Below are 57,671 nucleotides of genomic sequence, written 5' to 3' on the forward strand. Positions count from 1 at the left end.
AAGGTAATTCATATATCCCACATTGTGATGTCTTAGAGTTAGTCATTAAATATATGTAAAAGTATTTTTCTTCAGGGGTAAGATCTATTACAAAAGCATCTTGCCAAAATGATATTTGTATTTGTCTGTACACTGCCACGTTTTTCACCTACCTATAAAAATTTATGTATAATTCCAAATACAACTACCAATACTAATATTAGTAAAATTGTTTTTACCATCATCTTTATTCTTAAGATGTAGAGTGGAGCTCGTCTTCGCTCCACTTGTAAATATTCAGGGTTACTAAGCATTGTAGCCTCCTTCTAAAGTTAATGTTAAAGCTACACATTAACTTCATTCTTTAACACGAATTCTATTCATAGAGGAGAATCTATTTCTCCTCTTTTGAATTTCCATCCTCAACTACATAATCTGCTTCTATGAATACATTCTCTGGTTCAACGTCTGACATGTCCTGTGCTATCTCAGTTTTTATAGTTGTATCCTGTGCAAGTTCTCTTTGGAATTCTACCTTTATTGGTGCATACTTTAATACTTTCTTTAAGATAGTTTTCTTTGCCATTTCATCAAAGTTATTTGTCCAAGGAGAATACTTACTGCTATAGCTCTGTGAGTATTTCCTACCATGAGTCTCAACATCTTCTTTGCTTATTACTTCAAATCCATACCCACCATTCTTTAGCTTATAGAATGAGTAGTATGCTATAACTTTTCCTCTCTCTTTTAAAACTGGCTTATGGTGTAATTTAGATTCTAATCCATACTCATAATCAAATTCATCATTCTCATATACTTCATGTGCTTGTATTGATGCAAACTCTCCACTTCTGTGAGCTAGATCTATTAATCCTTTATATCCCACTTGAAATTGAACTTCTAAAGTCCCTTTGTTCTTAAACGGTATTAAGTAAGCCTGTCCTAATGGAGTGTTAGGCTCTAAGCCTAATTGTGCTGCATTCATTAGAGCTCCCATAAAACTCTTTGGTGTACATTCTGCTAACTTAGGATTAACTGATAAGGCTGTTAGAGCCATTCTTGTAAATCTCTCTGGAGTTATTACCTTTGGAAGAGCCTTTTTAATTTCAGGCTCCATTACTTTAATCCAATCTTTTATGGTTTTAGGTTCTTTTTTCCCATCTATTTCTTTCTTATCAGCTTTACTAGCTAAAGCATTTTTCACATTTGCACTTGCCATCATGATCCCTCCTATTTACTTTTCACCTTTGCTTTTATTGCTTTACGTTCTTTATGTTTTTTTAATCCTAATCTTCTACTTTAACTTCAACCTTAACTTTCAATTCTTCTTAATTACTTCTAATAAGTCTCTATTCCATAGGAAAACTTATTTAATAGAAAATCTTCTGCTTATACTTTCCTTTGCATATTCCTTATATAACTCCGGATGATCTACTTTAAATTTCTTACTATCAAATCTATTACTCTTGGTAGTTTTCCAAGTGATCTTTCTATCTTCTACTAAAGCAAGTTCATTCTCACCCATTTCAAGTTGGAACTCTTGCTCTATTTGCTTTTTCTCTGTCTCTAATTTTTTAAGCATTTCCTTAAGTTCATCTAGTCTTTCTAATTTGGAAATAAACTCACAACCTTCTAAGTTTATAGAACTCTTAGGATTTGATATCTGATGCATTTCCCTCAGTATATTATCTGCATCCTTAGAACCGTCAGGAGCGGGTATTTCCAAGGAAATAACGTTGTTTAGCCAAAAATCTTTTTCTATAGACATTAAGTGATTTATTACGTCTTCATCCCTCATTATTTTCTTGTAAACAAACTTTTCATTTCCTATAAGTACTGCTATCCACCAAGCATCATATCCAGTTACAGCCATATAGTGATGGCACTGAATTTCATAATGAATTGGAATCTTATCCTCTTCCCAATCTTTCTTTGAATATGAGTTTGTAGTTTTACATTCTAAGCCCTCTTTTACTCCAACTATGTCTCTATCTATATTGGCTAACATAAAGTCGTACTCTGGGTGTTGTAGGATTGCATTTCTACGTCTTACCTTAAGGCCTGTCTCCTCAACAAACCTTTGAGCTACATAATCCTCTAGGTCCCTTCCTATTCTCATTCTTTCGTTATCATTTAAGCTTTCAGCTTGTCCTGTTTTATCTAAGTAAACTCCTATTGGTGACTTCCAAGGATTTAATCCTGCTATGGCTGCTGCATCACTACCACCTATTCCTTTTGATCTTTGATCTAACCATTCCTCATGATTCATACTTAATGTATTTACTAAAACTTTGGCTTGCATAATCCCCCTCCTAATGTTCTCTATTAAAATCTTCAAATTCGTTACAGTACTCTTCGTAACTCATTACATATTCATTTATTCCTAAACTATCCAAGTCTGCTAATCTATCTATATATCTGTCATATTGATCTTGTAGATTTGCCACTCCTGTTCCCTCCCTTGCTTAAAATCAAGGTTTTTGTTACAATCTAAATACGTTAAATTTTTTTATAGCTACTTTGCCGAGTAGCTTATATATCCTTTTTAAATTTCTTTATGTGCTTGTCCTTATTAAAGATAGGGATCAAGCCATTTTCTTTATATAGCCTTTCTAAGGTCTCTATGGTTAACATACGCTTGCCACCTTTCTGAGAATTTCTTACCTAATTCTTATGTATCACTAGTGCCGTCTTTCATGCCCTGTTGTCTTTCTGCTATAATCTTTCTTTCCATTGCAGTTCTTACCAATGAATGAAATGTCTTTTTTCTTTCTTCTACATTTTCATCTGGTATGATGGTTACTTTCACTAGCTTGGGTTTTGGTAATCTTGCCATTATTCACTCAACTCCTTTCTCTTTTGTGGATTAACTTTCATATTTTGCTTATTTGATATGCCTCTTAGTTGGAAATACTAATATCAATCGACCTCGCTCAACACTTTGTTGTTTGACTCTCTAAAAAAAAGTTCATCAATAGTTGTATTATACAAATCTGCTATCTTCTTTGCTAGTTTTAGTCCTGGAGTTCTTGTTCCTGTCTCTAACATAGAATAATAGTTCTTTGTTATATCAAGCTCATTTGCAGCTTGTTGTTGTGTGCAACCTCTTTTTTTACGAGCACTTTTCAAATTCATATTTTCACTCCTTTTTCCACTCAACATTATGTTGCCCTCACACTTCGTATTATATACAACATTTTGTTGGATGTCAATGATATCTATATATTCGCACAACATTTTGTTTAGTTTTATTTAAACATATCCAACATATTGTTATAATACTTATAAGACAACAAATATTACTTTTAGTACTTGTAGGCGGTGTTTAGTATGTTTGGTAGAAGGTTAAAATTACTTAGAGAATCAAAAGAACTTTACCAAAAGGATTTGGCAAAAATTATAGGTGTATCTTCAGGGGCTATAGGAATGTATGAGAATGATAAAAGAACTCCAGATTTTGAAACACTAAAAAAAATAGCAAACTACTTTAATGTTTCTACTGATTATCTTTTGGGCATAGTTGATGATCCTTCTGTAATAAAAGTTAGTGGAGATAATCTTCCTGATGAGCTTAAAGAAATAGGAATTCAATATCTTACTTTAGCTAAAGAAATGCAAGATAAAGAAATTCCTCCAGAAGATATAAAGAAAATTTTAGATGTGTTAAAAAAGAACAAATAAAAATAACAACTAGATCTTTTGAGATCCGTTGTTATTTTTTTTATACTTTGAATTTATGTATTTTATTTCATCTATCTTTATTTCTTTCAAATACTCAACATCTATACTTATAGTTTCTGTTACTTCCTTAGACATGTTATATCCCCCTTTGTCTAAAGTGTTCGATCCTCATCGAACATATGTTCGTATATATATTATAATACTTCCATTATTTTCATGCAACATTTTTCTACAATTTGAAAAGGAAGGCTTTACTAATCCGCTTACGTTTACTATAAACAATATCACCTATAATTTGAAAAATGTTCCATTTTGTTATAATATGGGAATATCTTGCACAGTAAATATTGGTGACATTGATATAGTAAAACTCTAAAGTTTTACAACATTACAAACTAGTTTTTGAAAGATAGTTAATGTCTAATAGGTTATATTTTTATAATAAGAAAATATAAGGAAGTGTTGATATTGAATAGTAATTTAGAATTATCAAAAAGAATTGTAGCATATGGATATTTTTCAAATGAAATTCCAAAAGAGTTTACTTCTGAACAATTAGGATGTTCATTAGATTTAATTGATACATCAGATTCAAGATTATCAAAAAAATTGAAAAATAAATGGTCTAAAGCAATTGAGTTTTCAATACCAAGAATAGAAAATTTCAGAAGAACACTAACAATCCCAACACCTTTACAATATGTATTACTTTCGAAATTGTTAGAAGATAAATGGAGTGAATTACAAATTCATTTTGATAAATCAACTGTTTCACTTACTACTCCTATTGAATCGGATGAAGTTGGTGAATCCATAAAACCCAAGCATACGATGGATGAAAAAATTTATCAAAGAATTGATAACCTAAGCAATAATAAATATATTTTACAAACCGATATTACCAGATATTATCCTAGCATATATACACACTCTCTTCCATGGGCACTACATACTAAGAAGACTTCAAAAGCAAATATGACTGATCCATCATACTTTGGAAATGAAATAGATAAACTTGTTAGAAATATGCAAGACGGACAAACTATAGGAATACCTATTGGTCCTATCACTTCATTAATACTTCAAGAAATTATAGGAACGGCAATAGATAGTGAATTTAGTATCGAAATGAACATGAATATTAATGGTTATAGATATATTGATGATATGGAATATTATTTTAATTCTATAGAAGAAGCTGAGAGGGGATTAAATATATTAAATAAGGTTGTAAAGAGGTATCAACTGGAATTAAATACTTCAAAAACAAAAATTATGAAGACTCCTATTAAACTTGAACCGGAATGGATATACTTTTTCCGAACATTTAAGTTTAGAAAAAGTAATATAAAAAAAATAAGTTTAATTATGCAAAAAAGTGATTTGACAAGCTACTTTAGTAAAGCGTTCGAATTTGCTGAAAATAGTAATGAAAAGGGGATATTAGCTTATGCATTAAAAACAGTAAGAAAAAATGTTATACTGCAAGAAAATTGGAGTACTTTTGAATCTTTAATTCTACATACAGCTTTAGTCGATCCATTAACTATACCAATTGCTTTTGAAATAATAGAAGGATATAAGTACAGAGGATATCCAATTGATATTGATAAAATAACACGGTTTGTTAATGGATTAATACAGAGCAATATAGAATTAAAAAATGATTTTGAAGTTACATGGGTTTTAAGTGTTGCTAATAGACTTAACATACAAATCAATGAAGAAGTAAGTAAGCATCTATTAAAAAGTGACAATGCAATTATTAATACATTAACTATGATTTTATACGATAAAGATCTTTTAGATGGAGAATTAAATTTTGATCATTATAGAGCACTGTTAACACATGAAAACCTATATAGTTCACATTGGTTATTTGTATATGAATGCTGTAATCAAAAGTGGTTGGGACAGAATAAAAACAAGGATTACATAAAAACTGATAAGTTTTATAAGCAGTTATTAGATAACAAAATATCTTTTATAAATCCAAATTTTTCGTTGATAGTAACTGCATTAAGCAAATTAGTGTTAGAAAAAATGGATATTGAATTATTTATAAAAAGTGGAGGGGCAACAGCAGAAAAAATCAAAGAAAATGTGTTACAGGTATTGGAAAAATCACATAAAGGTCTAGATGAAGATATTGTAGAAGATGTTTTAGTAGAAGTTTCTAAGAAAATAAACAAAATGCTAGAAGAAACTCAAGAAGAAATCAAGCAAGAAACCCAGGAAGAAATCAAGCAAGAAACCCAGGAAGAAATCAAGCAAGAAACCCAAGAAGAAATCAAGCAAGAAACCCAAGAAGAAATCAAGCAAGAAACCCAAGAAGAAATCAAGCAAGAAACCCAAGAAGAAATCAAGCAAGAAACCCAAGAAGAAATCAAGCAAGAAACCCAAGAAGAAATCAAGCAAGAAACCCAAGAAGAAATCAAGCAAGAAACCCAAGAAGAAATCAAGCAAGAAACCCAAGAAGAAATCAAGCAAGAAACCCAAGAAGAAATCAAGCAAGAAACCCAAGAAGAAATCAAGCAAGAAACCCAAGAAGAAATCAAGCAAGAAACCCAAGAAGAAATCAAGCAAGAAACCCAAGAAGAAATCAAGCAAGAAACCCAAGAAGAAATCAAGCAAGAAACCCAAGAAGAAATCAAGCAAGAAACCCAAGAAGAAATCAAGCAAGAAACCCAAGAAGAAATCAAGCAAGAAACCCAAGAAGAAATCAAGCAAGAAACCCAAGAAGAAATCAAGCAAGAAACCCAAGAAGAAATCAAGCAAGAAACCCAAGAAGAAATCAAGCAAGAAACCCAAGAAGAAATCAAGCAAGAAACCCAAGAAGAAATCAAGCAAGAAACCCAAGAAGAAATCAAGCAAGAAACCCAAGAAGAGAGAAATAAAGAAAACAAATTTAATAATGATAATTGGTTACTAAACTTTTTTAATACAGATATTAGTAAAAAGCATACAATACATTCTAATTATATTAATAATGGTTATTAAGAATATAATTTGGATTAGTGTAGTTAGAATCATAGTATTAAAATCCACATTATAAGTAGCATGGACTTGAGTTAAAGTTTAGATAAAATAATAATTTTGATGTATATACTAATGCATGATCGACTTCACATTATCCTAATAATAGGAAAGTCATAATAAACAATAGTACAGTTTTAATACATATATTAAATGTTCTGGAAAAGGAGATCCTTGGGATCTCCTTTTATTTTTTCTTTTGCTTCTACACCCTGCCCTTTCTGATATATAGAATTTATTTTAATTATATTTTTAAATAATTTAACTTGTTTCAGTACTTTTAGTAAGAGTCGTTTAATTTAAAAAATTAAATTTATGCCGAAGCAAAAGCCTGTGTGGGATATTGATGATAAAAGATATTTATATCTTTATAGATTACCTTCTATTTTTATTTATGAAAAATTCAATGTGTAGATTTCGACTTTACTTTGAATTTAATTGAAAAATATTCCATTTAGTTGTAATATATGAATATCATATGCAGTAAAAGTGAATATTTTCTAAAATTTCTTAGCGAATCCATTTTGTAATGTAGTCAATGTCTATTATGAGAATATTGTAAGTGGCACATATTATTTTTATAAATTCAATTAAACTCTAGTTAGAGAGGTGTATTATGAACATAGTTGTAAAACTCAATACTAAAGAGAATACAATTTTTACACTTGAAAATTATGGTGTTTCAGACATGAGCACACCAGATACTATAAAAAGTCTTATCAAAAATTCGGATTTTATTACACATTACTATATGGAGAAAAAGATATGTAAAATTAATAACATAAATGAGTTCATTGATTATTTGTTTTTGGTGTTCATTAATTCATATGAGAATTGTGTTGAGTATATATTAGATCCATATAAAAAAGAATTTGAAAAATTTCTTTCGTTTGCAACTTCCAGAATGGTTTTGTATAGTAAATCATGCATTATAAACTACATAAGGAATCACTATAAAGAAATTTTCTCTTATGAAGATGAATATATTGAGCATGGTTTACATGAATTAACTCTTAAATTTTTTATTGAATACAATAAAGGCATCATAAATTCGGGAATTATGGATTATTTAATTGAAAATAAACCGATTTTTGTATTTGATAACTTGGATAAATTGTATAGCATAATTAAAAAATATGATAATGAATATCTAAAAAAGCTATTTACTTCTGAAACTTGTTTTCAAGAATTAAGCAAATATAGATTTAATGATGTTTGTAACTTTTCAGTTTATCTATACAAGAATAACTCTAAAGAATTAGTAAAAGATATTGAGGATAAAATTTATACATATTGTATGCAACAACTTTCCAATATAGAAAGAAAACATGTTTATAATGTTCAATTAATACTAAATGAAGCTCAAAAGACATTAGTGAAAATAAAATCAAAATATGCTCCAGTACTTGCTAGCAAATTAGATAATATAACCAATAAAGCATCAGACTATTTAAGAGAACATGGACAAGTACATGAATATGAACTATCATCAAAACCATATTATGATTGGATGAAAAAGTTAGACGACAAGAATGTTGATACTTTTAGTAAATATATGACAATCTCACATGACATTTCTTCTAAAACCGAATTATGGGAATCGAGATTACAAAAAGATGCCGAGAATTATAAACCTTCAATCGTTGATTTGGTATCAACTAGCGTAAGTACCAATGACTATTTTTCTTATGGAAAAATAAAGACTGTTGATTTAAAAATTAATTACTATATGATGTCACTGTATTATTGGGTAGACCAGCAAAGGTCTCAAGAATTTATACATACTATGATTTCTGTTATAGAGTCAATTTATTCAGAAATTGGATTCCATTATAACGAAGAGGACATAGTTAAAGATGTAATACAGCTAAAAGCGGCTTTAATCGATGCCTTAGATAAGAACGAGAATAATTATTTATCTCATATGACTGCTTTTTTTACAATCTCTTTTTTGGAGAAAATATTAAGGAATATTTATTGTCAACTTAAAGATGATGGATTTTTTCTTACATCTTCTACAACGTTGGGAAGTATGCTAGGGAAAAATGATAATGTTGATAGTAAAATGGAAAAAATTATAGGTACTGATCATATCAAGTGGATTAGATATTATTTTTTAAGTGATGGTGATAGTATAGGAGAAAACCTAAGAAATAGAATAGCACACTTTAAAGATATTAGAATAGGTGATATCCAAACACCACAATTGATTAAAATTGTGTGGTTAGTTGTCTCCACAATTAATTCGATATTAATTAATATAATGAATAATGATATTGATAATGATTAATGTAGTTGAAATGATGAGACTAACTTGGCCTCCATTCAAGCTTTGTATTTTATTTGATTGATTATTACTTGTAACAATAATTATATATATATCAATGTTTAAAATTAGTAAACTTAATTAAATTAAAATTAACATGAAAGGGTTGTATCATATGCACTTAGAAGAATTGATTAATTGGGAAGGTAAATGCCTAAAAAATAATATGGAAAAATATATTGAACTTATTAATAATTCATATAATATAATTAGTATTTTATCATACATATCTAATATAAAAACACCTAAATCACTAGCATATTTTACTTTTAATAATCAAATTAGAGCTAGTTTGATTCAATCCCTTTTAGCCCTTTTGCGCAATCATGAAGTTCAAAGTAAATTGATGCTAAGGCATGCAATTGAAACAGGTATGTTAGCAGCATATAGCCTTATAGAACCAGATATCGAAAAGTATTTAATCAATGAAAAAGATGGTGCAAGGCCAGTAAAAGTCATGAATAAAGTATATAAGTTTATTGAAAACCTATTCCCAGATTATTCAAATCGACTAAAAAAAGTTAAAGATGAGATAAATGAATTTTATGCACATGGTAATTTATTTAATTCATTTGTTACAAGCCCAAACAGAGAGAATATATATGGATTAGCTTTTTTTGATAGAAATAGAGACGATGATTTTAAACTTAAAATAGGTATTTGGCAAATTGGTCATATAGCATGTATACTATTTGACTTGCTTTACGAAGCATCACTAATGAGTATTGTAGTTGAAAGAAATGAAGAAATCAGCAAAAGATATTCTGAGCTATTAAAAGAAAGTCAGTCTTTTAGGTATAAATTTGAAATTGAGTTTGGTAAGCGAAAACTTTAAATTAATCGAGTTCCACATAAATATTAGATAAATCAAAGGAGATTATTAATATCTCCTTTTAATTTTTTCTCTTATTTTCCTCTCTGCCTTACTTTCCCATTTATAATATTTTAGAGATTTTTATATTTGAAGAATATTCCATTTTGCTGTAGTATATGATTATCATGTACCATACAACTCTTAAAAGCATTATTATTTGATAATACAATTTACTGCTAAGGGGGATTTTATGAAAGATATCATGAAAGAATTGACAGCAACAATTTTGGGTCTAAGCACCGTATCAGAAGATATAAATAAACATATGAATCAAGTTCTTAATCTTGTAGAGACATTCAATACCACTCTCGATCCTAAAAACAAAAAGCATATGTTTGTTGCAAAGGATCAAGAAACCTTTATAGCACCTGTTGCTATTGCAGGCTTGAAGAATAAAGAAGAATTGGATTTGGTTTACTTCGGTTTAAATCCAAAGTTTGGTGATGATACGTCGAAAGAGAAACGTCAAGCAATAAATCACAAAAGTGGTTATTATAACTTTTATCATTCTAAAGCAATCTTTGATTATCTGATGAATGGGAAAAGTAACACCTATTATAAGAGAGTTATACGTGTACTGTTTTCAATATTTGGGCACCCTGAAATGAATACCATCAAAATCTCTAATATTCGTAAAAGGTATGGATTTGATGAAAATAAAGATCATGAAATTTTCTTTGATTTGCTAAAATCTAAAAGTATTGCTTTTCCAGAACTGATACCATTTCATTCATGGAAATTCAACTTGTCTGACAGTGATGTAGCAATTTTAAGAAAATCAATCCCAAGTTATGATAGATATGTGAATAAATTGATGAAATACATCGCAGAAAATTTGTCAGCAGATGGTGTTGTTATTAGCAATGGACAAAAAGCATCCAATGTCATTAAAAATCATCTGATAAGTATGAAACTTGAAGAACGTGCATTTCTGGTTTATGATGATAAAGCTATGGAAGTATACAAATGGAAAAATAGCCATTGGGCTCTTTTGAAAGGTCAAATTGCACCAGGAGCTTCTCCCATTTTTAATGCAAATAACATGTATTTGTTTGGTCAAAAAATTAAAGAAATAGTATAATCAACAGATTATAATAGTATTGAAAAGATTCAGTATATCAAAAATAAAAAAGAGAATGGAAAAGTAATAAATGTGTCCAAAGACTCTTATAAAAAAATCTATAAGACAAAAACATCATCATCTGATATTAGGGCTTTAAAAGAAGCTATCAATAGTACCATTGTCAAAGTAATCGACAGCTATGATGGTTTAATATCATCAGGAAAGACGTATTTTTATCCTGAGGTATATGAAAAATTTACTGTTGATCATATTCAAAATAATGCCCGTATGGTGTGTTATGAAAAAATATTCCGAGGCAACGAAGTTCGCATTGAATTGAGAATTTTTGACCCTCAAAGCGATGACGCACAAGTGATTTTGGACAAAGCGAAACAAAGTGACTTTGGATTTACAAATTTAGAGCGTAATACCAAAAAAGATAGTAAGAAAATTTATGGAGAAACCATATATTATATTGATCCAAATATGCCAGAAAATGATGTGCGTAAAGACTTTACCAAAAAACTGAATGATTTTTTAGATCGTAATAATGAATTAATTATGAAATCATTAAAGTAGGATGAAATATTGAATCAGACTAACATTATATATCAACAAAAGGAGACCTTATCGTCTCCTTTTCATTTTTTCTTTTCATCCCCCACTCCCAATATAGAATATTTAAAACATCCTTATATTTGAATAATATTCCATTTTGTTGTAGTATAAGATTATTCTGTACGATAAGGATTCCCGACATTAATGTCACAACTTCTTAAAGTTATTACAGAAGTCAATTTTATTAAAGCTAATATAAGAGTATTAACTTAATATTATAACTACGAAATTAGATAGGGAGGAAATTTTAAATGATAACTTTTCAAAATATAATAGAGCAGCTTCCAGGCTTATTAGATGGATTATTAAATTCAACCGAGTATAGATTTGAAGACTTAACTGAAGGGAAAATTAAAAAAATATTAGAAAGTCAGAATGCGGTTGCTGGGGTATATATTATGTATGACAAACAACAACCTGTATATATTGGAAGGTCTAAAACTCTAGCGCAGAGAATTGGGACAGATCAAAGGTCTATACAAGAATCTCAAGCTACAGTTGCATCTAAACTTGTTAAATTAGGATTGGAGAATATAAATACTATGAGCGAGGCTAGAGATTATATGTATAGAAATTATACTATAAAAATTATAAGAATTGATGATGAATATGTTAGAACTATTTTCCAAGTGTATAGCTCTATGTTATTAAATACAAAATATAATAATTTCTTAGAAAGGTAATTAATAAGTTTCATGTAACAAGCTATTTCAATATATTCTACAAAGCCCATGAGGTGCATCATAACTATATCAAAAACGTTGTACTTTTGGTTTTAATTTATAATAAAATAATAGTACAGTTTTAATATAGATATTGGATATACAAAAAAGGAGATGCTTATCATCTCCTTTTAATTTTTTCTTCTACTCCCTTCCGCCCCTATTTATAATATTTAAAACATCCTTGTATTTGAAGAATATTCTATTTTATTGTAGTATAAGGATATCTTCTTCCGGCTTTAGCAAATTATAATAATGTATGAGGAAAGTTTCCAACTCAGAAGTTTTAGGTATATTATCTCTTATTAACTCCATACCTGATACCGCATAGCGATTTAATAATTCCATACCTGTTTCACTAAGTTTAGTAACCGAATTGTGATCAATAATTTCCAACATTAAATTTTCTATTCTTCTTTTATCTTGACGTTGTATATCTCTTCTCTCCATCTCCGCATCTATCAATAGTCCCATAATCAGTTCATTTACACCTTCATATAAATCTGGATAATATTCTATAAATCTATCTTTCTCTATTTTTTCTACTACACCTATATTCCCTTTATATAATCCAGCCATTAAACATAAATAGTATTTATCAAATAAGGTTTTAAACTTAACCCCTCCATCAGTACGCCTATCGATAAGATCAAAATATTTTCTAGTATCTTTTGGTAATTTAAACGCCAATTAACTCGCCTCCTTCAAACTGTTACTCCACTAGAATCTTGGAAACTTATAAAATAATCTATTCCGTCCATACATACAACCGGTTTTCCTTTTTCCTTTACTATTGTTAAAAATTGTACATCTTCATTTTTATCACAGAAATATTCTGTAAATCCTTCTCTTTCACCCGAAGTTATAAAGACAATCATTTGTTTGAATAAATTTGGTAATATAGCCGATACTTGTCTTCTAACATCTAGGTCTAGCGCCCCCGCTGGCGAGTCCACTACAAATGGTAATTGATATGTTGAATTATCAAACATTGATCCTAAAAACGAGTAAGCTATAGCTAATGTTTGACCTGCACTTGCTCCAGATTTATCTTTCAATTTTACATGTCGATCAATATCTCCTACATAAATTGATTCAGTTTTTATGATTTTTGATATTTTTTCATTTGTTTCATTTTTAATTCGCTCTTTTAGCTTCACTAAAGTTTTATTTTCAATACTTCTTAAATACTTTTTAATTTTTTCAGCACTCTTAACTAAAATTACTGTATTAGTCGCTTCCATTAATCTATCTTCAATGGATTCTATTTTCTTTTCACAAAGAGGAATATTTTCATAATAATCCAAATTCTGTAGATGTGTTGTATCTGTAGTTGTTAGTTTTTCATGTTCATTTGTAAGTTTTTCAAGAGTCAACTTCAACTCCTCTAACTCTTCTTTTAAATTTTGTAATTCGAAATCTCCTGCTTCTTCAAGTTGAATCTGTAGTCTATCCCATTCTGTTTTAATCCTCTGCCTTTCAAATAATTCTCGATGTAAAATTTCTTTTTCTTCATTTAGAGACTGGCTATATCGTCTATCCCTAATAGCTGACTTTACAGCATTAATTACACCAATTTGGTCTTCCGCAAGATAATCTTCAGATTTTTTTAAAATAACTTCTTTTTCATTTCTCCTAATTTCTCTTCCACATATACAACTATCACTTTCTGCTAATTCTTGAAAAAATTGTTTTGAAGTTGTGCGAGGTAATTTAAGATATTCCATTTTACCTGATAGTTTTTCAAGTCTTTGTGCAATCTGGGGACTTAATACATACGGATTTCTCATTTTTTCAATAAAACTTTGAGTACTATTATCTATTTCCGCTTTATTCCTTCTTTTTTCACTTTCTAATTCTTCAACTTTGTTTCTAATACTATCATTTGTTTTTAATTTTTGACTAATATCAATTTCGATTTGACCATGTCTTAATTCCTTTGTCTGAATCTCAGCCTCTACTTCTTTTTGACGAGCTTTAAGTTTCAACAATGTTTTTTGAACTGCATCTCTTTGATTTTTTAACACTTTTAAGCCTTGATCTGTTTTAGTACTAGTTTTTTGAGAATTTAGTTGTGCTTCATTAACAATTGAGTTAATTCTATATCTAAGTTCCTCTAATCGGTTTAATTTGTATAAGTATTTTATAGCTTTTTCCGCTTCGTCACTATTACTATCTATAATATCTTTTGCTAATTCACCATCAAAAATAAAGCGCTTAACAAATTCTTGAGTTAACATATCTTGTATAGTACTAGGCAATAATAATCCATCATCAAGTCCTCCTACATCTCCAACTTTCGAGGTTTGATATTTTGCTTCTCCTTTTTCGTAGTCTAAATTTAAAATAATATGATATACTTGTTCCTCAATTAAAAGCTTAACACTAAACTTCCCATTTGGAGCGTTAGAATCAGCCGGCCTAAAATCCCTTATAATATTAGCATCCCAATTTTTAGCTTGTCCATCAAAAACAGCACGTAATAACGTTATAGTTGTTGTTTTACCAGTTCCATTTGGCATCATTGTCAGAGTTACAATAAACGGCTTATTTTTATTCTTCTCTAAAGATATATCTAAGTTATTAACACCTCGAATATTCTCATATTTTAATCCTAATATCCTTATTTTCACATCATTCCTCTCCTTTCAGTGATACTAGATTTAATACTTCACGAATATCATCATCTCTATAAGAATTATCTAAAAAATTTTCTATTAACTTACTAAAACTTCTCTTAAATTCATTCGTTTCCTCAATTTCTTGTACAATATTTTCTATAGCTTCTTTAAGTTCTAAATATACAGCCATCTTTTATTCCTCTCTTCTTGTTTGTGATAATTTCAACAACCACTCTCTTCTCTCAACATCTATACTTATTCGATTACTTTCTTGATCTTGTTCTGAATCCACGCAAATAAAATCAACTACATTTGCTTTTTTCCCTGGATTATTGGGATTAATTCTCAAACAACGACCTGTTCTTTGAATTGTTTGTAACCTCGCCCTGTCTGCAGAAAATAATATTATATTATTAACTGATTGAATATCTATTCCCTCTGATATCCTTTTACTTGTTATCAAACAATTTATCTCTCCTTTACTAAATCTTGACAAGTTTTTACGATCGTCTTCGCCATAATAAGTATGATAGTGTGGAAACCTATCAATCAAAATATTTTGAACTTCTATTCCAAATTCTTTTGTCTCAACAAATATTATTGATCGATTTAATATTTCTAAATGGTTATCTAAAAAATCTTTAAACGCAGGGAGTTTTGCTGGTGAAACTTTCTTAACCTCAGCTAATCTAGTATACATCTGTATATGATCAACAACTTCTCCTGCTTCTTCTTTAATTTTGAAAGTACTAATTATTTTTTTAATTTTAACTTTATCTTCTTGCGTCAACATAAATTCCAAAGGATAATATTCAAACTCACAAAGTATACCACGCTTTATTGCATCCTCTGTATCAAACTTATAAATCACTTCTCCAATCTCATCAGTAATAAATTTATTGCCTTCTTCATCATACTCTCGTTCAGGTGTGGCACTCAGACCTAACCTATATTTAAAACCAGAAATTCTGCCCTTCAATTTCCCTACTATAGCAGGCGATCCAAACCCATGTACTTCATCACATACAATTATAGAATTTTTCAAAACACTATTTCCCATTTTTTGTAATGTCTCCTCTAGAAATTGTGGGTTTCTTGAGACTAATAACACAGAGTTTGTAGGTAAAAGCATAAAACCTGATAATTCTTTATAACTAGAGTAAAATCTGTAAACATTAAGATTTGTAGACTTTATTATTTGTCTATACCATTGATCTAATAAATCAGTTCCATTTACCGTTATAATCACATTCCTAATTTTCTTTCTTACAAATAACGTTTTAATAATTTCTAATGCCGTTCTAGTTTTACCGGTTCCCGTAGCCATCTCTAATATCCCATTGCCGACTTCAAGAAACGTATTAATTGCCTCACTTTGATGTCGCCATTTATCCATTGGATTAACAAATTTTCCTGTTAAGGTATATGGTCTTTTCCTTGTTCTTAGTTCAAATATGTCCTTCTCTATAGCTTTAGGTAATTTGTAAATTGCAACATTAGGATCTTTATTTTTCCATAGTCTCTCAAATCGTTTTTCATCATCTTTTACAAAATCTCCAAGACTTTTCCAGGTTTGAAATATTTTTAGGCTTTCGTAATTGACTGTTCCTTTGTAACTATCATTCACCGAGCCATTAAAAGATAACTTATTACCTTTATCATCCGAGAAAATTCCAAACTTATCATGAAAATCCCCTTCTAGATTATTAGTAGGTACAGCAAATCTAAATTCAATTATTCCATCATACACCATCCAGGCTATAGCATTTAAAGTATCATGTTCAAGAAACTCTTTTAAAAGCTCTACATTTTGCTTTAAAACATTAGTGAAATACTCATTACCATCCTTGAGTCTAAGACTATTCATTATAGCTTCAATATCTTCAGGCTCCATAATTGGACTAATTATCCATCTAGCCTTGCCACCGTTTGAAGCAAAAACACTCATACCTTTCGCATTAACTCTCATCCAACTGGATGTGAAGTATCCAACTGCCCTATCATAGTTCTTAGCCCACTGTAAGCATGGTTCGTAAAATTCTTTTGTAACATTATTATCAGAAGTGTTTAAAGTTAAAGGAATCTTAGGTAACTCTTTTATATCTGTCTTGTTAATCTTAGTTTCTTTGAGATTGTTATTCACAGTATTTTCATTACTAAACGTTGTTTTTTCTTTCAAAGAATTACTTTTTTCTAAATTTTGTACTGTTCTACTCACTATTCCTTGAGAGGTTCTTTTCATCTCATTAGCAAATTTTGTTAAAGGTGTATGCTCATACTTTATTCCTTTTTTTTCTAGAAATTTTCTCAGATTGTCTTCATTTATACGATAGCTTCTTCCTAAACTATCAGCTTCAAGCTCCCCAGATCTAATCCACCTTCTAATCGTCTCCTCTGACATTTCCAATCCTTCACTTATCTGTTTAGTTGTAAAAACTATAATAACTCACCTCCACTCATATATATACTCATGTTGTATTGTGTGTTGCGTGTTGTGTGTTGTGTGTTCTGTAGTATTATGTGTGTTTTTGTTTATTTTATACCGTGTTTTTTATAAAATTAGCAATTCCATAATTTGCAATGAATACACATATTAAAATATTAAGTTTATTATTAAGCTCATGTAAGTAGTTCAACTACTTAAGTTTTAGGCAATGACAGCATATTGTATCTTATTAAAAATAACAGCAATATTTTTGAATATTTTTATTTAGCAAAATGGTTCATAAAAAAAAGACCTTATTTAGGAAATTTCTTGAGAAAAAGATACGTAAAAAAGGAGATGCTTAGCATCTCCTTTTATTTTTTCTCTATTCTACTAAATCACTATAAATTAATTATAGAATAATTCAACTATTATCTAATAACTCTATAATTTTCAGCAACGAACTCATACTCATCTTCTAATGATCCCTCTATTATATAGTACTCCCCAACTCCATTCTCTATATCAAGGTTGAAAACTCTATATAACATGTAACTATCCTTATTTTCTCTGGCAAATTCTCGTTCATCACGAGACATATAAAAATGATTATTTATCCCTTTAGTAGTTGTTTTCACCTCAATATAAATCTTATTTCCATCTGTATCATAGCTCAGAATATCATATCCAAGACCATCTCCATCTTTTTTCGATGTATGCTTTACCTTCTTTGCTAAATCAGGATAACCATTATCCACTAGCTCTTCCTTAACTAAGTCTAAAACTAGCTTTTCACCTAAATCTCCAATGAGTTGATTTGACTTTGCTTGTTTTACATAGTCACGTTTTTGTCCTATTCTTTTTTTAAGTCTTTTACTTTCCTTTAATCCTTTTTTCTCAGGAGGATCACTTTGCTTTCCGGTCATCTTAATTTTAGCACGCTCTTTATTTTCTAATATATCATTATCTACTATTTCTACAGCTTCACTGACGTAACTATTATATTCAGACTTTAATTCTTTATATTGTTCATCTGACATTTGTACATATGAAACACTAAATCTATTTTTTGCTTCGATCCTGTCTGAAATTTTTATACTGTGATCATTGAAATTTACAAGTTTCTCTATAGTGGAAAAATCTATTGGACGTATATTAGAAATTTTCAAGTAAGCCTTACATGTAAATTTTTCCTTTTGGGGATCTGGATTCACTCCTACCCTGTCACGATAGTATTGGGGTACTAAGTTTATTAAGTCGGACTCTACTCCAATTTCGTACCTTGAAAACCATTCAATAAAATCTGCAACAAATACATTATCCTCTTCCATACAGTATAGAAAAATAAAGGTTGGTTCTCCTCTAAGAACTTGATTATCCATCTTAGAAATTTTAGCTTTTTCAAAACTATTTTCATTTAATTTTTTTGTGAACGATCCCCATATAACGCAACCTTCTTCTTTATCTATTTTTATATGTTCACTCATTGTATCTATTTTTGTGTTTTCATAATTCTTATTAAACTTTAAAAATAAATGTCTTGATTTATGTATGTTCATTGCTTCCCCCTACAATTCAGTATATTTCTTTGCACTACCTTTACTTTTCTCAACAGGATATTTCGTTCTATTCCTCTCTATTTTTTCTAGTATTGCTTCTTCAAGATCTATATCTAGTTCATTACATATTAAAAGTATATAGTTTGCAATATCAGCAACCTCTTCTTTAATTTTAAGATTATCCGGACTATCTGTTGATAAGTCCATATCCTTTAAATCTTTCCATTGAAATATTTCTAAAAGTTCACTTGCCTCCAGTGATAATGATAGGGCTAAATCTTTTGGATTATGGAATTGTCTCCAATCTCTTTCATCTCTAAACTCTACTATGTGTTTTGTAAGTTTATCTATTGTATTCATATGGCCTCCATACGTATTATTAATAGTTTTATTATATATATAAGATTTCTTCTATTACTATAATTTTATTTATTATTATTATAGCTAGTGTAGCGAGTATTTTTTGTAATATTTTGTCGTATTGCATATTTGATTGCCACCTTTTTTTATCTAATAATGTTTATGACAATATTTGTAGCATTTAACATATTATTGTAGTATATTATTATACTGTGTAGTAATAATTCTGCCCCTTCAGATTGTGAAACTATACAACAATCTAATAACAGACAAAGAGGTGAACTTTTGGAATCGAATAAAATACAATTTAATTTTTATGATCATATAGCTATCCTGTTTCCAGGAAGCATCTTAAATGCAATAGTGTTATATTATTTTCCTGAATTTATATTTTTAATTAAGAAAATTAATGAATTGTCTAGCACACTTTTAATCATTATATTCATTATTACATCATTTATAGGTGGACATATTTGCTATGCTTTATCTAAGACTTTTATGGACTGGGTAAATGGAAAATTAGGAATAAAATTTAATGTTGATGCATTCAAAGAAGTATCTACAGAGCAACAAGATCTAATTATAAGTGAAATTGAAAAAATATATGAAACTGATTTTAAACTTAAAAACAAAATTATTGAATATAGAGATAATCAATTAGAAGGCAAAGACTTAGGAATAAAAAATTTATGTTTCCCATTTACCAAGGATGATATAAGTAATTATTATATATTTGTCTCTCTTGCAGATTTTCAGAGGAGTATTGCATTTTTACTTCTTATAATTTGTTTTATGATTCCTTTTAATATATTCATATATACATCTTGTTTATTTGGCGTTGCTAGAAATATTATAGCTGTTCTTATATTATTTGTTTTTTCAATACTTATTTTTAAACGTTCTATAAAAATGAGAAAGACGGCCGATAGGGTTGTATATTCACAGTTTCTTTTTAATACAACGAAAAATAATTAGAAAGATCATAGATCTAATATGCTTTAGTTCTACATATACAGATTATGATTAGAGAAAATTTCTATATATAATTTCCCATGTTATCTCCTATATTAAAATTGGTATTGGTGATAACATGGTTTAATAAAATTCAAAGGAGGATATAGCATCTTGAATAAATACATATTTCACACATACTTAAGAAATCATAAGTTCTTAAATTTACTACTTATATTGGCATTATTATTGATAATTATAAATGGATTCGCATATAACTCTCCCGTATGGTTTGATCTAGATTATATTATAGTAAACTATTTCATTGATATATTGGTAAATTTATCAATTGGATATATAGTATCTCTTATTTTCTATATCTTAGTAGTATTTATACCTGACACAAAAAAAGAATACCAGCTTAAAGCAAAGTATATGACAACTTTCGGTGTAATTGGTTCTAAAATTCATAATTTTATTCTAACAGTATTTAAAGCGATAGAATTTGAAGTTATGCCAACAGATGATGTGCATAGCAAATGGAAAATTTTTTTTGAACATACAGATCTACATTACATCAATCATTTAAGAAACAAAGTAAATAAATTTGAAGATATACGCTTGGGAACTAATCATTATGAAACATATTATGATAAATTAATTATACTTTCTTCTCAAATAGAACTTTTAAAAAAAGATTTGATTCCATTTATAGCCTTTTTCACCGAAAATGAAACTGATGTATATACAGATATCGAGGACAGAGTTATCTTCTCAAATATTCGTAATTTTGAAAATGACCTCTGTATTGGAACAGATGACATGTTCTCGAGAGATCTATTGCATTTGATTGATATATACTATAAGATACGTAAATTACAGGGAGCTGATCCAATTAGCTTTTATAACAAAATTGATCAGACAGGCATTTTACAAATCTAGATGCTTAAGATTAAGCAATACCAAAAAACAGTCTTAATATAAGTATTAGATATACAACAAAAGGAGATATTGAATGTCTCCTTTTAATTTTCACATTTACTTTCCCTTATCAACTTTTCAACATCCTCTTCTAAATTCAGCGAATGCATTTTTCTATGACAATTAGGACACAATGCAGCTGTATTCTCTATGGTATCCTCTCCCCCTTTAGACAACCATATAATATGATGTGTCTCTAGATAAGGTCTTCCCTTTTTATCTATAAATGGCGCAGCCTCTTCACATAGCTGACATATTCCATTTGCTCTCCTTTTAGCAAGTTCTGATACATATACGTTTCTTTCATAAGTTGTTGTAGATACAGTTCTAGTTCCTGTACCTTTTTTTGACTGTCTAGCTCTCTTAAGCAATGTTTCATCATCTAAATTTTCGGCTTCTTTTCGTTTCTTTTCCTGCTTAACCTTTATTGTTTCAGCTGACAATATGACTCTTTTATCTGAAACCAATTTCAATGGAAATACCCATACTTTTCTCATATCATTATTTTTATCTGTTTGATCCTCTTGGTATGGCTCTCCTGCTAGTTCAACTTGACCCATGAATGTATATTCTTTTTTCTTAAATACTTCAAATAGATATACCTCTACTCCATTGCTACTTGATTCATTTAAAGTTTTATTTTGGGAGCTATTTATACTTTGATCTCCAACTTGGCCCATTCCTGTATAATGAAGTACATCCTCTATCCATCTATCTTCATATATCGCTCTTGTATGATCGGAAACAATGACCAAAGTTCCTGTTTTATGAGCTCTTCTCATACCACCTTGCGGAGCGCATTTAAATATATCTGCTAATTGACTATTATCTATTACATCTCCTGGATTTAGTCCTGGATTGAATGCCATTGGTGTAGTCCCCCTTCTATTTACGTATATTTCTATTTTAGACAAACAGAAATCTTTTGTCTGTCGAATTTTGGAAGTTATTTGTAGATATTTGAAATTATGGTATAATTGTATCGAACATATGTTTGCAAGCAGAACCATAAGAAGGGGGACACAGGATGGAAACAGCAGCAGTGTACGCTAGAAAATCTAAGGCTAGTGATAAGGGAGAATCTACTGAGAATCAAATAAGTCGTGGTGCAGCCTTATGTAAATTACGTGGGTGGAATCACGTTGTATATGAAGATTATGATTACTCTGGAAAGACACTAGAAAGGCCTGCATTTGAAAGAATGATGCAAGATGCTAAAGATGGCAAAATTAAATATATAATTTGTTATAAGTTAGACCGTATCTCTAGATCTGTTAGTGACTTTTCTGGATTAATTACAGAGCTTAATGAATTAGATGTGGGATTTGTATCTATCAAAGAAAACTTTGATACCTCTACTCCGATGGGTAGAGCCATGATGATGATCACTGCAGTTTTTGCTCAATTAGAAAGAGAAACTATTGTAGAGAGAGTAAAAGATAATATGGTTGACAGATTTAAATCAGGAAAATGGAATGGTGGAGTTGTTCCTTTCGGCTATGAAGCAGATAGAAAGAGTATTATAGTCAATGGTAAGACCAAGAATGTTACTGATCTTATACCTAATGAAAAAGAATGTGCCATAATAAAACAGCTTTTTGACTGGTATGTAAAGGATGATTTATCTATGAGAAAAATAGCTCATACCGCTAACTCATCTGAATATGGTTTTACAACCAGAGCAGGAGTTGGTTGGTCACCAACCAAAGCATCTAGAATCATAAAGAATGCACTTTATTGTATTGCAGATAAAGATGCTTATGATTATTTTAAGAACCACACGAAAATGCAAATCGTTAGTGATGAAAAAGATTTTACTGGAGAATATGGACTTATGTTTTACAATCGTAGGAAACCTCATAAAAAGAGCACACGAGTACGTAGCGAGGATGAATGGTATGTAGGTATAGGAAGTCATAAAGGAGTTGTTCCTGGGGAGATTTATGCCAAGGCACAATTAAAACTAAAGCGTAATATAAGCACGGCTCCTAGATCTAGTCAAAGTACTCGCTCTCCTCTATCTGGTTTAGTTAGATGCGATAAATGTGGTCACGCAATGGCATTAGTAGCTTCTCCTAAAGCAAACGATATATCAAAGGGGTATTTTCTCTACTTCAAATGCAGGGTTAGAAATGATAGATCTGAAGAGTTATGTGACAATGAAGTAAGTATGAGAGCTGATTATCTAGAAGAGCTTATAGTTAATCATATCAAGCAACTATATAATGATGAACATTATATTAATGAGCTGCTAGATAACTCTGCTCAAGAAGTAGATGATAAAAGAATACCATTGATGGCTAGACAGAATAAAATAGACTCTGAAATTAAAACTACAGAAAGGGAAATGGATAATTTAGTTACAGCTCTTACTAAGGGAACTCTTCCTGAGTTTTTAATTAAAAAGAAATATAAAGAATTGGAAGATAAAAAGAACTCACTTCTTCATGAATTAAATAAGATTCAATATGAATTACAAACTAATTCTATTGAATCTATAAATATAGAAACTGCTAGATACCATCTTAAGCAGTTCACAACTCTATATGAATTTTTAGATATAGAAGAAAAGAAAAAACTTTTAAAAAGTATTGTAAGAGAAATAAATATATATAATGGCGTGGTTGAGTTAACTCTTTACTTTTCAGCCACCTCTTATACTTCGTCGAGCGATTTGGTATCTCATGCACATGGGTTAAGAGCCAATATTAAATTTACAGAGGCTGGGTAGGTGACAGTGCCACTTGCTCTAGATATGGTTACGATTTCATCTTCTATGGGCTGTCTTAATACATCTATAGCACTTTTTTTAAATTCTGGGAATTCATCTAAAAATAATACGCCATAATGAGCTAGTGATACTTCCCCTGGTCTTAAATTACTACTTCCGCCAACAAGTCCAACGTTTGATATGGTATGATGGGGTGACCTAAAAGGGCGCTCCATCATTATGGGGGATTCATCTGACAAAAGGCCTGCAACACTGTATATTTTAGTAATTTCTAGGCATTCTTCATAAGTAGGACTTGGTAGAATAGTAGGAAATCTTTTAGCCATCATGGATTTTCCGGCTCCTGGAGGCCCTATCATCATAATATTGTGCCCACCGGCAGCCCCTATTTCCATGGCCCTTTTCACATATTCTTGTCCGCAGACCTCATTAAAATCCACATTATACGTTCTTGGTTTATCTAAATCTATTATGGGTCTTTCGTCCTTATAATCCAGTTCTCCATTTAAAAATTTTATAACTTCATATAAAGTATTAAAGGCATATACCTTCATATCCTTTACCATAGCTAACTCAATTAAATTTCCCTTTGGAACTATTATTTCTTTTATATTGTTTTTTCTAAGCTCTAGTGCTAAGGGCAATGCACCCCTTATAGGGTTTAAATTCCCATTTAAGGACAGTTCTCCTATAAAGGCCATATGATCTAGGGGAACTTGTTTTATGGCTCCCATGGCCTGTAATATGCCTACAGCTATAGGTATATCATAGTGGGATCCTGCTTTTTTAATACTTGCAGGAGCTAAATTCACCGTTATTCTATCATCTGGAAATTCTATTCCTGAGTTTTTAATTGCAGATTTTATCCTATCTTTAGATTCCTTAACAGATATATCTGCAAGTCCTACCACGGTTATACCTGGTATACCATTATATAGATCTATTTCTACCTTTGTTAATTGTCCGTTTAAACCTAATAGTGTGCATGAATTTATTCTAGATAACATATATTTACCCCTTAACTAAGAAATACTCTTTATGTGATTTACTCTTATATCTTTCTCATAATAAACTTCTATAATATCAAATCTCATGGGAGGTGTTTTTATTTTTTTATTTTGTATATAATGTTTAGATACCTTATATATCTTTTCTAATTTTTTATAGTTTACTGCTTGAGCTGGTGTACCATAGGATTTATTTTTTCTAGTTTTTACTTCAACAAAAACATATCTATTATTATCCATGGCTATTATGTCTATTTCACCACATTGGCACCGATAATTAGTATCTAATATTTTATACTTTTTATTCTTTAAATATTTTACTGCTATGTTCTCTCCCATTTTTCCAATTTGTACATTATTCATTATTTTCCCTCATTCATATCAATTTCAATTATAAAGGATAATATTTGAGCCACCACATTATATAGTTCCACAGGAATTTCTTCTCCTAAATCCAAATCATTTAGTTTATAGGCTAGGGCCTCATTTTCATGTATGGGTATACTCAGTTCCTTGGCTAAGGCCTCTATTTTCTCAGCTAAATGTCCTTGTCCCTTTCCTATGACCTTAGGAGCACTATCCTTTTCATGGTCGTATTTTATGGCAACAGCTACTTTTTTATCCATTCACATCACACCTTAACATCCACAAAGTTTATTTCCTTATTTTCTAAGTAAACTATCTCATCCTTTTTTATTCCCACTAAATATTTAATTAAAATATTTTCAAAATCCATATCTTCTAAATGGTTTTTTAGTTTGTCCTCTTTATTCTTCATTTTGTTCATAATTTCATCATCGTTCACATGGAATTTTAAGTTCATATTTTCATCATTTACATTTATCTGACAAGTTATATCCCCTAAGTTTTTAGTCTCTAAAGTAAATGAAATCCCCTTACCCTCTATAGACTTTTTCTTACCATCTTTCTTTTCCATATACATTTCTAAGTTTCTTATATCATCATCTATTAATAGAGGTACTTGCATATAATACATTTCTTTATTGACCTTATCTAAAAACTTCATAGTATCTAGTAGTTTATCTACCTGTTCCCTTTGGGCTGGACTATCTTTCTCACTTAATTCATCTTTTATGGCCTCTAATAAAGAATACATTTTTTTTACATTATCCTTTATGGGCTGCCCTTCATCCATATTGGATTTACTTAATATGAACTTTTTTATAATATTTTTCACCTTTGGATCATCTATACTTTCTATTAATTCCTTTATGTCTTCAGAGATTTTCTCTTCTTTAAAAATATATTTTGCTTTATCTAGATTTTCTAAGTTTACCTTCAGATTATTTTTAATTAAAAACAATATTTTATCTGTAGTCTTATCTAAAACAAAATTTTCTTTAGTTTCTTTGTTGACAACTTCTTTATTATTTGGCTTTTCATTAGAGCTTTCTGTCTTTTTTTCCATAGGCTCAGTTTCATCATTCTTTTTATTTAAATTATTTTTAATAATTTCGTTTTTTTCTGGAGAAGTATTTTTTTTCTCTACATTTTCCTCAGCGATAGATTCCTTTATAGGGCCTTCTTTAGGAATATTTTCTTCTACATTTTCCTTAACATTACCTTTTACTAAAGTATTATCTTTTCCTGAGGATTCACTTAACAGTTCGTTTATTTTTTTTAATGGAATTTTGTCAATTTCCTCTTTATATAATTCTTCTGGAAGCTTTATTCCCTCATTAGTCTTTATATCTTTTATCAAGTTATATTTGGCCCTTATATTGTTTACCCTTTTAAAGAGTTCCTTACTAAGGGGTATTTCATTCTTTATAATTTTTTTTAATGTATCCATATTCTCTTTAGAATCGTCCACATTCATATCCTTTAAATACTTCACAAGTTTTTCTTTAGTTTCCTTTGTTACTTGCTCACTTTCATTTTTAAGTAACTCCTCAATTAAAGCACTTTTAAGCTGTGCCACTTTTGTCTTTATCTGTTTAGGAGCAACTTCCCTTTTATTATTACCTTTATCTAGAATTTTATGAAAGTTTATGCCTATTTTCATTAATTAGCCTCCAAAATATTTTTCAAGAAACTCCTTCTATGAATTGGCGTAATTCCATGCTTTTCTATAGCCTCATAATGCTCTTTAGTCCCATATCCCTTATGATTTTTAAATCCATACTCAGGGTATTTTTCACCATATCTATCTATAATTCTATCCCTAGTCACTTTAGCCACTATGGATGCTGCTGCTATGGAAGCACTTTTACTATCACCTTTAACTATAGCTTCTTGTCTTATATTTATATCGTCTAAAGTTACTGCATCTATTAATAAATAATCAGGACTTTTTTTCAGACTGTTAATAGCTCTTAACATGGCAATTTTAGTTGCATTAAAAATATTTACATTGTCAATTATTTCATTGTCCACTATACCTACACCTATATCTAATGCATTTTTACTTATTATTTCAAATAATTCATCCCTTTTCTTAGGAGACATCTTTTTAGAGTCATTAATACCTTCTATAAAAATATTTTTGGGTAATACTACGCAAGCAGCCACAACAGGCCCTGCTAAAGGACCTCTACCAGCCTCATCTATTCCACCTATTATATCCACATTTAAAGAATTTTCTATCTTCCACATATTTTTTACCCTTTCAATTTCCATTAAATGCTTCTTATGTTCCTTTTCTATTTTTTCTAATACTTTCTTTACTCCACTTCTTTCATCTAACATTAAATCATCTAAATATTTTATCTTTTCATCTATATGTAATCCTTTAAAAAACTCATTTACTTCTTTTATCTTCATTGATTTAAAATCCAACTTAAAGCCCTCCTTCTATCTTCTTATATAGATAAACTACTTCCAAACTCAATAAACTTTATATACCTACAAGTTTCTATAATTCAAAAATTTTTCATCAGATGGAACATCAGAACATCCTATGCTGCAAACAATTGTGAACCTTCTACCGTAAATATAATATTCACACCCTATAGTCTGATAGTGACTTATCTGTGAAACGTTTTGAATTATAGAAACGTAGTAGGTTCACATAAGCTTAACTTGGAAGTGGTACATCCATAGTTTGTCTGTATACTAAAAAGGGCACCACATAAAATGGTGCCCTTCATTATTCTTCATCTGTATCATTCATTGTAATATGTATTTCTTCATTAGGTCTTTCTAAAGATATTCTTCCTATTATACTGGCTCTAAACTCATCTAATATGATATTAGCCACCCTAGTGTAATCGGTTCTTCCTTTACCTAAAATACATCCTCTTTTTTTAGCTATATTCTCCATATTGTCTAGTGCTTCTTCTTCAATAGTGTCTAGCTTATATCTTTCTTTCATATTTTCAGGATAGTATCTACATAAATAATCTATAAGTCTTAAAGCTATAGTTTCCACATCTAATACTTCATCCTTTATTGATCCTGTAAATGCTAATTTCAAACCTACATTTAAATCTTCAAATTTAGGCCATAAAACACCTGGAGTATCTAGTAATTCTATGTTACCTTTTAATCTAACCCATTGTTTACCTCGAGTAACCCCTGGTCGATCTCCTGTCTTAGCACTTTTTTTACCCGTTAATCTATTTATTATAGAAGATTTACCCACATTAGGAATTCCCACTATCATGGCTCTTATGGCACGTCTATTCATTCCCTTTTCTTCACGGGCCTTCATTTTATCTTCTACAGCTTCATTGGCCATCTTTGTAACCTTATCTAATCCTTTACCACTTATAGTGTCAACTTCAACTACTTTGTGACCTTCTTTTTTAAAATACTCTACCCATTCCTTTGATATGGTTGGGTTTGCTAAATCACTTTTATTTAATACAATAACCTTAGGTTTATTCTGTACAATTTCATTTATTTGAGGATTTCTGCTACTAAGAGGAATTCTTGCATCTAATAGTTCTATTACTACGTCTACTAATTTAAGATTTTTTTGTATTAATTCCTTAGTCTTTTTCATATGACCTGGATACCAGTTTATATGTTCCATAGTTTTTCACCACTCACTTATAAAATTATTTTATATAGCAACAAAGGGACTGTATCCAGTCCCTTTAGATTACTTCTTTTCTCTAATTTTAGCAGCTTTACCTGTTCTTTCACGAAGATAAAATAACTTCGCTCTTCTTACTCTACCTTTTCTTACTACTTCGATCTTATCAATCTTTGGAGAATGAACTGGTAAAGTTCTTTCAACTCCTACTCCGTAAGAAATTCTTCTTACTGTAAAAGTTTCTCTGATTCCACCATTTTGTCTCTTGATTACATATCCTTCGAACACCTGGATTCTTTCTCTAGTTCCCTCTTTAATCTTTAAGTGTACCTTTACAGTATCACCAATGTTAAATACAGGAATTTCCTTTTTAAGGTTTTCTTGTTCAATTAATCTGATCATATCCATGGTTGTCCCTCCTCTCATCCTAGACGTTCTTGTTAACTATGTAGTTAGCAGAGGACCGTCCGTATTACCGATATTTAGTATAGCATACTTTATTATGTATTACAAGGTACTTTTTAGCTTTTAATTATTTTCTCAATTTCTTCTATTCTACCCATGGTTTTTACATTAAATTCTTCGTCCTTAATGAAAGCTTTTGAAAAATATATTTTAATACCATATTCCTTTTCAATCTTTTCATACTTTTCCTTGTGATGAGTATGCAAGTCTTCATGGGTTTTCATAGACACTTCAATCAAAACTGCCTCAGCATTTGTATGAACAGACAAGCGTCTTATTTTATCCTCAATCTTTTGTAATATGGAATAATCTGATATGGTCCTTCCAGTTCCATTACACCAAGGACATTTCTTTTGTAATACAGAAGATATCCGACCTCTAACCTTCTTCCTTGTCATCTCTAAAAGACCTAGATTAGTCATTCCCAATACGTTAGTCTTAGTTTTGTCTTTAGTAAGTTCATCTTCAAATATGTGTATCATTTCCTTTTGAGATTTTTCAGTGGCCATATCAATAAAATCAATTATAATGATGCCACCTATATCTCGTAGTCTAAGTTGTTTTGCTATTTCCTTTGCAGCTTCCTTATTTGTTTTAATTATAGTATCTTCTAAGTCTATTGATCCTACATATTTCCCCGTATTAACATCTATTACAGTTAAAGCTTCCGTTTGATCGATTATTAAGTAACCTCCACTTTTTAACCATACCTTTTTATTAATAGCGTTATTTATCATTTTTTCAATGCCATAGAAATCAAAGATATCTAGCTCATCCTTATATAATTCTATTTTATCTTTCATATTAGAATCTATTAATTTTACAAATTCTTTAGCTTCTTTATATTTTTCTTCATCATCTAATACAAGTCTATGAATTTTTTCTGTAAATCTATCTCTTATTATTTTATGAATACTATCTAATTCCTTATATATTACTTTAGGCGCAAACCCTAAAAGATTTTCTTTCTCCACCTTATTCCAAAGCTTTAAAAGATAATTTAAATCATCCTTTATTTCCTTTGAAGATTTGTCTCTTCCGGCAGTTCTTAAAATTACACCCATATTACTAGGTCTTACCTCATCAATTAAACTTCTAAGTCTATCTCTTTCTTCCTCACTCTTAATTCTTCGAGAAATACCCACATAGTTATTATAAGGCATTAATACGCAATAGCGACCTGGAAGACTTACATCTCCAGTGACTCTAGCCCCCTTAGTACCCATAGGTTCCTTTATAACCTGTACCACAATTTCTTGTCCATTTTTAACCAAATTTCTTATGGATACATGTTCTTTTGGACTCTGGCCTACTATATCTTTCACATATAAAAAAGCATTCTTTTCTAAACCTACATCTACAAAAGCAGCTTGCATTCCTGGTAGTACATTAGTTATTCTACCCTTATAAATATTTCCAACTATTCTCTTTTTGTCATCCCTATCAATATACATTTCCACAAGTTGCTTATTTTCCATTATGGCCATTCTTGTTTGATTTAAACCACAATCTATAATAATTTCATTCATTTATTCACCCCCCTAAGGAATTATGCAATACTATCATCTAGAGGTGTCACCATTTTGTCTTTTTTGTTTAAAGCGTATAACTCTAATCTATGTACTCTAACATACTCCTTATTGAAGAAATCCATTTTTTCAAACATCTTCTCCATAACTGCTTCTGGTTTTATATTTTGCTCACTGCCAGCTGCTAATAACGCCTTTAATAATACATTTTCATCATCTATATTTACTAGTTCTATGGACTTTATCATAGGTTTAATATCAACTTTTCTAGTTTTATTTTTCTTTTTGCTGTACTTTTCTATTATTATTTCATCTTCTTTTAGGAATTCTTCTATATTACCCCTTAATTCTTCTTCTGAGATTTTCTTTTCTAATTTTAAATTAATTACATAGGATGAATATTTTATTATAGACATTAAAGATTTAGCTTTCTTATCTATATACTTATACTGAATTATTTCAATTCCCTCTGGCAGTTCCTTACTTATTCTCTTGGCTAAATTATCTAAATCAACCTTTTCATCAAGTTCTATATCCATATATTCACCATCACTAGAAACACCCAGAGCTAATGCTGTAGCAAAAGACATTTTTGCATGGGGATTAAATCCTTGTGAAAAGGAAATGGGAACCCTTGCACGTCTTAAAGTTCTTTCTATTATTCTCATTAAATCTAAATGAGAAGTAAATATCATATATCCATTTTTCTTAAATCTTATCCTTATCTTACACATTTGCAGTCACCACCTATAAAGTCATCTGTTATGCCACATGCAGCACAAGACATTCTACAATTTGGAGTTATTTTCTCACTTAAAGCTCTTTCATTCTCCCTTTGTAGGAAGTCCTTTGTCACTCCCACATTTACAAAATCCCACGGTAGAACTTCTGTGTATTCTCTCTTTCTATTAGCATAAAAATGAGGATCCACATTAGTTGATTCTAATGCTTCTAACCACTTGTCATATTTAAACTTTTCTCCCCATCCATCAAATGTACATCCTAATTCCCAAGCCTTTATTATAGTTTCTCCTACTCGTCTATCGCCTCTAGCTACTACAGCCTCTAGGAAACTAGTCTTAGACTCATGATAATTGTATTTAATATTTCTATTCTTTAATTTAGATTTTAAGTAATTTTGTTTTTCTATAAACTCATCTCTATAATCTTGCTCATACCACTGGAATGGAGTAAAGGGCTTTGGAACAAAACAAGATGTACTCACGGTTACTTTTAGTCCCCTTCCTCTTTTTTCCTTTGGTATGGAATAATATATATCAACAACCTTATTTGCTAAGTCAGCTATTCCATCTAAATCTTCATAAGTTTCAGTAGGAAGTCCTATCATGAAATAAAGTTTCACAGTAGTCCAGCCTAATTCAAAGGCTTCTTTTACAGTCTTAGTTAAGTCCTCTTCTGTTATACCTTTATTAATAACGTCTCTAAGTCTTTGAGTTCCTGCCTCTGGTGCAAATGTCAGACCTGTCTTTCTAACCTTTTGAATTTCTTCAATTACTTCAATAGGGAACTTATCTAATCTAAGGGATGGTAATGATAATCCAATCCTCTCACCAGAATACTTACCTACAAGTATATTTACTAAATCCTCTATTTTAGAATAATCACTAGTACTTAGAGAGGCCAATGACAATTCTTCAAAACCAGATGATTTTAATAAATCTTCTGCAATCTTCTCTACTTTCTCTAATGAGCGCTCTCTTACAGGTCTATATATAACTCCTGCTTGACAGAATCTACATCCTCTGATGCAGCCTCTAAATATTTCAACCATGGCACGATTATGTACTATATCTATGTTAGGAACCATAACACTATCAGGATAATTTACACTGTCTAAATCATCCACAATGGCCTTAGTTATTCTTCTAGGATATGAATCCTTCTTAGGTTCAAAACTTTTTATAGTGTTGTCCTCATTGTATTTCACATCATAAAAAGATGGTACATATATGCCCTTTATTTCACATACCATTTCTAAAAACTCATTACGGGATTTGCCTTGTTTTTTCCATTCCTTGTACAAGTTCATAACTTGAACAATTTGTTCTTCACCTTCTCCTAGCATGAAAAAGTCTATTACTTCAGCTAATGGCTCTGGATTATACGCACAAGGTCCTCCTGCCACTACAAATGGATCTTCTTCTGTTCTATCTTTACTTCTTATTGGTACATTACCAAGTTCTATCATATTTAATATATTTGTATAACTTAATTCGTATTGAAGAGTAAAACTAAAAAAATCAAGCTCTTTGACTGGGCTGTGAGTTTCTAAAGTAAATAAAGGTACATTATTCTTTCTCATTTCTTCTTCCATATCAACCCATGGAGCAAATATTCTCTCACAATATACATCCTTTTCTGCATTTAAAATGTGATATAGAATGTGCATACCTAAATGAGACATACCTACCTCATATACATCAGGAAATGCAAATCCAAATCTCACATTTACTTCATCTAAATTCTTTTTGGCAGAATTTATTTCGTTCCCTATATATCTTGCGGGTTTTTCTACTTTATATAAGATATCTTTTAAATCTATACTTTTCATCTTTTGTCCTCCCGTTATAATTTACATATGCTTAGTATTTCTTTTATTCCCTTGTAATATTATGCATTTACTATTCTATCATTTTACCCATATGTTAACAACTTTTCTAGGGAAACATTTATTCCGTATTTTATAACCCCATCTAAAATTTCATTTTCTGTTAAATTTCCTATTACATTATATTGTTCATCTACTACCATAATCATATGATACTTTCCTACCAAAAATGAATCTATAATTTCTTTTACCCGTACATCCTTTTTAACTACTATATTCTTAACTGTTAATATTTTATTATTCCTAATAGATCTTTTTTTATGGGCAAACTCCTTTATAAACATGTATTTTGACATTTTTATCTCTTTGTTAACTGCCATATATAAAAATATGGATAGTAAAACAACAAATATATTAGAGTAATCTTCTTTTATCATATATAGACCATATGTAGCCATTGTTACAATTAAACATTTAGATATTATACTTATAATCTTAGTAGCCTTTTTAATTCCACAATTTAATGATAAATATGCCCTTATAATTCTACCTCCATCTAAGGGTAATATGGGTATTAAGTTGAAAATTCCTATTCCCAGATTAGAATATATAAAAAATTCATTTATGAGGATTTTGTAATTCACGCCAATAAAAGCTATGATTAAATTAATTAGAGGTCCTGATATGGCTATTAATATTTCATCCCTAGGTTCTAGCGCTATAGTTTCTTTTAATTTCGCGACTCCTCCAAAAGGAAAAATTTCTATACTTTCTATATTATATCCTAACAATCTAGCCATAATAGTATGAAATAATTCATGTATAAAAACTGCTATAAATGCCAATATAATTTCTTCAAAATACCCAAAAACAAAAAAAATTAATAGCATTAAAATAAAGGCCATATTTATTTTAACACCAAAAAACTTCATACTTATTATTTTCCTCTCTATATAATATTATTAAACTTTATGTATTCTGTAGGATCTACCACATTACCATTTACCCATAATTCAAAATGAAAGTACTTCCCATTATCATTTTTTCTAAATACACCTATTCTATCTCCCTTTCTAATTTCATCACCCTTCTTTACTTTTATTTCTGTACAATTACTATATATGGCAAAGACGTCACTTCCATGACTTACTTTAACATACATACCAAGGTTTTCGCTTTCACCAACTTCTGCTATAGTTCCATCGTCGATACCTCTAACATAAGTATCTTTAAAACTCATCATATCTATTCCTCGTTGAAAACTTTTAGTATTTAAAATAGGGTCTATACTATCTCCATAGGATGATACAATTTCCCCTTCAATAGGTGGAACATATTTTTTATTCAATCTACTACTAGTCATATTGCCGAAAACTTCCATAGTTTTATTGTGAAAATTTGGTACTTCATTAAAGGCTTTTTTTACGTAGTATGCGGTCTTTTTTACATCCATATCCTTATGTATATTCTCTTTTAATAGGCCTAGTCCATCATTTGTAACTGACATGTTCATAGTCTTTATTATTATGACCACAACTACAATTCCAATAGCCCACAGTATTTGTTTTATAAGCTTTTTTCTATAGCTAGTATTTATTTTTCCATCTGTAGGCCTTCTTACTCTTACTCGCTTGTATGGATAACTCATTTTCTCCCTCCTTTATGCCTTTTGTATATTCTAAATATATTTTGCTTAACATATTTTTATTCCAAATAAAATAGGACGGTTATCTATTGACAACCGTCCTAAATAAAAATTTCATATAAAATACTAGCTTTTCTTATATAATCTCCAACTAAATTCTCCTCTTTCCATTGCTTTTACAAGGAGTTCTCCCGTAGCAATATTTGTAGCTACTGGAATTTTATAAACATCACATAATCTTATTAATGCTTGTATATCTGGCTCGTGAGGCTGCGAAGTTAGTGGGTCTCTCAAAAATATTACCAAGTCTAGCTCATCTTGTGCAATTAAAGCTCCTATTTGTTGATCGCCACCAAGGGGACCTGATTTCACCTTATCTATCTTTAACTCTGTAGCTGCTTCTATTCTTTTACCTGTTGTTCCAGTAGAAAATAAAACGTGCTCTTTTAGTATACCTTCGTAAGCTATACAAAAATTCACCATAGTATCTTTTAACTCATCATGCGCTATTAATGCTATCTTCATATTTATTTCCCCTTATTAGAAATTTATTTTTTGCCTTCGCATGCCCACATTAAGAACAATGCCTATGGCAACCATATTCGTTAATATAGAACTTCCACCATAACTTATAAATGGCAAGGTAACTCCAGTAACAGGCATAACGCCCATTGTCATCCCTATATTTTCAAATATTTGAAATGCAAACATTGATGTAATTCCAACTACCACTAAAGAACCATATTTATCCTTGGCACCCTTAGTTATTTTAATCATTTTATACAAAAATATAAAATATAAGGCTAGTACTATTATACCACCTATTAATCCAAATTCTTCACCAATTACGGCAAATATAAAATCTGATTCTTGAACTGGTAAAAAATTATTATTATTTTGTGTTCCATTATACAGGCCTTTTCCTATTAATTTTCCAGACCCTATAGCTATTTTGGATTGCATTACTTGATAATTTCCCGGTAAGCTTAAATCAGCAGGATTTAAATAAGCATCAATTCTAACCTTTTGATGAGGAGCCATAAACTTATATGCTATTGGTGTACAAACAGCTCCTACGAGGAGACCTCTAGTTATAAACTTATAGTTTAATCCAGAGGCAAAAGTCATCCCTATCATTATAACTACAAATACTAATGCATTTCCTAAGTCAGGCTCTTTTAGTACTAACAATATGGGTGGTGCTGCATATAAAAAGACCGCCATTAACTCTTTTAAAGTATCTAGTCTATTTTGTCTTTTTTCTAAAAACTTGGCAAAAGACAAAATAAATCCTATTTTTACTATTTCAGAAGGTTGTATATCAACCGGTCCTAAGTTTATCCAACTTCTAGCTCCATATTGCGCCTTTCCCAATCCAGGTACGTACACACATAAAAGAAGTATTATACTTCCTATATAGATTGGTTTTGCAAAACTTGAAAAAGTATTATAGTCTATGATAAGCATAATCATCACTACTATAACTCCTAAAGAAAAGGCTATAACTTGCATTTTAACTTGTCTAGTAATTCCATACTTTGTCACATGGGTAGCACTACTTATCATAACTACACTTATGGCAAATAACAAAATTACTACTATTATTAGTCCCACATCTATATGCTTGACCAATTTTTTGTTTAGCATGTATTCACCTCTCTATATAAACCTATATGGATTATACCATATAATATTTAATTCTAACAACATTAAAAATTATATATTCATATATGATATTTTCATAAAAATAAAAGGCTAGCAAATGCTAGCCTTTTATTACTTATTTTGATTTCACTTTCTTAATAGGTATATTAGCAACTAAAGCTGGTACCATTGCATCGTCACTACTTCTTTTAGTCTTAGTAATTCTAATATCCAGACCCTTTTCATCTATTTCAATGTAATCTGAAATCACATTAATTATATCTCCTCTAACCATTTCTAAAAAATTAGGTGAACAATTTGTTCTATCGTGAACTAAAACTAGTTTTAATCTCTCTTTTGCCACACTTTTACTTGAGGAGTTATCTTTACCAAAAAAACGCGAAAAATCCATATTCTATCTCCTCCTTAGTTTAATCCAAATATTTTTTTTACCTTTGTCATAAAAGTCTCTTCGCTTTCTAAATCTATCAAAGGTACTTCTTCCCCTAATATCCTCTTTGATATGTTTCTATAAGCTTCTCCTGCCATAGATTTATTGTCTACTACAGCTGGTTCCCCCTTATTAGTGGATACTACTATAGATTCGTCATCAGGTACTACTCCTAATAAATCTATAGCAAGAATATCTATCATGTCCTCGATATTCATCATATCTCCTCTTTTTACCATATCTATTCTAATTCTATTTATTATAAGTTCTGGATCTCTTATTTCAGATGCTTCAAGTAGACCTATTATTCTATCTGCATCCCTTACAGAAGAAATTTCAGGTGTACTTATTACTATTGCCCTATCTGCTCCTGCTATGGCGTTTTTAAATCCTTGTTCAATTCCTGCAGGACAGTCTACTATTACATAATCATATAGTTCCTTTAACTGGTTACATAGTTCTCTCATTTGCTGTGGATTAACAGCTGTTTTATCTTTAGTTTGAGCTGCTGGTAGTAGATATAATCCATCATATCTTTTATCCTTTATAAGGGCTTGTCTTAATCTACATACACCCTCTACCACATCTACAATATCATATACAATCCTGTTCTCAAGACCCATAACCACATCTAGGTTTCTAAGTCCTATATCGGCATCAATAACAACAACCTTGTTACCTTGCAACGCTAAACCTGTTCCTATATTGGCAGAAGTTGTAGTCTTACCAACTCCACCTTTACCAGAAGTTATTACAATCACTTCACCCATAGTTATTCCCTCCATCATAGCTTAATTTACTTTTTTGGTAAGTAAGGTTCAATTATAAGTTTTTTATCCTTTATAGTAGCAATCTCCGGTATATTTGTTTTTATCTGTTTAGAATCTGGAGCCCTAGCAATTACGTCACCTATTCTAAGTTGAGTAGGTTGTAAATTAAATGCAACCACAAAGGCTTGTCCATTCCCAAATGACCCCGCATGAGCTACACCTCTTAAAGAACCCATTACAACAATATTTCCTCCGGCTATTATTTCAGCGCCTGGATTAACATCTCCTATAACAACAACATTTCCATTTTCTTCTATCCTCTGACCAGATCTTACAGTACTTCTTATAAATTTAGTGTCGTTGAAAACTTTTTTTTCATTTTCTATTTTATTTTCAATCATAGTCATTCCACACCTTGAATGTATAATTTTTTTTATTTCTTCTTGTTGTTCATCAGTTAGTTTTTTCCCTTTGAAACCTTTTACTTTAGCACCTTTAAAGAATACCTTAGCTGAGTCTAATTTAGCTATTAATTGATTTTTTAAGACATCAAATTCAAAATTTTTATTTAGATATATAAATAGTCCATCCTTACTTCCTTTAAATACTACATAATTTTTTTTATACATTCATTGACTACCTCCAAAATTTCTTAAAAGGTTTACCATTTTAATTATTCTTCACATGTTTTTTAATTCCTTCTTTATTAGGATAATTTCTTAATTTGGAGACTTTTTTCCTATTCTTGAAAGAATTTTAGTATGAAATTAGTACTTAGCAAAAATGCACCTACCTTATTTGGTAAATGCATTTTTAAATTCAAACTTGTCATTCTCCTTATTTAAGCCAAAGTACTCTGCATATATATCCCTTGCTATAGGAGATGCATATCCTCCATGTCCACCTTGAAATACTAAAGCTACTACAACTATTTCTGGCTTGTCAGCTGGAGCATAGGATACAAACCACGCAAAGTTATCATAGTCCCCTTTAAATCTATCTATACTCTCACTAGTTACCCTACCACCTGACAAATCCATAAGAGCCTTTCTCATGGCTTGCCCTTCATTTGGGTATTCATCCTCATATTCTTTTGTTTTTTCTTTTAAAGTTCCAAAACTTATATATGGGGCAATTTTATTTAAATACTTTTTAATATAAGCAACCTCATCTTCAGGTTGTATTTTCCCTGATTTTTGGGCTGTTCCTGTTTTTGCTCCTACCTTTATAGGGAAATTTTTGAAAACTGTTCTTCCAGTTCCCTGCTCTCCTTGAGTAGCCTTTAACATACCCTTCATTATTTCATCTAAATTCTTTTTATCTTCCAGGTTTATTTCTTCAATCTTCTTTTCTTCAATCTTCTTTTCTTTAATCTCTGAGTCACCTACTCTTTTTATTAAGGTGACGTCGTTTTTATATCCTCCATTTACTAAACCAGACATATATCTAGCCATTTGTAAAGGGGTGTAAGCATGTTGACCTTGACCTATAGCTAGGTTAAATGTATCTCCCTTAGTCCATTTTGCTTGATTAAAATAACTATACTTTATAGTATCAACAAGCTTTTCTTCTTTTCCTTCTATTAAATTTAACTCTTCCACCATTCTAAGTAGTTTCCCCCTAGATGGATTTTCCTCTATCCAATTTACAATAGTTTCTATCTCATTTTTTAGAAGTTCTGGATTATTTAATAGTTCATCAGAAAAAAAGTCTTTCTTTTTTCTATTTAACATTCTTCTTAAACTGTTCTTTGTATTTCGCATCTTTTGTCCTGGATTAGGAACTCCATAAGCTACTTCGGATATTTCAATTCCCGTTTTTTCTCCCAATCCGAATAATTCAGCATATTCCAATACTCTATTTACATCTACCGTTATTGGTAGAGGTTTATTTTTATAATAATCCCAAGAGGTTGACACATCATAGAAATAGTAGTTGCAAGATACTTCTAAGGCCTTATATAAGTCCACCCATCCATGACTTCTTCTGTAATCATTCCATAGCCAACATCCATAGCTCTTATTTCCTAATTTTATAAATCCTCCATCATAGAGTTTATAGGAAGGATCCAAACCATCCTCTATGGCAGCCAAGCCTGTTAGCATCTTAAAAGTAGAACCAGGTTGTACTGCCGTCCTTGTGGCTATATTATATAAAGGCACTGGTGATAGGGGATCCCTAGGATTTTGATCTTGTAATTTACTCCAGTCCTTTTGCAAAATTCCCGTAGTAAACAAATTAGGATTATAGGAAGGATAATTAGCTAGGGCTAATACTTCTCCAGTTTTAACATCTAAGGCTACTGCAGCTCCTGATGTGGCATTTGGAAAAGGATCTCTATATTTGTAGTCTCCTAACTCACTTTTAAAAGTTCCTCCCACTTGGATTTGCTCTAAAGCTTTTTTCAAAGATTTTTCCGCCACCGTCTGTAGGTCTTTATCAATAGTTAAGTATACGTCTTTTCCCTTTTGAGGGCTTTCAATTCTTAGGGTATCCACAAGCCTTCCATATACGTCTACTTCTACATATTTAGCCCCATCTGTGCCCTTTAAATCCTTTTCAAACTTTCTCTCTATACCACTTTTACCTATTAAATCAGTTCTCTTGTATCCCGTATCTTCATTATAAATTTCCCTGTCCGTATCGGATATTTTACTTAAGTAACCTAGTATATGAGCTCCTAAGTTATCATTAGTATAGTATCTTATAGGTTCAACTTCTACATTAACTCCTGGCAAATCCATACTATGTTCTTCAATCTCTACTATGGTTTCTTGTTTTACATTAACTGCCATTTCAACAGGCTGATATTGCCTGTAGCCTTGGTCTCTCAGCTCATTTCTAACGATTAAAATTTTTCTTGCATCATCTACAGAATATTCATTTGGTATCTTAAACTTTTCTTTTAACTTATTAAAGGCATCTTCCGCATTTAAATCTACTTCTAAACCATATTTTTGTAAAAATTGTTCTTTTTTCATAGTTTGTATGAATTTCATATTTCTAACGGATATTGGTGGGTATTCATTATAATCATTTTGCATTATCCTTTGAGATTCATATGGATCTAGTTCCTCATCAATACCCCATTTAAATTTTATAGCATCAAAAACTTCCTTTGCAGTTATATTCTGTGGAATTTCTCCTTCTGGAAATAGATCTTTATTTTCATCTAACCAATCGTCTAACCATGCATCTATTTCTTCATCATAGGTGTAAGAAAATTCTTCATTTTCATAGACAATAGGTAAATTATCATTATATTTTTCATTATTTTTTTGTAATATATTTAAAAGCTTAATTGATATGTCATTTATTTGTTCATCAATAAGTTCATTTTTCATTATTTGCACTGTAAAACTGGCTTTATTAGTAGCTAACAATCTACCATATCTGTCTAATATTTCTCCTCGTTTAGCAGATATGGGAATTTTTTTTATTCTGATTTGATCAGCCTTATTTTTATATTCTTCACCCTGAACGATTGTAAGTATAAACAGTCTACCAATTAATATACCAATGAAAATAGTAAAAAATAACATCATTTGATTATTTCTGTCTTTTAACTTATCTATCATTCTTATCTCCTTACTTTAGAATTCATAAAAGGTTTGTTAGTCAAATTATATATAAATCTATAAATTAATATGGATAATAACGAATTATATACAGTTTCTATAAATATTACTTTTTTAAATAATCCAACAAAACTTATATCAAGTCCAATAATCACTCCAATTACATAGTAAATTATATAATATAAAAAAGTAGATACTGTTGTAAACAAAACTGGAGCTAAGTACGAATCTTTAAATAAAATTCGCTGAAAAATACCCACATTATATCCAATTAACAAATATATTACTCCATTCATTCCAGGTAATACTCCTCCTAATATATCTTGCAATAGGCCCACACAAACTCCTATAAAAGCACCCTTTTTATTTCCCCATATAAGCGCAAAACTAATTACAATCAAAAGGGATGTATTTGGTAATATTCCAAAAAGTCTAAAATGTTGGAGTAAGGTTGACTGCAAAGTAATGTTTATTATAACTATTAAACTAGTAACATAAAAAGCCATTTTCAATTACTCCTCCATGCTATTTTTAGATAATATTATGAAAACCTTATCTATTTTATTAAAGTTTGCTGAAGGCTCAACTTTAATAGTTTTTAAAAGTTCATCTTCATTTTTAATGACTTCCTTCACTTCACCTATTAAAATCCCTTTAGCATACATACTAAGACCAGAAGTAATTAATTTATCTCCAACTAGTATTTCCACATCTGGCTCTACTCCACCAATCATATTAGATGTAATGGTTCCTCGTATCACACCTAAATATTGATTATTTCTAAGTACTTGAAAACTTACAGAGCTTTTATTGTCTATAATACTAATTACTTTTGAATAGTTATCTCCAACTTCAAATACTCGTCCTATAAGACCCTCTGAGTTCAATACAGTACTATCCTTTGCTACACCTTGATTTCTACCTGCATCTATAGTAAATGTATTAAACCAGTTCCCAGTTCCTTTAGAAATCACACTAGAACTAATGTAATCGTATTCATTTTCAGGCTTTATATAATTAAGTACAGTATATAGTTTTCTCAATTCTTCCAACTCATTTTTTGTTAAGGTTTCTCCTATTAATTGTTTATTTAATTTATTAACTTCATCCCTTAACTCTTCATTTTCTTTCTTTATTTTTCTAAAAGCCACTAAAGATTCCATAAAATCCCCGGTTGCACGACCCACTTTGTAAAAGGTCTTTTGTATAGGATTTATGGCCTTATTTACCATGTTCTCTGCTGTGGATGTTTTCATTCTTCCACCTGCAGATATTCCTATTATAATAATGAGAATGATAGTAACAATTGTTACTATCATCATTGTCCATTTCTTTAAAGAATTCATATTCAACCACCAACTTCTATCTTAATCTTTTAGAAGCTCTTTGTAATTTTTGTAGTATTTCTATGTCTTCAACACTTTTTCCCGTTCCTAATGCAACACAGTCTAGTGGATCCTCTGCTATATGCACTGGCATTCCAGTTTCTTTAGCTACTAATGTGTTTAGACCATCTAACAGGGCCCCTCCACCAGTTAATACTATACCTTTCTCCATTACATCTGCTGCTAGCTCCGGAGGTGTTTTTTCTAATGTATATTTTATTGCCTCTACTATTGAATTAATTGGTTCATGTAGTGCTTCTAATATTTCAGTAGCATTTATGGTTATTGTCTTTGGAAGACCTGATACTAAGTCTCTTCCTCTTATCTGCATATTTTGTTCCTTTAATTTAGGGTATGCAGAACCAATAGTAATTTTTACTTCCTCAGCAGTTCGTTCACCTATCATTAGACTTTTTTCTTTTTTAACATACTGAACTATGGATTCGTCTAATTCATCTCCACCAATCCTAACGGATTTACTAGTTACAATTCCACCTAAGGATATTATGGCTATTTCTGTTGTTCCTCCTCCGATGTCTACTACCATACTTCCTGTTGGTTCTGCCACAGGAAGACCAGCCCCTATAGCTGCAGCCATTGGCTCTTCTATAAGATGTGCCTCTTTTGCTCCCGCTTGAATAGCAGCTTCTTCAACAGATCTACTTTCTACTTCAGTTATACCTGAAGGTACTCCAATAACAACTCTAGGTCCTGTAAATAGTGATTTTTTAGGATGAGCTCTTTGTATAAAATATCTAAGCATATTTTGCGTAATATCAAAATCTGCAATTACTCCATCTCTCAGAGGTCTAATAGCTACTATATTTCCTGGTGTTCTACCTATCATTTTTTTTGCTTCTAAACCTACTGCAAGGACTTCTTTTGTATCTTCCCTTATAGCAACTACTGAAGGCTCACTTACAACTATTCCTTTTCCCTTTACAAACACTAATGTATTTGCTGTCCCTAAATCTATTCCCATATCCTTTGAAAAAAACTTTAAAAATGCCATTACTTGTGCTCCTTCCTGAAACTGCCTTATTTAAATTATAAAACTCTCCTTAAAGCTATAATAAGATCCATCTCCAATTATTATATGGTCTAAAATTTCTATGCCTACTATATGACTAACTTCTATTAATCTTTTAGTTATATTTATATCCTCTTTGCTAGGGCTCACATCTCCACTAGGGTGATTATGTAGAAGTATCATACTAGAAGCACTTCTTCTAATAGCTTGTACAAACACTTCCCTTGGATGTACTAATGAACTATTTAAAGTCCCTATGGAGATAAGCTCAGTTGATATTATTTTATTTTTAGTATTTAATAAAATTGTCTTAAAGTATTCTTTATTGTAACAACGCATTTCTTCCATATACATACTAGCTATATCCTTAGGAGATTTAATATTTATATTTCTTTTGTTAACGCTCCTAGCTAGTCTTTTCCCTAATTCTATTGAAGATAGAATCTGACAGGCTTTAGTTTTTCCTATCCCCTTAATTTTAGAAAGTTCTTCTATGGTACAGTTTTGTAAATATCCAATGCCCTTCTCATCTATTGCCAGTATCCTTTGAGCCAAATCTAGGGCAGATGCTTCTTTTGTCCCTGTTCTTATTATAACAGCTAAAAGCTCCGCATTGGAAAGGGAATTTACTCCCATGTTTACAATTTTTTCCCTTGGTCTCTCTTCCTTATTCATATCCTTTATTGTGAGGTACATCCTCTCTTTCATCCATATCACCTAAATTAATTTAATGTTAAAATCTTTCCTGAGAATACTGCTCAATCTAGCAATTGGTAGTCCTACCACATTAAAATAATCACCTTCAATAGATTCCACAAGGGCTGATCCAATGCCTTGTATTCCATAGGAGCCAGCTTTATCCCACACCTCATTAGTGTTGATGTAATTGCAAATATCATCATCACTTAAATCTTTTATTTTTACTTTAGTTTTTTCATAAAACACGACTTTTTTATATGTATTAGCTTTAATTATAGCCACGCCTGTGATTACATGATGATATGTGCCAGATAATTTCTTTAGGGTATTAAATGCCTCATCATAATTTGCAGGCTTACCTAAAATATGATGATCCTTTACCACTATAGTATCTGCACCTATGACAATGCCACCATCATCACATCTTTCTGCCACATCTAAAGTCTTTTGAAAGGCTAAAGCCATGGCTACTTGTTCTGGTATATCACCTTCATTTACTTTTTCATCTACTGATGACTTCTCTATTCTTAAATGAATATTAAACTTACCAAGTATTTCTTTCCTTCGTGGCGAATTTGAAGCTAAAATTATCTTCTCCATATTTAGCACCTACAATCTAAAAAATATTACCATTCCTATTACTCCACCTAGGACACTGGCTAAATTCATATATAGTTGTAACCCTAATGTAAATTTAATGGCCAATAGGTCTATGGTAAATGGTTTAAATCCTATATGTTTACCATGCTTTAGTATCTCAAAAGTATCCTTAAATAAGTCTCCTACAACCCCTCCTACTACTATGCCTACTATCATTAGTAGAATAAGCATGGAAACTCCTTTTGATTTACTATTCATACAACCTCTCCTTACCTATTATTTTATTTAGATGTTTTGATATATAATTTGACGAAAGGCCAATAAAACACCCTGTGAATAAACTTGTTAACATCATAAAAGGTAAATATGTAAATATAAGCCAATTATTTATCATAATACTAGCCACTAATACTTGAGCCATATTATGGAATAAAGCTCCCACAATGCTAACACCTATTAAGCTAAAATATTTATTAAAATTTTTATACATAATCCACATGGCAATAGTACTACTTATGGCTCCTGAAAAACTATAAAAAAATCCCGTCACAGCACCACTTCCCAATGTTCCTACTATGGTCCGTAGTATTGATACTATTAGGGCATTTTTGAAACCAAAAACAACCAGTGTGACTAAGTTAGATATGTTAGCCAGTCCTAGTTTTGCACCTGGCATTACAAAATTAACAGGTATAAAATTTTCTACAATCTGAAGACCTATTCCTATGGCAGTTATAAGCGATAAGTATAGTAATTTTCTAGTTCTCATAAATTTCCTCTTTCTAATAACTCACAATGTCCACATCACTATTATTTGTCTTTAATTTTACAGAAAGCCTGTGAGGAATACAAACTAAAGTTTCATTTGGCTTTTCAATTATGCCAAGTTTCTCACATATTTTATCCCTACAGTCTGAATTTTCCATCCATACTTTTTTACCTTCTATTTTTACTTCATTATAGCCATGATCACTTTTAATTGGAATAGTAGTATATTTAGTATTAGAATCTATAATTAACTTCTTGTATTCTTTTCCATCTAATTGTATTACTAAATACATACTTTCTTCATTAGTTGCCATGTTAGCAGTCACTTTAATTCCTATTATGGAAGCCGCTATTATAAAAATAATCAATAATTTATCCCATTTCGTCATAATAATCAACACTTACCTCTATATTAATATTTTTTCCAAAATAATCTTTATAATCCATATATTTTTTTCCTTTTAGGCCGTATAATTTGTACATATGTTATATGGCACACTATGGACATTCTAAGTTTAACATTTTGACATAAACATGACAAGTATTACATAAAAAGTCTTTTCTTAAAAGATATTTAAGATAATTAAGTTTTCTAAATTATTAAAGAGTTTCATTTGGAAAAGAAAAGAACATACGAAAAATCGTATGTTCTTTTTTCAATCTACATTATTTCATTGTTATACATTTCTTAGGACACTTAGCTTCGCAAGCTCCACATCCTATACATTTGTCTTCAATGATCTTATGTTTTTGCTTTAATTCGCCTTCAATTGCATCCACAGGACATTGTCTTTTACAAATTGTACATCCTACGCAACTTTCTTCTTCTATATAAGCTTTTTTTCTATTCTCTAAATCACCATATATGGCTTTAGTCGGACATTTCTCTACACAAACCATACAATTCGTACACTTTTCATAATCTATTTTAGCTAAATTATTTTCAAATGTAATAGCCTCAAATGGACATGATTTAACACAAATCTGACACCCAATACATCCTACAGAACAATTGTCCTTTACTGTTTTTCCTCTTTCCTTATTGTTACATTCAATAACAACTTCTTGTTCATAAGGAACCATATCAATTACATTCTTTGGACATACATCTAGACATTTTCCACAAGCTACACACTTGTCAGGATTAATACTAGCCACACCGTCATCAGTAATTTCTATAGCATCAAATCCACAAGCCTTAACACAGGTTCCAAGACCTAAACACGCATAAGAACAGGATTTAGCTCCTCCACCTAACATGGCTGCAGCTTTACAGTCCTCTATACCTGAGTAATCATATTTTTCCTTGCAATTATCACTTGTTCCATTACATATTACACGAGCTACCTTTTTAACTCCACCACCAGCAGAGATGCCCATGATTTCTCCAATCTTTTCAGCACATTCAGAACCTCCAACAGGACATCCATTTACAGGTGCTTTTCCTTCTACTACAGCCGTTGCAAATCCTCCACATCCTGGGTATCCACAACCACCGCAGTTAGCACCTGGAAGTGCTTCTCCAATTGCTGTTATTCTTGGATCTACTTCTACAGCAAATTTTTGTGATGCGAAGGCCAAGCCAGCACCAAAAAGTAGTCCCATACCACCTAAACTAGCTATTGGAACTAACATAGTTGATAAATCCATGTTTCCCCCTCCTATCTATACAAGACCTGCAAAACCTAAGAATGCAATTGCCATTAAACTTGCAGTAATAAGGGCAATTGGAAATCCTCTAAACACTGCTGGTACATCTGAAATTTCAAGTTTTTCTCTAATTCCTGCAAATAATACTATAGCTAAGGTGAAACCTACTGATGCAGCAATAGCATTAAAAATTGTTTCTATTAAATTAAAGTTAGATTGAATATTTAATATAGTTAATCCTAAAACTGCACAGTTAGTAGTTATAAGCGGTAAGAAAACTCCTAGTGCTTGATATAATGTTGGACTTGTCTTTTGAACAACCATCTCAACAAATTGCACTAATGATGCTATAACTAATATAAAGGCAATAGTCTGTAAATATCCTAATCCAAAAGCATCTAATATAAAGTGTTGTATAAAATAAGTTATAATAGAAGCTAGTGTCATAACGAAAGTTACGGCCATACCCATACCACTTGCAGTTTCTACTTGCTTAGATACACCAAGAAACGGACAAATTCCTAAGAATCTTGACAATACAAAGTTATTTACTAATATCCCACTAACTAATATAACAAATAATCCAGTTACTGACATATCCTATACCTCCTTTGTCTTCTTCATTACAACGTAGTTGTAAACAGCTAATAATAATCCTAATGCTAAGAAAGCGCCAGGAGGTAGTATCATAATTAACGCAGGTTGGAATGAAGCTCCAAATAGGGCTTTACCAAATAATGTTCCCGCTCCTAATATTTCTCTTACACTACCTAATACAGTTAATGATATAGTAAATCCAAGTCCCATACCAATTCCATCAACGGCAGATGCAATTACATTATTCTTAGATGCGAATGCCTCTGCTCTACCTAGTATTAAACAGTTAACAACTATTAATGGAATAAATAAACCTAATTGCTTATCTAATGCAGGTAAATAAGCCTTCATAGCAAGACCTACAACCGTAACGAATGTAGCTATTACAACTATAAATATTGGTATACGTATTTTACTTGGAACAACATTTTTCATTGCCGATATTACTATGTTTGCACATATTAAAACTGCTGTAGTAGCAAGTCCCATTGCTAACCCATTCATAGCTGATGTAGTTACAGCCAATGTAGGACACATACCTAACATCTGTATAAATATCGGGTTTTCAAATAAAATACCCGCCATAAATATTTTATCTAATCTCATTTCTTCACCCCCGATTACTTTAACTGCTCATTGTATATTTTAATTGCTAAGTTAACACCATCTGTAACAGCACTTGATGTTATAGTAGCACCTGATATTGAAAGTACTTCATTATCCTTAGGCGCTCCTGATTTAATTACTGCAATTTCTTTATCTGTACTCTTTTCATTATATTGATCTTTAAATTCACCAGAAGCCTTAGCACCAAGACCTGGAGTTTCTTGGTGAGTACCTATGTTAACACCACTTATAGTGCTATCAGTATCTATACCGATCATAACTTCAATAGCTCCACCATATCCACTTTGAGGTAAAGTCTTAATAGTATATCCTATAACTTCTCCATCTTTCTTTCCAGCATATACTTCTAAAACATTCTCATAACCACTATATTTATCACTAGATACTTCTTCAAATTCCTTTGCATCTGGTAATACAGTCTGTCTTGCTTCTATATTTGCTTGTGTTAATTGTTCTTCAATAGGTCCCTTTGTTACATCATAAGTATATGCAAGTATACTAGCAGCAATAGCCGCTATAGCAAATAATATTATTCCTAATTTAGTAATCTCTCGCATTTACTTCACCTCCCCAAAAACTCTAGGTCTAGTATATTTCTCAATAAGAGGTGTAGCCACGTTCATTAAAAGAATAGAGTAAGAAACACCTTCTGGGTATCCACCATAGATTCTTATAATAGCTGTTAAGAAACCACATCCTACTGCAAATATAATTTGTCCTTTTTCTGTTACTGGAGATGATGCATAGTCAGTTGCCATATATATAGCTCCTAACATTAATCCACCTGCAAACACTTGATATACCATATAACTTATATCAAAGCCACCTAATAAGAAACTCATAACTGCAACCGTTGCTATATAAATCACAGGAATTCTAGGAGTGATAACTCCTCTATATACAAGATAAATTCCACCTATAATTAATAATATTGCTGAAGTTTCTCCTATACATCCTCCAACATTTCCAACTATTAAGTCCATAAATGATGGTAACGCTTGACCTGATGCTTCTCCACCAACTATAGCAAGAGGTGTTGCCGTACTCACTGCATCTGTTCCTGGTTTAACCCAAGCAGTCATTTGTACTGGCCAAGATGCTAAAAGCATTGCACGAGCAGCCAAAGCTGGGTTCATAAAGTTATGTCCAATACCTCCAAATACTTGCTTTACTATAAAGATAGCAAATATAGAACCAATTGCTGGTAACCACCATGGTGCTGATGCTGGAATATTAAATGCAAGTAATAATCCTGTTACTACAGCACTCCAGTCATTTATTGTTACTCGTTTCTTAGAAATCTTTTGTATAGCTGCCTCTGTTAATACAGCAGCAATTACTGCTGATAATATTACTTTAACAGCACCCATTCTAAAATAATATACACCTGCTAAAGTAGCTGGTAATAATGCTATTACCACATCTCTCATTATCTTACTTATGGATTCATTCGCCCTTAGATGGGGAGATGATGATACTATAAGCTTATTTTCCATATTTATTCCCCTCCAATTTATTTACTTTTTTTCTTCTTTGCTATAATCTCTCTTTTTGCAACTCTAATTGAATGTAGCAAAGGTCTCTTTGAAGGACAGATAAATGAACAAGAACCACATTCAATACAATCAAGGGCGCGATATTCCTCTGCCTTATCATACATATCTTTTAATCCATATGCACTAATGTATACTGGTTGTAAAAATGCTGGACAAATTTCTACACATTTTCCACACTTGATACATTGTTCTGGTTCAGGAAGTCTAGCTTCCTCTGGCGATAATACTAATATACCAGATGTTCCTTTAATAGCTGGTACATCATCAGTATGTTGTGCAAGACCCATCATTGGACCACCCATTATTACTTTTCCTGGCGTACCATTGTATCCACCACATTGTTCTATTATTTCATTAAATAAAGTTCCAACTTTTATTAATAAGTTCTTAGGTTCCTTTATTCCACTTCCTGTAATTGTGGCAATTCTTTCAACTAAAGGCATACCTGTCTTTATGGCAGTTGCTATGGCAGCCGCAGTTCCTACGTTGTTAACTATAACTCCTACAGCCATTGGTAACCCACCTGATGGTACTTCTCTTTGTGTACAGGCATATATTAACTGTTTCTCAGCACCTTGTGGGTACTTAGTTTTTAACGCAACTATGCTTATACCTTCTTCGTTTTTAACGCACTCAAGCATTTTTTCTATGGCATCTTTTTTATTGTCTTCGATACCAATGTAGGCTTTTTTCACATTTACAATTTTCATCATTGCTTTAAGTCCATATACAATACTTTCTGGATCTTCTAACATTAATCTGTGGTCTGCTGTTAGATATGGTTCACATTCTGCACCATTTAAAATTATTGTGTCAATATTTGTGTCTGGTGGCGGTGAAAACTTCACGTGCGTTGGGAAGGCTGCTCCACCTAGACCCACTATACCTGCCTCTTTAACGATTTCTAAAATTTCTTTTCCTGATAGCTCACTAATGTCTCCCTTAGGTAAAACGCTTTCATGAACCGTATTTAATCCGTCAGATTCTATTACGATGCATGTAGCTTCACCTGTAGGAGTCTTCATTTTTGCTATCTTCTTTACCTTTCCAGAAACACTACTGTGGATAGGCGCTGATACAAAAGCACTTGCCTCTCCTATTTTTTGCCCTACCTTAACTTCATCTCCAACTTTAACTAGCGCCTCACATGGAGCTCCTATGTGTTGTTGAAGTGGTATATAAACGACCTTAGGCTCATTAGCTTTGATTACAGCTAATTTTTCTGTAGCCTTTTTACGATGTGGAGGATGTACTCCTCCTCTGAAAGATAATAGCTTCATATTACTCACCCCTTATACTAAAATAAACTGTCTTAACCACAGATATCTTAAAATTGCAGTGACAATATTGTATACAATGTACTTGCCCATAGAAAAAAGGCAACATTTATACAATATTTACCTTAATTTTTACTTGATATACATCTTGTACCAATTATATATTAACTTCAATATTGTAAAAAGTCAATGAAAGTGTATGTAATATAATTTCAAAAAAGATAGTCATAAAATACTGAAATATTTGAAAATACTACATTTTAACATTTAATTATTTTTTTAACAAAATAAAAGTGCAATTTCTGCACTTTTATATATATATTTCCTCTATACCTTCTTTTATGTAATTTTTAATCCACATGAGAACGTCATAATCTGATAGGGGAACTCCATCTAATATTTTTTTAATTTCCTTAGTCTCAAATTTAAAAGTTTTATTTTCATATTCATGTGTATACAAATAATCCACCTTATCATTAGACATTAGTAAGGTTACCATGGTATCTTCCATCTTCCCTAAAGGAGCTCTATCAATGTGGTTTCTAACAAAATTAGCTTTAACCCTAGTTCCTTCTCCCTCTTTAGATTCTAACAAAAAACTTCCATCGCATGTTTCTGCCGCCATCTTAAAAAGAGAAATTCCAAGACCTACTTTTCTTGTAGTTCTTGTAGTATAAAATGGATTTATGGCCTTTTTAACCGTTTCTTCATTCATGCCCTTTCCGTCATCAATTATTTCCACATGAAATAAGTTCTTTTCATTATGTTCACAAATGTTTATTTCAATATTTTTAGCACCTGCGCTAATACTATTTTGTACTATATCGAGTATATGAAGAGACAACTCTTTCATGTATTCCCTCCTACTGTTAATTTTTTAATTTGTTTAATATGGATTTAATGTTCCTTTCTTCCACTTCTAGAAAAGTTTCTCTCTCCAAGATATCTCCTAAAAAATGAGCATCAGAATTTTTTATAAAATTATACTTACTTAAATATTTATATTTCTTAGTAAAAGAATTCTCATCACATTTTCTTGAAATTTCTAATGTTTTTATATCCATATCAGTTGGGATAAAACCTAAGTTTGCAATAATACTAAAGGCCTTTTTATCCACATGGGCAGGAATCATAACCCCCTCTAGTCTTTCAATTATTTTAAAAGCTTCATTACAACTCATATTTACAGAATTAATCAAAAGTCTCTCATTTTCCCCTATAATATTGTCATCCTTATCAAATATCCATTGGTTACCAAAAAACTTAGGGTCATTTTTCTTATTTGGTAATTTATCGTATACTAGATTTTTAAATTTATCTGCATCCTTAATGTCTCTAAAAAGACAGACAAAATGGGCTTCTTCCTTTGTCTGTAATTCCATACCTGGTATTACCAATAACCCCTTTTCCTTGCCTAAAGTCATACAAACTTCACAATTTTCAGTTGTATTATGATCTGTTATGGCAATAACATCTAATCCCTTTAATAAACTCATATTTATAATATTATTAGGTGTCATATTTTCACTTGAACAGGGAGACAAGCTACTATGTATATGCAAATCAACAAATATTTTCATTTACTTTATTCCTAATTCATATAATATTTTGAATATTTCATATGCGGGTAAACTTGTACTCAAAATTGATATATTTTCTTCATTGGCCTTTTCTATAGTTTCTTCTTCAACTTCTATATTTTCTGGAACAATTATGCAGCTAAGTTCCAATAGACTTGCAACAGCAATTATATTAACGTGAGTCTGAACAGTTATCCATGCATTATTTACTTTTCCATTTGACATTACCCAACTGAGCAGATCACAACAGTATACACCTTCGATTATCTTGTTAGCCGTATCCTCATTAGTTATTAGTTTAAATACACCCTCCTTAGTCAGTTCCTTAACTTTCACCATTTAAACCTCCTTATAATACTTGTATTTACCTTTAGCTTAAAGTAATATTTCCATATCTAATCTAGTATATTCTCCTTCTTTACTATCTATTGTCAAATTATCTGCACACCTTTTAATATTAGGAAGTCCCATACCAGCTCCAAAGCCCAGTTCCCTTACCTTATTAGATGCAGTAGAGTAACCTTCTTGCATGGCTAATCCTATATCTTTAATACCTGGGCCCCTATCATGAGCTCCTATTTTTATTTTATCTTCACTAATGGAGAATATTATTTTGCCCCCATTAGAATGTATTACTATATTCATTTCTGCCTCATAAGTAGCTATTGCAGTTTTCCGTATTTTTGCAGAATCAATTCCCAGTTGCCTCAAAATTTTTTTGATATTGCTAGATGCTTCTCCTGCCCTTGCAAAATCATTTTTTATAATATCATATTCTTGTCTTATTATTGTATGGTTTTCTTTCATATATTTTATTCTTCCTCTCTTCTTGGTACTCCCTTTAAACCATTTTTATACAATATACCGCAAGCAGTATATAGTATATGCTTTGTGCTCAATAATATCATATTATTTATTTTAGCTAACTCGATTACCTCTTTAGTGGGCTTTTTACCCCTTACAAAAATTATAACACTTATATCCATCATCTCTGCAGTCCTTATTACCTGATTGTTAATAAGGCCTGTCAATAACAAAGTTTTATCCGTATCAAAAGCCAACACATCGCTCATTAAATCACAACCAAAAGCTTTATGTACTTCCCTATCTAAAGAATCTTTTCCCAAATGACATTGGCACTCTAGTATTTCCAGTATTTCCTGCACTTTCACCTTTATCATCCCTCCTATGTCTTCATTAGTTATTTGTATGAAGCTTAGAGTACTTATCTAAAAATCCTATTATACTTTTTTCTACATTATCTGAGCTAATCTGATTAGATAAGCTTTTTGTAAATTCTCCCATTATATTTGTGTATTTTTCCTTAAATTCTTTTCCTTTATTACTTATGTTTATATCCTCTAATTCCTTTTCTAATCCCTTTATTTCCTTTATATTCTTCTCTATTCCACTGCTATTTAATTCAACATCTGTTCCTTTAGATTCAACTAAATATTCTTCTATCTTTTCCATTTCCTCAAATACCTTTTTATTTATTTCGTTTAATTTTACAAAATGTTCCTTATCACTATTTTCACCTATTATTTTTTTTTCTTCTATGTATTGTTCAAACACAAAGGCCTCTTTAAAGTCTTCTTTTACAATAGGCATAATCTTGTCTATAGTTTCTCTCTTAGATCCAAATCCTACTATAACTTTAAAATTATTTTTTTCTACAATTCTTCCCATAATATTTTTATCTTCTAATTCCTTTAATTGAATCTTGGCATTTTCCATATTAGCAAAACTTCCTATTTGAATTCCATATATGGTCATTCCCTTTATTGCATATTCAGTTCCCTCGGATTTACTTGGTGATTTTTCTACTTTTGTTGACTCCTCTTTACTTTCCACTTTTTTCTCTTGTGTATCTTCTACTATTGTTTCTTTTTTAACCTCATCTTCATTCCACATTATAGCTGGTAGTATTACATATCGGGAAGCATAGAACCCTCCATATACGGCTACAACAGGAAGAAGTATACAAAATATTAATACCAACAAAAACTTTTTATATTTACTTTCTTTTCTAAAACCCCTCCTATTTCTTCTCATTTAAATGCCCCCTTTTTATCTTTATATTATTTAGTTTCTGTATAAAAAATTCTTTTCCTTTATATATTAGTATATTATGAACTAGTCCTACTTTAGAATATTTTTATAAAAAAAATCATACTTCGTATGATTCGTTATGAAACCCTATGGTTCCCGCAGGCGTATACTATCGTAATCTGAACACCTTCCTTAAAGCGGCAGGGGAATTCTTCCCCCACACCCCCTTCGTTTTTTACTTATATATAGTTTTGAAAATTTATAATTTCTTATTTAGTAAAAAACTCTACTTATTATATAAGTAGAGTTAAAATGAACTTGTGTAAGGAAAATCTATAACACCCTTCTTGCCTTCACATATCTTCTTTTGTAAGACCCTGTATTTAAATTAGATACTATTACTTTCATAGCTTTCTTTCCAGAAGAAGAATGTATAAAGTCACCATTTCCTATATATATACCGACATGATTTATCGTGCCTGCGCTTCCTTTGAAAAATACTAAATCTCCAGGAAGTAATTGACCTTTTGATACAGGTGTACCTACAGTTGCCTGAGACCTTGATACTCTAGGTAATTTAATCCCCAATTGCTTGTACACATAATAAGTAAAACCAGAACAATCAAATGAATTCGGACCTGTGGCTCCCCATACATATCTTTTACCCATTTTGCCTTTAGCTATGTTTACCACACTTAAAGCTCTACTACTTGCCGCCCCTCTAGAGGTAGTTGTTTTACTTACAACATCAATTAGACTTTTATGAGTCCACCCTTCACTTCCATTTGCAAGTACTATATTATACCAATCACTTTCATATCCCATAATTGATACTTCTTGAGAGTTTACTTTGGCAATTACATTAGCTTCTTTATTAGCTTTTTCTCTAATATTAACACTGTTTCCTTTTATAAATCCCTTAGGATAGTTAGATTGTACTTTAACGTAGTTTTTATTTAGCCACCCTTGTACATTATCTAATTCTACTTTTAGCCAATCCTCTTTTGATTCTACAATTAAAACTTCTGTGTTCTCTTTAATAGTCTTTATAATTGACCCTTTCATATTAGGTTCTTTTCTAAAATTCACATTAGATGTAGCTACTCCCTTTTTATAATTATCATTGGAACCATCTACAACTATATAGTCTCCGTATATCCATCCTGTCTTATCATTTGCTTGTACCTTATACCAATTCTTATTATTTTCTAAAACGTCCACATAAGAACCTAGTTTAATAGTACTTACAACTTTAGAATTCAAATCTGTAGCATTTCTTATATTTACATTGTCTCCTATAATTATCCCTTTATCTAAACCTTCTACAGTTATAGGTATTAACAGAATAGATGTAGCAGCTAAGGTTATTACGGCCTTTTTACACCTTCTTAATATACTCACTTATTTTATCCTCCTAGCAGTTTATCAACTGGTTTATTTTTACAAAAAAGTATTTTTTTGTCTTTTTCCTTCATATTGCAATGTAGACTACTCTTTAGAGTAGTCTATATGTAATTTTGGTGCGGATGGCGGGATTTGAACCCGCACGCCCTGTGAGCACTGCCCCCTCAAGACAGCGTGTCTGCCTGTTCCACCACATCCACATATTAAATTTTATGTCAGTTCAATTATATAATTTTTAAAATTCAATGTCAATATATTAACATTGTTCAAATGTAAGTTGTCACATATTAATTTATTGCGAAGGATATAGGGGAATGTTTCCCCTATATTACCTTATGGTTTTATATTCACAATTTTAAATAACTTCTTTAATTAGATCAATTCTCTATATACCACTTGTTAATATTATTATATATATTAAATAGGTTTGGTGATAAACTTCCCTTTATTTTTTTTGAACTAATTATAGCTTTATTTCTTATAAAAAGGCTTATATAAGACATATCATTCATATATATATCTGTAATTTCCTTTCTAATAACTTCCCTGTCTAGCTCATTAGCTACACCAGGTAGTTTGCTTGTAAGTACATTTAACTCTTCATTTTTATAAGAGAAAAAAGGGTTTTGGCTAGAATTTAACAAGAAATCAGTACTTAAACTTTCTTTCAAATCCACACCCATTAAAACCATATCATAGTCTGACATTTTTATTCTTTTCATATATTCATCCCAATTAACTACTTGAACATTAACATCAATACCTATTTGTGCTAAATCATTTAATATATATTTAGCAGATTTTACTCTTTCATCACTATCATTCACTAATAAGTTCAACTTTATTCTATTGTTAGTCTCC

General features: G+C 30.8%; 65 protein-coding genes and 1 tRNA gene (2 of these 66 cut by a window edge). 10 read left to right on the plus strand and 56 right to left on the minus strand.

Annotated features, from left to right (window positions below; translation table 11 throughout):
- The 7 genes from CCE28_RS22075 to CCE28_RS02610 all read right to left on the minus strand — a co-directional run.
- On the minus strand, positions 1-139 hold the start of the coding sequence (locus CCE28_RS22075; protein ID WP_176461626.1) for a hypothetical protein. Its footprint begins 863 nt before the window's first position; the window shows 139 of its 1,002 coding nt (coding positions 1-139); its start codon is at positions 137-139; its stop codon lies beyond the left edge, outside the window.
- A 13-nt stretch (positions 140-152) separates the two neighbouring features.
- On the minus strand, positions 153-293 hold the full coding sequence (locus tag CCE28_RS22080) for a hypothetical protein (protein WP_176461627.1): 141 nt from the start codon (positions 291-293) through the stop codon (positions 153-155).
- Between the two features lie 80 nt (positions 294-373).
- Positions 374-1,198: a recombination protein RecT gene (recT, locus tag CCE28_RS02600; protein ID WP_095130662.1), complete on the minus strand. Its 825-nt coding sequence runs from the start codon at positions 1,196-1,198 to the stop codon at positions 374-376.
- Positions 1,199-1,345: 147 nt separating this feature from the next.
- Positions 1,346-2,281: a YqaJ viral recombinase family nuclease gene (locus tag CCE28_RS02605; RefSeq protein WP_095130664.1), complete on the minus strand. Its 936-nt coding sequence runs from the start codon at positions 2,279-2,281 to the stop codon at positions 1,346-1,348.
- Positions 2,282-2,291: 10 nt separating this feature from the next.
- Positions 2,292-2,426, minus strand: coding sequence for a hypothetical protein (locus tag CCE28_RS22670; RefSeq protein ID WP_278277504.1), 135 nt, complete (start codon positions 2,424-2,426; stop codon positions 2,292-2,294).
- Positions 2,427-2,650: 224 nt separating this feature from the next.
- On the minus strand, positions 2,651-2,815 hold the full coding sequence (locus CCE28_RS22085; RefSeq protein ID WP_176461628.1) for a hypothetical protein: 165 nt from the start codon (positions 2,813-2,815) through the stop codon (positions 2,651-2,653).
- An 83-nt stretch (positions 2,816-2,898) separates the two neighbouring features.
- Positions 2,899-3,141, minus strand: a complete 243-nt coding sequence (locus CCE28_RS02610; RefSeq protein WP_207652839.1) for a helix-turn-helix transcriptional regulator — start codon at positions 3,139-3,141, stop codon at positions 2,899-2,901.
- Between the two features lie 168 nt (positions 3,142-3,309).
- On the opposite strand from CCE28_RS02610, the gene CCE28_RS02615 reads away from it, so the two are divergent.
- Positions 3,310-3,660 (plus strand): helix-turn-helix domain-containing protein, encoded by a 351-nt coding sequence (locus CCE28_RS02615; protein ID WP_095130666.1) that lies wholly within the window; start codon positions 3,310-3,312, stop codon positions 3,658-3,660.
- Between the two features lie 9 nt (positions 3,661-3,669).
- On the opposite strand, the gene CCE28_RS22675 is transcribed toward CCE28_RS02615, so the two are convergent.
- The gene (locus CCE28_RS22675; RefSeq protein ID WP_278277505.1) at positions 3,670-3,795 is read right to left on the minus strand and encodes a hypothetical protein; all 126 of its coding nucleotides are present in this window, start codon (positions 3,793-3,795) and stop codon (positions 3,670-3,672) included.
- A 333-nt stretch (positions 3,796-4,128) separates the two neighbouring features.
- Here CCE28_RS22675 and CCE28_RS21840 point away from each other — a divergent pair, with 333 nt between their 5' ends.
- From CCE28_RS21840 to CCE28_RS02655, 6 genes are all read left to right on the plus strand, one after another.
- Positions 4,129-6,660, plus strand: coding sequence for a reverse transcriptase domain-containing protein (locus tag CCE28_RS21840; protein WP_141228302.1), 2,532 nt, complete (start codon positions 4,129-4,131; stop codon positions 6,658-6,660).
- A gap of 652 nt (positions 6,661-7,312) precedes the next feature.
- A complete protein-coding gene (locus tag CCE28_RS02635; protein WP_095130668.1) occupies positions 7,313-8,986 on the plus strand; it encodes a DUF4209 domain-containing protein in 1,674 nt (557 codons plus the stop codon).
- Between the two features lie 151 nt (positions 8,987-9,137).
- The gene (locus tag CCE28_RS02640; RefSeq protein ID WP_095130670.1) at positions 9,138-9,857 is read left to right on the plus strand and encodes a hypothetical protein; all 720 of its coding nucleotides are present in this window, start codon (positions 9,138-9,140) and stop codon (positions 9,855-9,857) included.
- 229 nt (positions 9,858-10,086) lie between these two features.
- On the plus strand, positions 10,087-10,977 hold the full coding sequence (locus CCE28_RS02645) for a hypothetical protein (protein ID WP_095130672.1): 891 nt from the start codon (positions 10,087-10,089) through the stop codon (positions 10,975-10,977).
- Positions 10,978-11,049: 72 nt separating this feature from the next.
- Complete coding sequence (locus CCE28_RS02650; protein ID WP_095130674.1) at positions 11,050-11,538, plus strand: hypothetical protein; 489 nt, start codon at positions 11,050-11,052, stop codon at positions 11,536-11,538.
- 290 nt (positions 11,539-11,828) lie between these two features.
- Positions 11,829-12,260 carry a hypothetical protein gene (locus CCE28_RS02655; protein WP_095130675.1) on the plus strand — a complete coding sequence of 144 codons (432 nt, stop codon included), beginning with the start codon at positions 11,829-11,831 and terminating at the stop codon, positions 12,258-12,260.
- A 246-nt stretch (positions 12,261-12,506) separates the two neighbouring features.
- Here the strand turns inward: CCE28_RS02655 and CCE28_RS02660 are convergent, their stop codons facing one another.
- The 6 genes from CCE28_RS02660 to CCE28_RS02680 all read right to left on the minus strand — a co-directional run bounded on the left by CCE28_RS02660 (position 12,507) and on the right by CCE28_RS02680 (position 19,264).
- Entirely contained in the window at positions 12,507-12,989 is a 483-nt protein-coding gene (locus CCE28_RS02660) for a hypothetical protein (RefSeq protein ID WP_095130676.1), read from the minus strand.
- Positions 12,990-13,003: 14 nt separating this feature from the next.
- On the minus strand, positions 13,004-14,932 hold the full coding sequence (locus CCE28_RS02665; RefSeq protein WP_095130677.1) for an ATP-binding protein: 1,929 nt from the start codon (positions 14,930-14,932) through the stop codon (positions 13,004-13,006).
- Position 14,933: 1 nt separating this feature from the next.
- Positions 14,934-15,110, minus strand: coding sequence for a hypothetical protein (locus tag CCE28_RS22090; RefSeq protein ID WP_176461629.1), 177 nt, complete (start codon positions 15,108-15,110; stop codon positions 14,934-14,936).
- Between the two features lie 3 nt (positions 15,111-15,113).
- Entirely contained in the window at positions 15,114-17,363 is a 2,250-nt protein-coding gene (locus tag CCE28_RS02670) for a DEAD/DEAH box helicase family protein (RefSeq protein ID WP_330396804.1), read from the minus strand.
- A gap of 413 nt (positions 17,364-17,776) precedes the next feature.
- Positions 17,777-18,904 (minus strand): DUF3883 domain-containing protein, encoded by a 1,128-nt coding sequence (locus tag CCE28_RS02675; protein WP_095130682.1) that lies wholly within the window; start codon positions 18,902-18,904, stop codon positions 17,777-17,779.
- Between the two features lie 9 nt (positions 18,905-18,913).
- On the minus strand, positions 18,914-19,264 hold the full coding sequence (locus tag CCE28_RS02680; RefSeq protein ID WP_095130684.1) for a nucleotide pyrophosphohydrolase: 351 nt from the start codon (positions 19,262-19,264) through the stop codon (positions 18,914-18,916).
- 285 nt (positions 19,265-19,549) lie between these two features.
- On the opposite strand from CCE28_RS02680, the gene CCE28_RS02685 reads away from it, so the two are divergent.
- Together CCE28_RS02685 and CCE28_RS02690 are read left to right on the plus strand one after the other, a co-directional pair.
- Positions 19,550-20,239 carry a hypothetical protein gene (locus tag CCE28_RS02685; RefSeq protein WP_095130686.1) on the plus strand — a complete coding sequence of 230 codons (690 nt, stop codon included), beginning with the start codon at positions 19,550-19,552 and terminating at the stop codon, positions 20,237-20,239.
- A gap of 150 nt (positions 20,240-20,389) precedes the next feature.
- Positions 20,390-21,157 (plus strand): hypothetical protein, encoded by a 768-nt coding sequence (locus tag CCE28_RS02690; protein ID WP_095130688.1) that lies wholly within the window; start codon positions 20,390-20,392, stop codon positions 21,155-21,157.
- Positions 21,158-21,240: 83 nt separating this feature from the next.
- On the opposite strand, the gene CCE28_RS02695 is transcribed toward CCE28_RS02690, so the two are convergent.
- Positions 21,241-22,065 (minus strand): HNH endonuclease, encoded by an 825-nt coding sequence (locus tag CCE28_RS02695; protein ID WP_095130689.1) that lies wholly within the window; start codon positions 22,063-22,065, stop codon positions 21,241-21,243.
- 158 nt (positions 22,066-22,223) lie between these two features.
- On the opposite strand from CCE28_RS02695, the gene CCE28_RS02700 reads away from it, so the two are divergent.
- Positions 22,224-23,927, plus strand: coding sequence for a recombinase family protein (locus CCE28_RS02700; RefSeq protein WP_095130691.1), 1,704 nt, complete (start codon positions 22,224-22,226; stop codon positions 23,925-23,927).
- Here CCE28_RS02700 and CCE28_RS02705 read toward each other — a convergent pair.
- The 41 genes from CCE28_RS02705 to CCE28_RS02905 form a co-directional block, all read right to left on the minus strand.
- On the minus strand, positions 23,879-24,934 hold the full coding sequence (locus CCE28_RS02705) for a YifB family Mg chelatase-like AAA ATPase (protein ID WP_095130693.1): 1,056 nt from the start codon (positions 24,932-24,934) through the stop codon (positions 23,879-23,881). The genes CCE28_RS02700 and CCE28_RS02705 overlap by 49 nt on opposite strands.
- A gap of 15 nt (positions 24,935-24,949) precedes the next feature.
- Entirely contained in the window at positions 24,950-25,297 is a 348-nt protein-coding gene (locus CCE28_RS02710; RefSeq protein WP_095130695.1) for a YraN family protein, read from the minus strand.
- Positions 25,297-25,560 carry an EscU/YscU/HrcU family type III secretion system export apparatus switch protein gene (locus tag CCE28_RS02715; RefSeq protein ID WP_095130697.1) on the minus strand — a complete coding sequence of 88 codons (264 nt, stop codon included), beginning with the start codon at positions 25,558-25,560 and terminating at the stop codon, positions 25,297-25,299. Before CCE28_RS02715 ends, CCE28_RS02710 begins: the two co-directional genes overlap by 1 nt.
- Before the next feature lie 5 nt (positions 25,561-25,565).
- Positions 25,566-26,960, minus strand: a complete 1,395-nt coding sequence (locus CCE28_RS02720) for a flagellar hook-length control protein FliK (RefSeq protein ID WP_095130699.1) — start codon at positions 26,958-26,960, stop codon at positions 25,566-25,568.
- Entirely contained in the window at positions 26,960-27,733 is a 774-nt protein-coding gene (locus CCE28_RS02725; RefSeq protein WP_330396800.1) for a ribonuclease HII, read from the minus strand. Before CCE28_RS02725 ends, CCE28_RS02720 begins: the two co-directional genes overlap by 1 nt.
- A gap of 310 nt (positions 27,734-28,043) precedes the next feature.
- Positions 28,044-28,931, minus strand: a complete 888-nt coding sequence (gene ylqF, locus CCE28_RS02730) for a ribosome biogenesis GTPase YlqF (RefSeq protein ID WP_095130701.1) — start codon at positions 28,929-28,931, stop codon at positions 28,044-28,046.
- Between the two features lie 69 nt (positions 28,932-29,000).
- On the minus strand, positions 29,001-29,342 hold the full coding sequence (rplS, locus tag CCE28_RS02735) for a 50S ribosomal protein L19 (protein WP_095130703.1): 342 nt from the start codon (positions 29,340-29,342) through the stop codon (positions 29,001-29,003).
- 113 nt (positions 29,343-29,455) lie between these two features.
- Positions 29,456-30,928: an Rne/Rng family ribonuclease gene (locus tag CCE28_RS02740; protein ID WP_095130705.1), complete on the minus strand. Its 1,473-nt coding sequence runs from the start codon at positions 30,926-30,928 to the stop codon at positions 29,456-29,458.
- 20 nt (positions 30,929-30,948) lie between these two features.
- Positions 30,949-31,662: a TIGR03936 family radical SAM-associated protein gene (locus tag CCE28_RS02745; protein WP_095130707.1), complete on the minus strand. Its 714-nt coding sequence runs from the start codon at positions 31,660-31,662 to the stop codon at positions 30,949-30,951.
- Positions 31,650-33,500, minus strand: a complete 1,851-nt coding sequence (locus tag CCE28_RS02750) for a TIGR03960 family B12-binding radical SAM protein (protein WP_095130709.1) — start codon at positions 33,498-33,500, stop codon at positions 31,650-31,652. The genes CCE28_RS02745 and CCE28_RS02750 overlap by 13 nt, the downstream gene beginning before the upstream one ends.
- 83 nt (positions 33,501-33,583) lie before the next feature.
- Positions 33,584-34,429, minus strand: coding sequence for a M50 family metallopeptidase (locus CCE28_RS02755; protein WP_095130711.1), 846 nt, complete (start codon positions 34,427-34,429; stop codon positions 33,584-33,586).
- Positions 34,430-34,446: 17 nt separating this feature from the next.
- Positions 34,447-35,145, minus strand: a complete 699-nt coding sequence (locus CCE28_RS02760) for a M23 family metallopeptidase (protein WP_095130713.1) — start codon at positions 35,143-35,145, stop codon at positions 34,447-34,449.
- 123 nt (positions 35,146-35,268) lie between these two features.
- Positions 35,269-35,667 (minus strand): methylglyoxal synthase, encoded by a 399-nt coding sequence (gene mgsA, locus CCE28_RS02765; RefSeq protein WP_095130715.1) that lies wholly within the window; start codon positions 35,665-35,667, stop codon positions 35,269-35,271.
- A gap of 15 nt (positions 35,668-35,682) precedes the next feature.
- Positions 35,683-36,789 carry a rod shape-determining protein RodA gene (gene rodA, locus CCE28_RS02770; protein ID WP_095130717.1) on the minus strand — a complete coding sequence of 369 codons (1,107 nt, stop codon included), beginning with the start codon at positions 36,787-36,789 and terminating at the stop codon, positions 35,683-35,685.
- Positions 36,790-36,922: 133 nt separating this feature from the next.
- Positions 36,923-37,198, minus strand: coding sequence for a cell division topological specificity factor MinE (minE, locus tag CCE28_RS02775; protein ID WP_095130719.1), 276 nt, complete (start codon positions 37,196-37,198; stop codon positions 36,923-36,925).
- Positions 37,199-37,212: 14 nt separating this feature from the next.
- Complete coding sequence (gene minD / locus CCE28_RS02780; protein ID WP_095130720.1) at positions 37,213-38,007, minus strand: septum site-determining protein MinD; 795 nt, start codon at positions 38,005-38,007, stop codon at positions 37,213-37,215.
- 26 nt (positions 38,008-38,033) lie between these two features.
- A complete protein-coding gene (minC, locus tag CCE28_RS02785; protein ID WP_095130723.1) occupies positions 38,034-38,636 on the minus strand; it encodes a septum site-determining protein MinC in 603 nt (200 codons plus the stop codon).
- 165 nt (positions 38,637-38,801) lie between these two features.
- Entirely contained in the window at positions 38,802-41,585 is a 2,784-nt protein-coding gene (locus tag CCE28_RS02790) for a penicillin-binding transpeptidase domain-containing protein (RefSeq protein ID WP_095130725.1), read from the minus strand.
- A 2-nt stretch (positions 41,586-41,587) separates the two neighbouring features.
- Positions 41,588-42,091, minus strand: coding sequence for a rod shape-determining protein MreD (mreD, locus tag CCE28_RS02795; RefSeq protein WP_141228303.1), 504 nt, complete (start codon positions 42,089-42,091; stop codon positions 41,588-41,590).
- A 6-nt stretch (positions 42,092-42,097) separates the two neighbouring features.
- Entirely contained in the window at positions 42,098-42,931 is an 834-nt protein-coding gene (gene mreC, locus CCE28_RS02800; RefSeq protein ID WP_095130729.1) for a rod shape-determining protein MreC, read from the minus strand.
- 16 nt (positions 42,932-42,947) lie between these two features.
- The gene (locus CCE28_RS02805) at positions 42,948-43,982 is read right to left on the minus strand and encodes a rod shape-determining protein (RefSeq protein WP_095130731.1); all 1,035 of its coding nucleotides are present in this window, start codon (positions 43,980-43,982) and stop codon (positions 42,948-42,950) included.
- 30 nt (positions 43,983-44,012) lie between these two features.
- The gene (radC, locus tag CCE28_RS02810; protein WP_242972873.1) at positions 44,013-44,675 is read right to left on the minus strand and encodes a RadC family protein; all 663 of its coding nucleotides are present in this window, start codon (positions 44,673-44,675) and stop codon (positions 44,013-44,015) included.
- Between the two features lie 42 nt (positions 44,676-44,717).
- Positions 44,718-45,299 carry a Maf family protein gene (locus tag CCE28_RS02815; protein ID WP_095130835.1) on the minus strand — a complete coding sequence of 194 codons (582 nt, stop codon included), beginning with the start codon at positions 45,297-45,299 and terminating at the stop codon, positions 44,718-44,720.
- Positions 45,300-45,308: 9 nt separating this feature from the next.
- Positions 45,309-45,557 (minus strand): DUF4321 domain-containing protein, encoded by a 249-nt coding sequence (locus CCE28_RS02820; RefSeq protein ID WP_095130735.1) that lies wholly within the window; start codon positions 45,555-45,557, stop codon positions 45,309-45,311.
- Positions 45,550-46,068 carry a Gx transporter family protein gene (locus tag CCE28_RS02825; protein WP_095130737.1) on the minus strand — a complete coding sequence of 173 codons (519 nt, stop codon included), beginning with the start codon at positions 46,066-46,068 and terminating at the stop codon, positions 45,550-45,552. The genes CCE28_RS02820 and CCE28_RS02825 overlap by 8 nt, the downstream gene beginning before the upstream one ends.
- 13 nt (positions 46,069-46,081) lie before the next feature.
- A complete protein-coding gene (locus CCE28_RS02830) occupies positions 46,082-46,456 on the minus strand; it encodes a NusG domain II-containing protein (RefSeq protein WP_141228304.1) in 375 nt (124 codons plus the stop codon).
- 277 nt (positions 46,457-46,733) lie between these two features.
- Positions 46,734-47,717, minus strand: coding sequence for an RnfABCDGE type electron transport complex subunit B (locus tag CCE28_RS02835; protein ID WP_095130741.1), 984 nt, complete (start codon positions 47,715-47,717; stop codon positions 46,734-46,736).
- A 15-nt stretch (positions 47,718-47,732) separates the two neighbouring features.
- Entirely contained in the window at positions 47,733-48,314 is a 582-nt protein-coding gene (rsxA, locus tag CCE28_RS02840) for an electron transport complex subunit RsxA (protein WP_095130743.1), read from the minus strand.
- Between the two features lie 3 nt (positions 48,315-48,317).
- Positions 48,318-48,920 (minus strand): electron transport complex subunit RsxE, encoded by a 603-nt coding sequence (rsxE, locus tag CCE28_RS02845; RefSeq protein WP_095130745.1) that lies wholly within the window; start codon positions 48,918-48,920, stop codon positions 48,318-48,320.
- Positions 48,921-48,934: 14 nt separating this feature from the next.
- The gene (locus CCE28_RS02850) at positions 48,935-49,498 is read right to left on the minus strand and encodes an RnfABCDGE type electron transport complex subunit G (protein ID WP_095130747.1); all 564 of its coding nucleotides are present in this window, start codon (positions 49,496-49,498) and stop codon (positions 48,935-48,937) included.
- The gene (locus tag CCE28_RS02855; protein WP_095130749.1) at positions 49,499-50,437 is read right to left on the minus strand and encodes an RnfABCDGE type electron transport complex subunit D; all 939 of its coding nucleotides are present in this window, start codon (positions 50,435-50,437) and stop codon (positions 49,499-49,501) included.
- A gap of 17 nt (positions 50,438-50,454) precedes the next feature.
- Complete coding sequence (rsxC, locus tag CCE28_RS02860; protein WP_095130751.1) at positions 50,455-51,777, minus strand: electron transport complex subunit RsxC; 1,323 nt, start codon at positions 51,775-51,777, stop codon at positions 50,455-50,457.
- 307 nt (positions 51,778-52,084) lie between these two features.
- Positions 52,085-52,627, minus strand: coding sequence for an ATP-binding protein (locus CCE28_RS02865; protein ID WP_095130753.1), 543 nt, complete (start codon positions 52,625-52,627; stop codon positions 52,085-52,087).
- Positions 52,628-52,643: 16 nt separating this feature from the next.
- Positions 52,644-53,354 carry a PHP domain-containing protein gene (locus tag CCE28_RS02870; protein ID WP_095130755.1) on the minus strand — a complete coding sequence of 237 codons (711 nt, stop codon included), beginning with the start codon at positions 53,352-53,354 and terminating at the stop codon, positions 52,644-52,646.
- Positions 53,355-53,693, minus strand: coding sequence for an AraC family transcriptional regulator (locus CCE28_RS02875; protein ID WP_095130757.1), 339 nt, complete (start codon positions 53,691-53,693; stop codon positions 53,355-53,357).
- A gap of 36 nt (positions 53,694-53,729) precedes the next feature.
- On the minus strand, positions 53,730-54,161 hold the full coding sequence (locus tag CCE28_RS02880) for an ATP-binding protein (protein WP_095130759.1): 432 nt from the start codon (positions 54,159-54,161) through the stop codon (positions 53,730-53,732).
- Between the two features lie 5 nt (positions 54,162-54,166).
- Entirely contained in the window at positions 54,167-54,526 is a 360-nt protein-coding gene (locus tag CCE28_RS02885) for a hypothetical protein (RefSeq protein WP_095130761.1), read from the minus strand.
- A gap of 25 nt (positions 54,527-54,551) precedes the next feature.
- Positions 54,552-55,409, minus strand: a complete 858-nt coding sequence (locus CCE28_RS02890) for an SPOR domain-containing protein (protein ID WP_095130763.1) — start codon at positions 55,407-55,409, stop codon at positions 54,552-54,554.
- Between the two features lie 330 nt (positions 55,410-55,739).
- Positions 55,740-56,807, minus strand: a complete 1,068-nt coding sequence (locus CCE28_RS02895; protein WP_095130765.1) for a C40 family peptidase — start codon at positions 56,805-56,807, stop codon at positions 55,740-55,742.
- 117 nt (positions 56,808-56,924) lie between these two features.
- Positions 56,925-57,010: transfer RNA gene (locus CCE28_RS02900), tRNA-Leu, on the minus strand.
- Between the two features lie 177 nt (positions 57,011-57,187).
- Positions 57,188-57,671: the 3' portion of an ABC transporter substrate-binding protein gene (locus CCE28_RS02905; RefSeq protein ID WP_095130767.1), read on the minus strand. The gene runs 1,070 nt beyond the window's last position; the window shows 484 of its 1,554 coding nt (coding positions 1,071-1,554); its start codon lies beyond the right edge, outside the window; its stop codon occupies positions 57,188-57,190.

The sequence above is a fragment of the Anaeromicrobium sediminis genome (assembly GCF_002270055.1).
In the GTDB taxonomy this organism is placed as follows: domain Bacteria; phylum Bacillota; class Clostridia; order Peptostreptococcales; family Thermotaleaceae; genus Anaeromicrobium; species Anaeromicrobium sediminis.

What these genes read in the sequence shown, in the direction of transcription:
- CCE28_RS22080 (WP_176461627.1), bottom strand. Translation starts at nt 293, where the DNA reads ATGCTTAGTAACCCTGAATATTTACAAGTGGAGCGAAGACGAGCTCCA.
- recT (WP_095130662.1), bottom strand. Translation starts at nt 1,198, where the DNA reads ATGGCAAGTGCAAATGTGAAAAATGCTTTAGCTAGTAAAGCTGATAAG.
- CCE28_RS02605 (WP_095130664.1), bottom strand. Translation starts at nt 2,281, where the DNA reads ATGCAAGCCAAAGTTTTAGTAAATACATTAAGTATGAATCATGAGGAA.
- CCE28_RS22085 (WP_176461628.1), bottom strand. Translation starts at nt 2,815, where the DNA reads ATGGCAAGATTACCAAAACCCAAGCTAGTGAAAGTAACCATCATACCA.
- CCE28_RS02610 (WP_207652839.1), bottom strand. Translation starts at nt 3,141, where the DNA reads ATGTTGAGTGGAAAAAGGAGTGAAAATATGAATTTGAAAAGTGCTCGT.
- CCE28_RS02615 (WP_095130666.1), top strand. Translation starts at nt 3,310, where the DNA reads ATGTTTGGTAGAAGGTTAAAATTACTTAGAGAATCAAAAGAACTTTAC.
- CCE28_RS22675 (WP_278277505.1), bottom strand. Translation starts at nt 3,795, where the DNA reads ATGTCTAAGGAAGTAACAGAAACTATAAGTATAGATGTTGAGTATTTG.
- CCE28_RS02635 (WP_095130668.1), top strand. Translation starts at nt 7,313, where the DNA reads ATGAACATAGTTGTAAAACTCAATACTAAAGAGAATACAATTTTTACA.
- CCE28_RS02640 (WP_095130670.1), top strand. Translation starts at nt 9,138, where the DNA reads ATGCACTTAGAAGAATTGATTAATTGGGAAGGTAAATGCCTAAAAAAT.
- CCE28_RS02645 (WP_095130672.1), top strand. Translation starts at nt 10,087, where the DNA reads ATGAAAGATATCATGAAAGAATTGACAGCAACAATTTTGGGTCTAAGC.
- CCE28_RS02655 (WP_095130675.1), top strand. Translation starts at nt 11,829, where the DNA reads ATGATAACTTTTCAAAATATAATAGAGCAGCTTCCAGGCTTATTAGAT.
- CCE28_RS22090 (WP_176461629.1), bottom strand. Translation starts at nt 15,110, where the DNA reads ATGGCTGTATATTTAGAACTTAAAGAAGCTATAGAAAATATTGTACAA.
- CCE28_RS02675 (WP_095130682.1), bottom strand. Translation starts at nt 18,904, where the DNA reads ATGAACATACATAAATCAAGACATTTATTTTTAAAGTTTAATAAGAAT.
- CCE28_RS02680 (WP_095130684.1), bottom strand. Translation starts at nt 19,264, where the DNA reads ATGAATACAATAGATAAACTTACAAAACACATAGTAGAGTTTAGAGAT.
- CCE28_RS02695 (WP_095130689.1), bottom strand. Translation starts at nt 22,065, where the DNA reads ATGGCATTCAATCCAGGACTAAATCCAGGAGATGTAATAGATAATAGT.
- CCE28_RS02700 (WP_095130691.1), top strand. Translation starts at nt 22,224, where the DNA reads ATGGAAACAGCAGCAGTGTACGCTAGAAAATCTAAGGCTAGTGATAAG.
- CCE28_RS02705 (WP_095130693.1), bottom strand. Translation starts at nt 24,934, where the DNA reads ATGTTATCTAGAATAAATTCATGCACACTATTAGGTTTAAACGGACAA.
- CCE28_RS02710 (WP_095130695.1), bottom strand. Translation starts at nt 25,297, where the DNA reads ATGAATAATGTACAAATTGGAAAAATGGGAGAGAACATAGCAGTAAAA.
- CCE28_RS02715 (WP_095130697.1), bottom strand. Translation starts at nt 25,560, where the DNA reads ATGGATAAAAAAGTAGCTGTTGCCATAAAATACGACCATGAAAAGGAT.
- CCE28_RS02720 (WP_095130699.1), bottom strand. Translation starts at nt 26,960, where the DNA reads ATGAAAATAGGCATAAACTTTCATAAAATTCTAGATAAAGGTAATAAT.
- ylqF (WP_095130701.1), bottom strand. Translation starts at nt 28,931, where the DNA reads ATGGAACATATAAACTGGTATCCAGGTCATATGAAAAAGACTAAGGAA.
- rplS (WP_095130703.1), bottom strand. Translation starts at nt 29,342, where the DNA reads ATGGATATGATCAGATTAATTGAACAAGAAAACCTTAAAAAGGAAATT.
- CCE28_RS02740 (WP_095130705.1), bottom strand. Translation starts at nt 30,928, where the DNA reads ATGAATGAAATTATTATAGATTGTGGTTTAAATCAAACAAGAATGGCC.
- CCE28_RS02745 (WP_095130707.1), bottom strand. Translation starts at nt 31,662, where the DNA reads ATGTGTAAGATAAGGATAAGATTTAAGAAAAATGGATATATGATATTT.
- CCE28_RS02750 (WP_095130709.1), bottom strand. Translation starts at nt 33,500, where the DNA reads ATGAAAAGTATAGATTTAAAAGATATCTTATATAAAGTAGAAAAACCC.
- CCE28_RS02755 (WP_095130711.1), bottom strand. Translation starts at nt 34,429, where the DNA reads ATGAAGTTTTTTGGTGTTAAAATAAATATGGCCTTTATTTTAATGCTA.
- CCE28_RS02760 (WP_095130713.1), bottom strand. Translation starts at nt 35,145, where the DNA reads ATGAGTTATCCATACAAGCGAGTAAGAGTAAGAAGGCCTACAGATGGA.
- mgsA (WP_095130715.1), bottom strand. Translation starts at nt 35,667, where the DNA reads ATGAAGATAGCATTAATAGCGCATGATGAGTTAAAAGATACTATGGTG.
- rodA (WP_095130717.1), bottom strand. Translation starts at nt 36,789, where the DNA reads ATGCTAAACAAAAAATTGGTCAAGCATATAGATGTGGGACTAATAATA.
- minE (WP_095130719.1), bottom strand. Translation starts at nt 37,198, where the DNA reads ATGGATTTTTCGCGTTTTTTTGGTAAAGATAACTCCTCAAGTAAAAGT.
- minD (WP_095130720.1), bottom strand. Translation starts at nt 38,007, where the DNA reads ATGGGTGAAGTGATTGTAATAACTTCTGGTAAAGGTGGAGTTGGTAAG.
- minC (WP_095130723.1), bottom strand. Translation starts at nt 38,636, where the DNA reads ATGTATAAAAAAAATTATGTAGTATTTAAAGGAAGTAAGGATGGACTA.
- CCE28_RS02790 (WP_095130725.1), bottom strand. Translation starts at nt 41,585, where the DNA reads ATGATAGATAAGTTAAAAGACAGAAATAATCAAATGATGTTATTTTTT.
- mreD (WP_141228303.1), bottom strand. Translation starts at nt 42,091, where the DNA reads ATGGCTTTTTATGTTACTAGTTTAATAGTTATAATAAACATTACTTTG.
- mreC (WP_095130729.1), bottom strand. Translation starts at nt 42,931, where the DNA reads ATGAATTCTTTAAAGAAATGGACAATGATGATAGTAACAATTGTTACT.
- CCE28_RS02805 (WP_095130731.1), bottom strand. Translation starts at nt 43,982, where the DNA reads ATGGCATTTTTAAAGTTTTTTTCAAAGGATATGGGAATAGATTTAGGG.
- radC (WP_242972873.1), bottom strand. Translation starts at nt 44,675, where the DNA reads ATGAATAAGGAAGAGAGACCAAGGGAAAAAATTGTAAACATGGGAGTA.
- CCE28_RS02815 (WP_095130835.1), bottom strand. Translation starts at nt 45,299, where the DNA reads ATGGAGAAGATAATTTTAGCTTCAAATTCGCCACGAAGGAAAGAAATA.
- CCE28_RS02820 (WP_095130735.1), bottom strand. Translation starts at nt 45,557, where the DNA reads ATGAATAGTAAATCAAAAGGAGTTTCCATGCTTATTCTACTAATGATA.
- CCE28_RS02825 (WP_095130737.1), bottom strand. Translation starts at nt 46,068, where the DNA reads ATGAGAACTAGAAAATTACTATACTTATCGCTTATAACTGCCATAGGA.
- CCE28_RS02830 (WP_141228304.1), bottom strand. Translation starts at nt 46,456, where the DNA reads ATGACGAAATGGGATAAATTATTGATTATTTTTATAATAGCGGCTTCC.
- CCE28_RS02835 (WP_095130741.1), bottom strand. Translation starts at nt 47,717, where the DNA reads ATGGATTTATCAACTATGTTAGTTCCAATAGCTAGTTTAGGTGGTATG.
- rsxA (WP_095130743.1), bottom strand. Translation starts at nt 48,314, where the DNA reads ATGTCAGTAACTGGATTATTTGTTATATTAGTTAGTGGGATATTAGTA.
- rsxE (WP_095130745.1), bottom strand. Translation starts at nt 48,920, where the DNA reads ATGAGATTAGATAAAATATTTATGGCGGGTATTTTATTTGAAAACCCG.
- CCE28_RS02850 (WP_095130747.1), bottom strand. Translation starts at nt 49,498, where the DNA reads ATGCGAGAGATTACTAAATTAGGAATAATATTATTTGCTATAGCGGCT.
- CCE28_RS02855 (WP_095130749.1), bottom strand. Translation starts at nt 50,437, where the DNA reads ATGGAAAATAAGCTTATAGTATCATCATCTCCCCATCTAAGGGCGAAT.
- rsxC (WP_095130751.1), bottom strand. Translation starts at nt 51,777, where the DNA reads ATGAAGCTATTATCTTTCAGAGGAGGAGTACATCCTCCACATCGTAAA.
- CCE28_RS02865 (WP_095130753.1), bottom strand. Translation starts at nt 52,627, where the DNA reads ATGAAAGAGTTGTCTCTTCATATACTCGATATAGTACAAAATAGTATT.
- CCE28_RS02870 (WP_095130755.1), bottom strand. Translation starts at nt 53,354, where the DNA reads ATGAAAATATTTGTTGATTTGCATATACATAGTAGCTTGTCTCCCTGT.
- CCE28_RS02875 (WP_095130757.1), bottom strand. Translation starts at nt 53,693, where the DNA reads ATGGTGAAAGTTAAGGAACTGACTAAGGAGGGTGTATTTAAACTAATA.
- CCE28_RS02880 (WP_095130759.1), bottom strand. Translation starts at nt 54,161, where the DNA reads ATGAAAGAAAACCATACAATAATAAGACAAGAATATGATATTATAAAA.
- CCE28_RS02890 (WP_095130763.1), bottom strand. Translation starts at nt 55,409, where the DNA reads ATGAGAAGAAATAGGAGGGGTTTTAGAAAAGAAAGTAAATATAAAAAG.